We start from the raw sequence: 54,952 nt of genomic DNA on the forward strand, positions 1-54,952 counted from the left end.
GGCGGCCTGGTGTCGTCGCGCTGCACCAACGAGGAAGGCTATCTGGTGCAGAAGCTGGTGCGTGCTGCCTTCGGCAACAACAACGTCGACACCTGCGCACGCGTGTGCCACTCGCCAACGGGGTATGGACTGAAGGTCACGCTCGGCGAATCCGCGGGCACCCAGACCTTCAAGTCGGTGGAAAAGGCCGACGTCATCATGATCATGGGCGCCAATCCGACCGATGCCCACCCGGTGGTCGGCTCGCAGATCAAGCGCCGCATCCGCCATGGCGCCAGACTGATCGTCGTCGATCCGCGCTCGATCCAGCTCGTCAGCACCGCGCACGTGAAGGCCGAGCATCACCTGAAGCTCAGGCCCGGCAGCAACGTGGCGATCATCAATGCGATGGCGCACGTGATCGTGACGGAGAACCTGCACAAGCCGGATTTCATCAAGGAACGCTGCGACGTCGATTCCTTCAACGAGTGGCTGGATTTCATCTCGGCGCACGAGAATTCGCCCGAGGCGCTCGAAATGTTCACCGGCGTGCCGGCCGCGGACGTGCGCGCTGCGGCAAAGCTCTATGCTACCGGCGGCAATGCGACGATCTACTACGGCCTCGGTGTGACCGAGCACGCACAGGGTTCGACCACCGTGATCGGCATCGCCAACCTCGCAATGCTGACCGGCAACGTGGGCCGCGAGGGCGTGGGCCTGAACCCGCTGCGCGGCCAGAACAACGTGCAGGGTTCGTGCGACATGGGCGCCTTCCCGCACGAGCTGCCGGGCTACCGTCACGTGTCCGACTCGATCACGCGCGCGCAGTTCGAGGCGGTCTGGAACTGCACGCTCGATCCGGAACCGGGCCTGCGCATTCCCAACATGTTCGACGAAGCCATCCAGGGCGACTTCAAGGGGCTCTATTGCCAGGGCGAGGACGTGGTGCAGTCCGATCCGAACACGCAGCACACGACGGCCGCGCTGGAAGCGATGGAATGCGTGATCGTGCAGGACATCTTCCTGAACGAAACCGCCAAGTATGCGCACGTGTTCCTGCCGGGCTCTTCCTTCCTCGAGAAGGACGGCACCTTCACCAACGCCGAACGCCGCGTCTCGCGCGTGCGCAAGGTCATGCCGCCGCGCGCCGGCTATTCGGACTGGGAAGTCACGCAACTGCTGGCGAATGCGCTCGGCTATCCGATGCGGTACAAGCATCCGCGCGAGATCATGGACGAAATTGCCGCGCTGACGCCGACCTTCGCCGGCATCAGCTTCAAGCGCATCGACGAGCTTGGCGGCGGCATCCAGTGGCCGTGCAACGAGGAAGCGCCGGAAGGCACGCCGATGATGCACGTCGACGCATTCGTGCGCGGCAAGGGCCGCTTCATCCCGACCAAGTACTACGGCAGCGGCGAAAAGGTGACACGCAAGTACCCGCTGATCCTGACCACCGGCCGCATCCTGTCGCAGTACAACGTCGGCGCGCAAACCCGCCGCACCTTCAACAACATGTGGCACAGCGAGGATCGCCTGGAAATTCATCCGGACGATGCGGCCGAGCGCGGCATCAGGCAGGACGACTGGGTCGGCATCCAGTCGCGCGCCGGCGAATCGGTGCTGCGCGCCGAGGTCACCGAGCGCGTGCAGCCGGGCGTGGTCTACACCACCTTCCACTTCCCGGAATCGGGCGCCAACGTGATCACGACCAGTTCGTCCGACTGGGCCACCAACTGCCCAGAGTACAAGGTGACCGCGGTGCAGGTGATGCCGGTCAGCCAGCCATCCGACTGGCAGCGCTCCTACCTGCGCTTCAATACGCAGCAGGAACGTCTTGCGACGACCGACCGGCTGCCGCAGGAAACCGCCGCAACGAAGTAGCCCGCAGGCGATGACGCGCTCCGTGCGGGCGCGTCATCGCCGACTGCCCTTTCCCCCGCACCGATTGGGATCCTGCCATGGCGACCTTCCTGTTCCACCGCGAAACCCGTATCGTCACGCTCGGCAAGGGCGAGTACGTGCTCGACCACTGCCTGACGGACGACATCGCCCTGATCCGCGATCCGCTCGGCTGGTGGGTCTGCATCATCGGCGACGACCACAACGCGCTGCGCTGCGATACCTGCTCGCCCACGCACGAGGCCGCCCTGAAGATCGCGCGTTCGCTGGCGGATTACTGCATGGCGTGACGGCCTCCACCCTTCACCGCACCATCCGATGAGACGAACAGGCCGGCGCTGGTGCAGCCACCGGCCGCGGCCCTGCACCCGCTGCCGGTCTTGCCGCCCTGCCAACTGATCCGACTGTTCTGATACGTTTTTACCGTCGTTCCTGATTCTGTATTGTCCAGTGCTTCCGGCCCATCATGGATGCACCTCCAAAGACCTCCAGCATCGGGGAAACACCATGTTCGGCCTCACCGCACTCGAACTCGCGCGCATCCAGTTCGGCTTCACCATCTCCTTTCACATCATCTTCCCCGCCATCACGATCGGCCTTGCCAGCTATCTGGCGGTGCTCGAAGGCTGCTGGCTGCGCACCGGCAATCCCGTGTATCGCCAGCTGTATCACTTCTGGTCGAAGATCTTCGCGGTCAACTTCGGCATGGGCGTGGTATCGGGACTGGTCATGGCCTACCAGTTCGGCACCCACTGGAGCTTCTTCTCCGACTTTGCCGGCAGCGTGACCGGCCCGCTGCTGGCCTACGAGGTGCTGACCGCCTTCTTTCTCGAAGCCGGCTTTCTGGGCGTCATGCTGTTCGGCTGGAACCGCGTCGGTCCCGGCCTGCACTTCTTCTCCACCGTCATGGTCGCGCTCGGCACGCTGATTTCGGCGACCTGGATTCTGGCATCCAACAGCTGGATGCAAACGCCGCAGGGCATAGAGATCATCGACGGGCGCGTGGTGCCGGTGGACTGGTTTGCGGTGATCTTCAATCCGTCGTTCCCGTACCGCCTGCTGCACATGAGCGTGGCCGCCTTTCTCGCCACCGCGCTGATGGTCGCGGCATCCGCCGCCTGGCATCTGCGCCGGCACAACGATTCGCCGGCGATCCGCAAGATGCTGTCGATGAGCCTGTGGATGATCGTGGTGGTCGCGCCGTTGCAGGCCGTGATCGGCGATTTCCACGGCCTCAATACGCTCGCGCATCAGCCGGCCAAGCTGGCCGCCATCGAAGGCCACTGGGAGAACAGGCCCGGCGAATCGGTGCCGCTGGTAGCCTTCGCGCTGCCGCACATGCAGCGCGAGGAAAACCGCTATGCGATCGAGATTCCGCACCTGGCCAGCCTGATACTGACGCACAGCCTCGACGGCCAGATTCCGGCGCTCAAGGAATTCGCGCCACGCGACCGCCCCAACGTGCCGGTCGTGTTCTGGTCGTTCCGCGTAATGGCCGGCCTCGGCACGCTGATGATCGCGCTCGGCGCATGGAGCCTGTGGCTGCGCTGGCGCGGTCGCCTGCTGCAGTCGCCCGCCTTCCTGCGCTTTGCGATGTGGATGGGACCGTCGGGACTGATCGCCATCCTCGCCGGCTGGTACACCACCGAAATCGGCCGCCAGCCGTGGACCGTCTACGGCCTGATGCGTACCGAGGATGCCGTGTCATCGCACGGCGCCAGCGAGCTTGGCGTCATGCTGCTCGTGTTCGTCGCGGTCTACGTGCTGGTGTTCGGCACCGGCATCCGCTATCTGCTGCGGCTGATCCGCAAGGGTCCCGAGGCGGCGCATGGCGTCGAAGGCGGTCCCGGCCACGACAGGCAGCCCATGCGTCCACTGTCGGCCGCTACAGAACGATTCGATTGACTTTCATCCTCAGGAAATATCATGGGCATCGACCTTCCGCTGATCTGGGCCGTCATCATCCTGTTCGGCATCATGATGTACGTCTTCATGGACGGCTTCGACCTCGGGATCGGGCTGCTCTATCCGCTGTTCCCGGACAAGATAGAGCGCGACGTCATGATGAACACGGTGGCGCCGGTCTGGGACGGCAACGAAACCTGGCTGGTGCTCGGCGGCGCCGGGCTGCTGGCGGCGTTCCCGCTGGCCTATGCGGTGATTCTTTCCGCGCTGTACATCCCGCTGACGCTGATGCTGATCGGCCTGATCTTCCGCGGCGTGGCCTTCGAATTCCGCTTCAAGGCGCGCGATCACGAGCGCCACTGGTGGGACAAGGCATTCTTCCTCGGCTCGCTGACGGCGACCTTCTTCCAGGGCGTTGCGCTCGGTGCCTATGTGCAGGGCATCCCGGTCGTCGCCCGCAGTTATGCGGGCGGCACCTTCGACTGGATCAGTCCGTTCTCGCTGTTCACCGGCCTCGGACTGGTGGCAGGCTACGCCCTGCTCGGCAGCAGCTGGCTGATCATGAAGACCGAAGGCCGGCTGCAACTGCATGCCTCGTTGCTGACCAGCCGCCTGCTGTGGGTGTTGCTGCTGTTCATCGCCGGCATCAGCCTGTGGACGCCGCTGATCGACGTGCAGATCGGCGACCGCTGGCTGTCGCTGCCGGGCCTCCTGCTGTTTGCGCCGGTGCCGCTGCTGGTCGTATTGACGGCGTGGATCATGCTGCGCGCATTGCGGCAGGGCCGCCAGCACGCCCCCTTCGTCTGTACGCTGGCACTGTTCTTCCTGGCCTACAGCGGACTCGGCATCAGCCTGTGGCCCAACATCGTGCCGCTGTCGATCACCATTGCCGAAGCCTCGGCGCCGCCGCAGAGCCAGGGCTTCGCGCTGGTCGGCGCGCTGCTGATCATTCCGGTGATCCTGATGTACACGGTGTGGTCGTATTACGTGTTCCGCGGCAAGGTGTCGCAGCATGAGGCTTATCACTGATGGACGAGCAACGCGAACACGCGCATAGCTGGTGGATCAGGCTGGCCTGGCTGGTCTGGATCTGGGCTGCCAGCGTCGGCGCACTGGCAGTGGCGGCCTTTGCGATGAAGGCGTTGATGCGCGCCGCCGGCATGAGCAACTGACGGCAACATCACCTATGCGCACTGCGCGCGCACGATGCGTCCCAAGGATTGCAGCGCGCCTTCCATGCGTTCGTCCCACGGGTGTCCGTAATTGAGACGCAGGCAGTTGGCGAACTCGCGCTTGGCCGAGAACATCGGTCCGGGCGCCACGCTGATGCCCAGCGACAGCGCCTGCCGATGCAGCGCCAGCGTATCGACTTCATGCGGCAGCTCCATCCACAGGAAATAGCCGCCGGTCGGCCGCGTGACACGCGTGCCGGTCGGAAAATGCTTGAGCACGCTCTGCATCATCATGCCCTGCTGCAGCGACAATGCATGACGCAGTTGCCGCAGATGGCTGTCGAAACCGCCCTTGGCGAGAAACTCGGCAATCGCCGCCTGCGCCGGTGCCGATGCCGACAGCGAGATCGCGAGCTTCTGGCGAATCACCTGCTCGGTGAAGCGTCCCGGCGCCACCCAGCCGACGCGGTAGCCAGGCGCCAGGCATTTGGAAAACGACGAGCAGTGCATGACCAGGCCCTTGGTGTCGAAAGCCTTGGCCGGCAGCGGCCGCGTACCGTTGAAGTAAAGCTCCGCATAGACGTCGTCCTCGATTAGCGGCACCTCGTGCGCCGCCAACAGTGCCACCAGTTCGCGCTTCTTGTATTCGGGCATCAGGCATCCGAGCGGATTCTGGAAGTTCGTCATCAGCCAGCACGCCTTGGGACGATGGCGTTCCAGCGCCTCGGCCAGCGCGCCCAGGTCGATGCCCTCGCGCGGATGCGTGGGCACCTCGATCGCCTGCAGACCCATTCTTTCCAGCGCCTGCAGCGCGCCGTAGAAAGCGGGCGATTCGACCAGCACCGTATCGCCGGGCCGCGTGACGGCCATCAGGCACAGGTTCAGTGCTTCCAGCGCGCCGTTGGTGACGACGATGTCGTCGGTATGCACATGGAAGCCATCCATCAGGTAGCGCATCGCGATCTGGCGCCGCAGGTTGGCGTTGCCCGGCGTGATGTCGTCGACCGCGTTCCACGGATTCATCTGCTGCATCGCCTTGTTCATCGCGCGGCCGAGCCGGCTCCACGGGAACAGCACCGGGCTCGGAAAGGCGGAACCCAGCGGTACCACGTCATGCTGCTTGCTGGACTTGAGTATCTCGACGATGAGGTCGCTGACGTCGACCACGGTCGTGTCGCCAAGCGGCCGTTTCACCGCTTCCGGCTCGGGCGGAAAGGCCTTGAGGCCGGCGATCACGTAATAACCGGAGCGCTCGCGCGCCTGGATCAGGCCGCGTGCCTCGAGCAGGTAATAGGCCTGGAACACGGTGGAAGGACTGACGCCGCGATGGGCGCTGGTTTCGCGGATGGAGGCGAGGCGGTCGCCGAGCTTCAGCACACCGGACTGGATGGATTGCGCGATTTCCTCTGCCAGCGCTTCGTAGCGTTTCATGGACGGTTCGGCCTCGTGGGGATGGAAGCATTGTCGGGCGAAACCGCCGCGCACGCTTGATGCATTCCAGTCTGCAAGAACCGTACAGTACAGAAAAGAAGCAGATGCGCAAGAAAAAACAGAGCAGACGCGGCAGATCATCGCCACCGATCGGTGCTGCTCTCCATCTGTCTTTACACCGGCAGCAGGTCCTCGCGCGCCGCCAGCACGGCCTGCCAGACCTGCGCGTGATGGCGCGGATCGAGTTCGCACAACGGCAGGCGGTAGGCTTCCTGCAGACGTCCCATGCGCGCCAGCACCCACTTGACCGGGATCGGATTGGATTCGACGAACAGGGCGCGGTTGAGCCAGGCCAGCGAATCGTCCAGCCGGCGCACGGCGGCGGCATCGCCCGCGCGCGCAGCATCGCACAGCGCCTTCATGCGCGCCGGCAGGACGTTGGCCGTGACCGAGATGTTGCCGGCAGCGCCCGCCAGCATCAATGCCGCCGCCGTCGCATCGTCACCGCTGTAGAGTGGGAACGACGCCGGCAGCGCGCGCAGCAGGAAGGTGCCGCGCGCGATGTTGCCGGTGGCGTCCTTGATGCCGGCGATCCCCGGCACTTGCGCCAGCTTCAGCACGCTGTCGTGTTCCAGATCGGCCACGGTGCGGCCCGGCACGTTGTACAGGATCAGCGGCAGATCGACCGTCTCGGCGATCTTGCGGTAATGGCGGATCATGCCTTCCTGCGTCGGCTTGTTGTAGTACGGAACCACCGACAGGCTGGCGTCGGCGCCAACGTGGCGCGCGTATTCGCTCAGTTCGATCGCCTCGGCGGTCGAATTGCCGCCGGTACCTGCGATCACCGGCACGCGGCCAGCGGCCTGCTCGACCGCGATGCGGATCAGGTGGCAGTGCTCTTCCATGTCCAGCGTGGCCGACTCGCCGGTGGTACCGACCACCGAAATGGCATCCGTGCCCTGTTCCACGTGCCAGTCGATCAGGGCGCGATAGGCGTCGAGGTCGATGCCGCCGTCCGGCGTCATCGGCGTGACCAGCGCCACGATGCTGCCCGCAATCGCGCCGCCGCTTCTGCTCATGCCCGCTTGCCGGGGCAGATCGTATGCATGCATGTCCGTTTGTTCCATTCGTTCGGGGAAAACAGACAGTACGCCGGGCCGCGCGCGAAAGGCAGCATCAGACAGAGAGGGATTTCGATATCACATGGCCGCAGGTTTCCTGCAGCCTGGAGCGTGTATCAGCGCACGATGCCCTTCACCAGCGGCCACTGGCGGCGCGAAATCGGCAGCCGGTCGTCGATGCCGCGCAGGATCACCTGCCACGATTCCTGCGCGCGTTCGCCATCGCTGTCGGCATCCACCGCCTGCATGCCGCGCTCTACGCCAAGGATCGCCTCCCGCGCCACCAGTGCGTTGCGATGCACGCGAATGAACTGCATGGGGAATTCCTGCTCCAGCGATGACAGCGATCCTTCGAGCAGATACTCGCGTTCGCGCGTGCGCAGCGTGACGTATTTGGCTTCCGCCTTGAGGTAAAGCACGTCGGTCACCGGCACCAGCAGCAGCCGGCCGCGCTCCTGGATCGAAAAGTGACGGCGCGCGCCATGCAGGTTCGCCATGGCCTGATCGATCTCCTGCTTTCTGCCGTGCCCGCTGGCACGCAGCAGCACGGCTCTCGCAATCGCCTCGGCCAGCCGCGCGGCACGTACCGGCTTGAGCAGGTAGTCAATGGCCTGCACCTCGAACGCCTTCAACGCATATTCGTCAAAAGCGGTCACGAAGATGACGACCGGTGCATCCTCTCTGCGCATCAGATGCGAAGCCATTTCCACGCCCGTCATGCCGGGCATCTGCACGTCGAGCAGCACGATATCGGGCCGCAACTCGGCAATGCGCTGCATGGCCTGATCGGCGTGCTCTGCCTCGCCGACCAGCAGATGCGGGCATCCGGCCGCGATGTCCGACAGCAAGGTAACCAGACGTGCCCGTGCCGGCGCTTCGTCATCGACGATGAAAATACGCGGAATCATGGCTCTCCTTTCCGGTATGGCAACATCAGGCGCAGCGTGAATTCGCCCGCCTCCGTGCTCGTCGCCAACTCGGCTTCGACATCGTAGAACAGTGCCAGGCGCTCGCGAATATTGGCCAATGCCATCTGATTGCCGGCCGATACGGTATTGGCGTGATAGGGATTGGCGATGACGATCTCGATGCGATCGCGCACGCGCACCACACGAATACCGATCACTGCCCGCCGCGGCGATGGTTCGACGCCGTAGTGCACGGCGTTTTCCAGCAACGGCTGCAGCAGCAGGGCCGGCACCATCGCCTTCTGCAGCGTGTCGCCGGGAATGCCGTCGAGATTCCATTCGACCTGCAGCCGGTCGCCGAGCCTGACCTTTTCGATGGAAAGATACTGCATGCCGATGCGCACTTCGTTGCCGAGCGTGGTCACATCACGCGCGTCGCGCATCAGGATGCGGAACAGATCGGCCAGGTCTTCCAGCGTGCTTTCCGCGCGGCGCGGCTCGGTGCGGATCAGAGACAGCACCGCATTGAGGCTGTTGAACAGGAAGTGCGGCCGTATGCGCGCCTGCAAGGCCTGCAGACGCGCCTCGGCCAGCGCCGGCGAAAAGGCGCGCGTGCGCAGTTCGAAATAATGCTGCAGTACGAAGCCGAACAACGCGCCGCATGCCATGCCCTCGGAAGCCGACACGCGCGTCAGGCTGAACGTTGCGTCACTCAGCACATAGTGAATGATCAGGCCGGTGACGGCTGCCGGCACCAGCGCGCAGATGATGCGCTGCGCCCACGGCGGCATGGTGCGCACCAGCCGGCGTACTCCGCACAACGCAAACAGCGACGACAGGCAGGCTGACTCGACCAGCATGGATGCCTCGACGAAAGCCATCAGCGCGTTCTGCCATCCTTCCACCGTGAACAGCGTGACCACCAGAACCACGCCGTTGACGAACAGCAGCGACCTGACCATGATGCCGATATTGCAACAGTCCGGAATCACGTTCTCTATCAAAGGGACAGGAGCGGAATCGGACGGGCGCAGCATGTGGGCAATCGCAGGTTCAAAGAGAGCGTCGGTCGCGGCAAGGCATGGATTGGTGTACGGCCTTGCCGTCCTGCCTTGTTCTATAATCGCGTATTCATCAGGAAACGATCATGACAGCACAACTCTCCAAAAAAAGCGAGGCCTGGTCGGCCCGTTTCAACGAACCGGTCTCTGACCTGGTCAAGCGCTACACGGCGTCGGTGTTCTTCGACAAGCGCCTGGCCGAGGTCGATATCCAGGGTTCGCTCGCGCATGCGGAGATGCTGGCGCATCAGAATATCATCAGTGCGGAAGACCATACCGAAATCCGGCGCGGCATGATGCAGATTCAGGACGAGATCGCCGCCGGCACCTTCGAATGGCTGCTCGACCTGGAAGACGTCCACCTGAACATCGAGAAGCGCCTGACGGAGCTGGTCGGCGATGCCGGCAAGCGCCTGCACACCGGCCGCTCGCGCAACGACCAGGTCGCGACCGACATCCGCCTCTACCTGCGCGGCGAGATCGACAACATCGTCGGCCTGCTGCGCGAGCTGCGCCTGGCGCTGCTGGACCTGGCCGAGCAGCATGCCGATACCATCCTTCCCGGTTTCACCCACCTGCAGGTGGCGCAGCCGATCACCTTCGGTCACCACATGCTGGCCTATGTCGAAATGTTCGGCCGCGATGCCGAGCGCATGCTCGATGCACGCAAGCGCGTCAATCGCCTGCCGCTGGGCGCCGCCGCACTGGCCGGCACCACCTTCGCCATCGACCGCGAACGCGTGGCGAAGACGCTCGGCTTCGAGGACGTCTGCCACAACTCGCTGGACGCCGTCTCCGACCGCGACTTCGCGATCGAATTCTGCGCCGCCGCCGCATTGGTCATGACGCACGTCTCGCGCATGTCGGAAGAACTCGTGCTGTGGATGAGCCCGCGCGTCGGCTTCATCGACATCGCCGACCGCTTCTGCACCGGCTCGTCGATCATGCCGCAGAAGAAGAACCCGGACGTGCCCGAACTCGCGCGCGGCAAGACCGGCCGCGTCAACGGCCACCTGATTGCGTTGCTGACGCTGATGAAGGGCCAGCCGCTGGCCTACAACAAGGACAACCAGGAAGACAAGGAACCGCTGTTCGACACCGTCGATACGGTAACCGACACGCTGCGCATCTTCGCCGACATGGCACGCGGCATCACGGTCAAGCCGGAAGCCATGCGCGCCGCCGCGCTGCAGGGCTATGCGACGGCCACCGATCTGGCCGACTACCTGGTCAAGAAGGGCCTGCCGTTCCGCGACGCGCACGAAGCCGTCGCCCATGCAGTGCGCGTCTGTGTCGATCGCAACTGCGACCTGTCGGACTTGACGCTCGAGGAAATGCGCGCGTTCTCGACACTGATCGAGCAAGACATCTTCGACGTGCTGACGCTCGAAGGCTCGGTCGCCGCACGCGATCACGTCGGCGGCACCGCGCCACAACAGGTGCGCAAGCAGATCGCACGCGTGCGCGCACTGCTCGGCTGATACCCGCCGCAGAAACAAAAAGGCGATGCCTGTGCATCGCCCTTTTTGTTTGCCCGACCGAAAAATCAGCTACCGGCCACCGTCATGTTCTCGATCAGGATGGAGCCGGTCTGCTTGGTGCCGCGGATCAGCGTGTCGGCACCGATGCCCACGATCTGGTGGAACATTTCCTTCATGTTGCCGGCGATCGTGATTTCCTCGACCGGATACTGGATCACGCCCTTCTCGACCCAGAAGCCGGATGCGCCGCGCGAATAGTCGCCGGTCACGTAGTTCACGCCCTGGCCCATCAGTTCGGTCACCAGCAGGCCGGTATCGAGCTTGCGCAGCATCGCCTCGAAGTCGTCCGATGCCCTGGTCAGCGATGAGGTCAGCGACAGGTTGTGCGAACCGCCCGCGTTGCCGGTCGTCTTCATGCCGAGCTTGCGCGCCGAATAGGTCGAGAGGAAATAGCCCTGCACCACGCCGTCGCGCACCACGTCGCGGCGGCTGGTCTTGACACCTTCGTCATCAAAGGGCGACGAACCGACGCCGCCGATCACGTGCGGGTCCTCGACGATCTGGATGTGCGGCGCAAAGGCCTGCTTGCCGAGCGAATCGAGCAGGAAGGTCGATTTGCGATACAGCGCGCCGCCCGACACCGCCTGCACGAAGGCACCCAGCAGGCCGGCCGCCAGCGGCGCCTCGAACAGCACCGGGCACTTGCGCGTGTCGAGCTTGCGTGCGTTCAGTCTAGCCAGCGCACGATGCGCCGCGTATTCGCCGATAGCTTCCGGCCGAGCCAGTTTCTTCGGATCGCGCATCGACGAATACCAGTCGTCGCGCTGCATGTTGCCGCCCTTGCCGGCGATCGGCGCAACCGAGATCGTGTGGCGCGAATACGGATAGCCGCCGATGAAGCCGCGCGAATTGGCGGCGACGAAATGCGACTGCTGCGCATAGACGCCGGCCCCTTCGCTGTTGGTGATGCGCTTGTCGACGGCGAAGGCGGCCGCCTCGCCGCGCCGCGCGAGCTCGACCGCTTCCTCGGCCGAGATCAGCCATGGATAGCAGAGCTGCAGGTCGCGCGGATGGCGCTCCAGCGTGTCTTCGTCGGGCAGGCCGGCACAATCGTCCTCGGCCGTGAAGCGCGCGATATTGTAGGCGGCTTCGACCGTATCCTTGAGCGCCTGCTGCGAAAAGTCCGAGGTGCTGGCGTTGCCGCGGCGTATCCGGCGTCCTTCGCCCAGATAGACGGTCACGCCCATGCCCTTGTCCTTGTTTTGCTCGATCGTCTCGACGCTGCCCTTGCGCACCGAAACCGACAGGCCGCTGCCTTCGCTGATCTCGACGGCGGCATCCGACGCGCCCTTTTCCTTCGCGTAGCGCAGCACATCCTGCGCATACTGTTTCAACTGGTCCTGGGTATGGGTGAAAATCGAATCTGCAGCGTCGCTCATGGGGTGTTTTCTTCGGGAATGCCTGTAAAACAGTTATCATAGCAGTCGTTTACAGAACGGCTTTGCCGCCGCGCCAAATCATCATGCCAAACGCCAACAGAGGCTCCGTCGGTTTCAGTTCCGCCGAATTCGAACAGGAATACGAACGCCCCTCCAAATCCGAACTCAAGCGCCAGATGAGCGCCCTGCAAAAGCTCGGCGAGGAACTCGTCGAACAGCCGCGCGACCGCGTCAAGCGCGTGCCGATGCCGGAAGACGTGCGCGAGGCCATCCTCGAATGCCAGCAGATCAAGGATCACGAAGGCCGCCGCCGCCAGCTGCAGTACGTCGGCAAGAAGATGCGCACGCTGGAAGAAGACGAGATCGCCGCCATCCGCAAGGTGCTCGACAGCTGGAAAGGCGCGTCGAAGGCGGAAACCGCCACCCTACACGCGATCGAACGGCGCCGCGACAAGCTGCTGGCCGACGACAAGGCGCTCACGCAGCTACTGTCCGAACATCCGCAACTCGACGCGCAGCAACTGCGCACGCTGATCCGCAACGCACGCAAGGAACAGGCCGACAACAAGCCGCCCAAGGCCTACCGCGAGATTTTCCAGATCCTCAAGCAATTGCAGGCGCCTGCCGCTTCCGCCGCCGACGAGGACAATGACGAGATCGACGATGACGACCAACAATCCTGACGAAACGCTGAAGATCGGCCTCGTCTCGATCTCGGACCGCGCCTCGGCCGGCATCTATCAGGACGAAGGTTTGCCATCGCTGCAGGCATGGTTCACTGCCGCGCTCCACAGTCCGTGGCAAATCGAAACGCGCCTGATTCCCGACGAACGCGCGGCAATCGAACAGGCCCTGATCGAACTGGTCGATGTGGCGCGTTGCCATCTGGTCATCACCACCGGCGGCACCGGCCCGTCGCGGCGCGATGTCACGCCGGAAGCGACGCTGGCGGTCGCCACCAAGGAAATGCCGGGCTTCGGTGAACAGATGCGCCAGATCAGCCTGCAGTTCGTGCCAACCGCCATCCTGTCGCGCCAGGTCGCCGTGATCCGCGAAACCGCCGACCACGCCGCGCTGATCATGAACCTGCCGGGCCAGCCCAAGTCGATCAAGGAAACGCTGGAAGGCCTGAAGGATGCCGACGGCAAGCAGCTCGTCGGCGGCATCTTCGCTGCGGTGCCCTACTGCATCGATCTCATCGGCGGCCCCTACATCGAAACCAACGATGCCGTCTGCAAGGGCTGGCGTCCCAAGCACGCGATCCGTCCCGCAAGATAATTTTCACTTTTACGATCCGATCATGACCCTGAAAGCCGTCGAACTCCAAACCTCTCCCAACCCCACCGTTTCCATCATCTGGATGCACGGCCTCGGCGCCGACGGCAACGACTTCGTGCCCATCGTCAAGGAACTCGACCTGGCCGGCGTGCCCGGCATCCGCTTCGTGTTCCCTCACGCACCGATGCTGCCGGTGACGATCAACGGCGGCCGCATGATGCCGGCATGGTTCGACATCTGGTCCAGCGAGTTCGGCCGCGACGACGATGAAAAAACGCTGCGCGATTCGCAGGCCGACATCAACGCCCTGATCGAACGTGAAAAGGAACGCGGCATCCCGGCCGAAAGAATCCTGCTTGCCGGCTTCTCGCAAGGCTGCGCGATGACGCTGCAGACCGGCCTGCGCCATCCGGAAAAACTCGGCGGCCTGATCTGCCTGTCCGGCTATCTGCCGCTGGAGAACTCGTTCGAAGCCGAGCGCACCGAAGCGAACAAGACCACGCCGATCTATTACGGCCACGGCCGCGGCGACCAGGTGATCCCGATCACGCGTGCGCAGCAGTCGGTGGCGCTGCTGCAGAAGCTCGGCTACGACGTTGACTGGCACGAGTACAACATGCCGCACTCGGTCTGCATGGAAGAGATCGTGGATATCTCGAACTTCCTGAAGAAAGTTCTCAAGTAAGTGCGGAACGCCAGAAGTTCTTGCCGCGCCCGATGCTCGCATCGGGCGTTTTTCATTCGAGACCGGCCGAGGTGTTGTGCGTTGACGACGCGTCCGCCGCGGAATTTTCGCTCCTGACGATCTCCATCACCAGCCCCGGCGCGGCGTTGCTGGCCGACAGCTGCCAGCCATGCGCCCATGCGATTTCGCGGCAGATCGCCAATCCCAGACCGGCGCCGTGATCGCGTCTATGCGCTCCACGCCAGAAGCGCGAGAATAACAGCGGCAACTGCTCCGGCTTGACGCCCGCGCCCCAATCGCGCACGCGAATACAGTCCATGCCGATCTCGGTCCGTACTTCTGTGCCGCGTGGCGCATGCTGAATGGCGTTCTCGATCAGGTTTTTCAGCAACGTGAAGAAAGCGCCGCGATCGGCCTGCCACCGAATGCCTTTGTGCGCAGCGACGATCGTCAGCGTTACGTCCGCATCGTCGGCCAGCCGCTGCAGGAACGAAACCGCGTCGCGCACCGCTTCATGCACATCGACCTCTATGAACTGGTAACTCGCCGCTTCGCTCGCTTCGGCCAGCAGCAACAACTGCTGTACCTGGCGCGACAGGTGTTCGACGTAAGCCAGCAGCGATGGGCACATGCCCGTGTCGTCGTCCATCAGTTCCAGTTCGGTGCGCAACAACGTCAGCGGCGTCTTCAGTTCATGCGCGGCCTTGGCCAGGAATTCCTGCTGGATGCGAAAGCCCTTCTCGATCCGTTCCAGCGCATGGTTGAAACTGTCGATCAACGGGATGATCTCGGACGGCATGCCGTCCATCCGCAAGCGCTCGTCGAGCGAGCGCGGAGAAATCGCGGCAGCCGCCGCGGAAGCTTCGCGTAGCGGCCGCAGAGAATATTTCAGGCTCACGTAGGCACAGAGTCCGAACACGAACAGCAGCAAGAAACTGAAGACGATGATGCCGAGCTGGATGAAGGGCAACGCAAATTCCCGGTGCAGGAATTCGACGATGCGCGAACTCGCTGTCAACTGGATGAACCATGTTGTTCCATCCTTCACGAACGGCACGGTCGCGCCGTGATACGACTCTCCATCCAGGGTAAATTCGAAGCCGTGGCGTGCCAGACGTGCCATATCCTCGCTGTCCGGCCACGCCCGCGCACCGGATGACATGAGGACGACCTTGCCGTTTCCATCGAGCACGCGGTAAGCCGTTTCCCGGCCCAGACTGTCGTAGATCCAGAACGAATTCGCATCGCCGGCCGCCACTCCGACCGGCTGGCCGTTACTGTCGAAGAGCAGCGCTTTCGCAAGAACCAGTGCGCGATCACCCAGGTCCATTCCCGGCAGACGATCCCGGACGATGGCATTGCCCAGCACCAGCAGCGCGATACTCAACAACGCGCCGGCAACATAGGCCAGCAATATCTTGAAAGCCAGGCTATTGAACCACGTCGCTTTCCTGAAGCGCATAGCCTTGTCCTCTCAGGTTGACGATCTGCAGGCGCGAACCGATGGCGGCCAGCTTGCGACGCAGACGATGCAGGGCGACGTCCAGCGCATTGGGCGTCACCGCCTCGCTCAGGCCCCAGCCAGCGGCTTCCATCGCGCTGCGGCGCACCACCTCGCCCTGCCTGCGCACCAGCGCCAGCATGATCTGCAGTTCCGCGGGCGCCAGCGTGATGCTTTCGTCGCCGCACTGCATGGTCCCTGCATCGGGCGACAGGATCAGGTCGACATGCGCGGGGCGCAGCGGCTGGCTCGCCGACGGACGGCGCAGCAATGCGCGCACGCGCGCGACGAGTTCGCTCATCGCAAATGGCTTGGGCAGATAATCATCCGCGCCCGCATCCAATCCTTCCACCCGGTCGTGCAGCGCATCGCGCGCGGTCAGGATCAGGCAGGGAATGACGAGATTGGCCTGACGCAGCCGTTGCAGCAACAGCAGTCCGTCGCCGTCGGGCAGACCGCGATCGAGCACCAGGGCCTGATAGGGAACCTGCGCGATCGCATTCCATGCCGCTTCGCCGCGCTCCACCACGTCGGCCGCAATGCCGGCGGCGGCCAGCCCCTTGCAAATGAGGCTGGCGAGATGCGCATGATCTTCGATCAACAGTATCCGACCCATCAGAAATGGTACATATAGCCAAGGAAAACGCGGTTCTCGGTCGAGCCATCCACCAACGGGCTGTTCTTGACCTTGGAAGAAAGACGCGTGGCCTGGAGATCGAATACCACGGAGTGGTGCTTGTCGAAGCGGTAGGCGCCGTACAGGCCCACTTCGGAACTGACTCCGGATTCGCCCAGGTAGGCCGACCGTCCGGTCCGCACCTCGTCCGCCCGCACGCCGTAATAGTAATCGACGTACTTGCTGTCGTGCCAGGTCGCGACGATGCGCGGCGTGAGTGTCACGCGTTCGGTCGGCCGCCAGGTTCTGGTCGCCGCCAAGTTGAAACGCTGCCCCTTGCTGTTGCCCGACACATCATGCGTCCAGTCGGCGTGCAGATCCACCAGACCAGTCTGCCATTCGGCCCGCGCACCGGCCCAGACACCGCCCTTGCGCTTGCTCATGCCATCGAGCACCCATGCATCCTTGGCTTCATAGCCCGAACCGTCATAGCGGCCAATGAGGCCGAACTTGATCTTCTGCGTATCGCTCAGGCGCAGGCTAGGCAATTTGACTTCGCCGACGGTGCCGAAGAAACGAACATGCTCGTTCTCGAAGTGCAGCAGCGGAATCGCCATATTATCGCGGTCCGCATCGCGGTAGACCTTTTGCGTGCTGGCGACGCCAAGGCCGACTCCCCAGATCGCGACCGGCTTGAAACCAATATCCTGCGCGAAAGTCGACGATGGTACGAGAAACGCGCAGCCCAGCATGGCCGAGATGGAAAAACGCCTGACGATGGCTCGGCGCGCCGTAGGCGCACATTGTCGGGAACTCATGATTGCACTCCTGATGAGATGAAAGCTCGATCATCAGGAAGGTTCTCTTACTCATCACTTACTGAATGAAGTGCAGAAAGAAGAAAAGCGGCTGAATGCCGGCAGAAAACGGAAAGAAGGCAGGAATACCGATGCACGAGCATCGGACAGCGCATGCCGCGCATTACAGCTTGAACGGCGCATGCGGAAAAGGCGCCGCTCCGAAAGAAACGGCCCCGTACTCACATCACATGCCGCCGGCAACAGCGCGACAGACGCCACCACCGCCGGCTGTATCGGCAGAACAGCCCCGGTCGCGACAGACCGGGACGAAATCAGACGCTCTTGGCGACCGCCACCTTCGGCGGCGACGACGCGCTGCCGGTACCGACCTGTACGTCGCCCGAAAGCTGGCCGCCCTCTTCGATCACCAGGTTGCCGTAGCGGATCTTGCCCGAGACCTTGCCGGTCGCGTAGATGACCAGCTTCTGGCGCACGGTCAGGTCGCCGTCGAACTCGCCGTGGATTTCGGCGATATCGATGCCGGCGGAACCCTTGAACGAGCCTTCCTTGGCGATCTGGATCACGCGCGAATCCATGGTCGCCTCGACGAAGCCTTCGACCACCAGGGTGTCGCAATCGGTGATCTCGACGCCCTTGAGCTTGATGTTGGGACCGACGATCAGCTTGCTGCCAACTTCATTGCTGCCGGCGACCTGCTGCTGGCTGCCGTTGAACGTGCTGCTGGTGGTGTTCTTGTTGAATGCGTTGTTCGCACCCGAGGTGTTGGACAGGACCGACGAGGAGTTGGTGGTGCTCAGCGGAGGGTTGGGGGTGTTGTTTTCGCGTTTGCCAAAAAGCGTGTCGGAACGAAGCATGAAATCTCCTGGGAATAAATTTGTTCGCAATGAAGTCCGGAACCGGAATCCGGATCGCGCAAGAGGCACTGGCGTGTCGTGCGCAGCGTCATCACGGGCCTACTGTTTTTCACTCAGGCAATACAAATTCGATGCTCAAATACAATGTTGAAATATTGCATTTTTTGCACTTTGCAGAGCCATGCGGCTTTGTGCGCTACCGCACATAAAAGTTCGTCTTTGTTACATTTTTTATATAAAAATAGATAAACATTTTTCAGAACATTCTCACTGGACGCATTGACGTTTCCGGTGGGAATCGAAATGGCGGCAGCCATTTCCCCGGCCCATGTTATTGCTTGACAGACAATGCCCGGCAAGCGATGCTGCCTCACCAATAAAAACAGATCTCTCAGGGAACCATCATGGCGGATGACCTTCAGCTTTCTTCCGACTCTTCCACTCCATCCGGCGATGCGCCGCAGCGCTTTTCCTTCCACGGAACGGGTAGCGAGTACTTCCGCATCTGGATCGTCAACCTGCTGCTGTCGATCGTCACCCTCGGCATTTATTCGGCATGGGCCAAGGTCAGGCGCACCCGATACTTTTACGGCAGCACCAGCGTGGCCGGCGCCAGCTTCGAATACCACGGCAATCCGATCGCCATCCTCAAGGGCCGCATCGTCGCCTTCGTGCTGATCGTGATCTACAACCTCGCGTTCGAGATGTCCGACCTGCTCGCGCTGCTGATGATCGCGGCAGTGATGGCAGTGGCGCCATGGCTGATCTGGAAGAGCCTGCAGTTCAAGCTCTACAACTCGAGCTATCGCGGCATCCGCTTCGGTTTTCGCGGCAGGCTGGCCGACGTCTATCGTGTCTATCTGCTGTGGCCGCTGCTGTCGATGTTCACCTTCATGCTGACCGCGCCGATCGCGCACCAGCGCATGAAACAGTTCCAGCACGACGAAAGCCGCTTCGGCAGCACGCACTTTTCCTTCCATGCGACGGTCGGGCGCTTCTACATGGCCTATCTGACGGTATTCGCGATCTGGCTGGCCGGCATCGTCGCGATCTCGATTTTCTTCGGCGGCGGCATGTTCGCGCTGTTTGCCGATGCGCGCAGCGGCGGCGCGCCCAACCCGGCCGCGATGTCGGCGTTCTTCACCTTCCTGCTGGTGCTCTACGCGTGGATGTTCGTCCTGTTCCCGATCTTTGCCACCCTGCTGCAGAACCTGATCTGGAACAACACGCGCCTCGGTGAGCACCGCTTCACCTGCGACATGAAATGGCCGCGCATGGTGTTCATCACCGTGACCAACATCATCGCCATCATCTGCACGCTCGGCCTGTTCACGCCATTTGCCAGAATCCGCACGCTGAAATACCGGCTCGAATCGATGACGCTGCTGCCGTCGGGCAGCCTCGACGAATTCGTCGCGGATGCACAGGCGCAAGCTTCGGCCACCGGCGAGGGCATGGCCGATCTGCTGGACTTCGATCTTTCACTTTGACGCATGAGCATTCCGGCGCTTTACTACGATGGCAAAACCTCGCGCGCGCATCGCGTCACGCTCGATGTAAGCGACGGCACGGCGTTCATTCGCGGCGAAGCCGAACGCAGCTGCGCACTGAGTGAGCTGCGCGTGTCGGAACGCACGCGGCACGCGGGGCGCAAGGTGACGTTCCCGGACGACGCCTATCTCGAAATCCAGGATGTGCCGGCCTTCGAGGCCATGCTGGAGGAGACCGGTTTTGCCGATTCCAGCGTGGTGCGCGCGCAGCAAAGCTGGCGCGGCGCGCTGATGGCGCTGGCACTGACGGCCTTTCTGCTGGTTGCAGGTTACCTGTACGGCTTGCCGCTGGCGGCGGAAATCATTGCCAAGATCATGCCGGACCGGATCGAACGTTCGGTCAGCACCGGCCTGCTGGATTTTCTCGACAAGCGCATCCTGGCGCCAAGCGAACTGCCGCCGGCAAGGCAAGCCGCCCTGAGCGAACGTTTCGCCAGCATGACACCGCCCATGAGCGGCACGCCCGCCTACACCATCGTCTATCGCAAGAGCAGAATCGGGCCCAATGCATTTGCCCTGCCCTCCGGCGAGATCGTGATGACGGATGAACTCGTTCAGCTCATGGATAATGACGAGCAGGTGATTGCCGTGCTCGCGCACGAACTCGGCCATCTGCACGAGCGCCATCTGATGCGGCGCATCATCCAAAGTTCGGCGGTCGGCGCGGTCGTCACGCTGATCTTCGGCGATGCCTCGGCGGTGGTCGCCAACATCCCAACCGTGATGCTGGACATGCATTATTCGCGCGATGCCGAACGCGAAGCCGACGACTATGCGATGGCGATGCTGAAGGCCAACGGCATTCCGCTTGCAGAAATGGCGCACGGCTTCGACAAGCTGCAGAAGGCCGTCGGTGACGATCCCTCCGGTTCCTGGTTCTCCAGCCATCCCTCGACGCAGGAACGCATAGAGCGCATCGAAAAGGCGCGCTAGGACCAGTCGTCTTACCGCCGAGAGCATTCAGAAAAAAAAACGCTGCCATCTGGCAGCGTTTCTTGTTTCGGCAACCGGATCAGTTGCGAACAATTTTCTTGTATTCGTTGGTGCGGGTATCGATCTCGATAACGTCGCCCTGGTCGACGAACAGCGGGACCTGCACGATGTGCTGGTTGGCTTCGATCGCGTTCTCGATCTTGGCTTCCTTCAGCACGTTGCCCGAGGTGTTGCCCTTGACGGCCGGTTCCGAATAGACGACCTGGCGCGCGATGGTGGTCGGCAGTTCGACCGAGATGGCCTTGCCGTCATAAAACACGGCTTCGCATTCCATGCCGTCCTTCAGGTAGTGGATCGCGTCGCCGAGGTTTTCCTCTTCGATCTCGTACTGGTTGTATTCCTCGTCCATGAAGACGAACAGCGGATCGGCGAAGTACGAATAGGTGACCGGCTTCTTGTCGAGCACGACCACGTCGAACTTGTCGTCGCCGCGGAACACGTTTTCGAGCGGCGCGTTGGTCAGAAGATTCTTCATCTTCCACTTGTAGGTGAAACCGGTGCGGCTCGAACCGTTGACGTCGGAACGCAACACGATGAAAGGCTTGGCATCGACCATGATGATGTTGCCGACGCGGATTTCTTTTGCGAATTTCATAGGGAGGTATCGTTAAAAGGAGGGTTGCATGAACATCGTCTGCCGGCCCCTCGGTCAACACGACTGATCGAAAAGCGGTTACGAGCGGTTACGGACTAACCGCGCATTATACCGGTTTTTTGCCGTTCTCCGACCGGATACTGCGGGCAAAGCGCAACAGATTGCTCGCCAGATCGCCGTTTTCTGCCATCTGCGCCTGCCATTCCTTTGCCCGTTCGGCAATCGTCGGCAGCATCGATTGCAGCGCCGGCCATCCTTGCCGCGCACTGCCCGCACCATCACCAGCAGCGTTCCAGAACAGCGAGAACGCCGCCAGCGCGTCGATGCCATTCGCATAACGCTGCAGGAAGGCGCGCAGCTTCTTGTGGTGCAGGTTCTCGTCCTGCGGATAGATGTGCCAAACAAAGGGGCGCCTGGCCCATTGCGCGCGCACGAAGGAATCCTCGCCGCGCACGAAGTTGAAATCGCAGGCCCACAGCAAACGGTCGTAATCGGGCTGCGCGACGAAGGGCAGCACGCGCAGGGTCAAGGCACCGCGCGTGGCAACCGCGCCGGCTGCCGCCGGCCCCTGCACAAAATCCTGCACGGCCTGCGCCGCCACGCCCTCCGGCACTAGGCAGGTGATCGCCTGCGTCCCCTGCTGCCAGGCCGCAAACAGTTCCTCCACCGGCGCATGCGCATAGCAGAACAGCGATACCTTGAACGACGCGATCTGCTCCGGCGTCAAGCCGAACCGCGACAGGAAATCCGCCTGCGCCGCATCGTCCGCCTGAAACGCGTCGCGCTGCGCCTCCAGCGCCGCTTCGCGCAGCAGGCCACCGGTCTTCGCGGTAAAGCCGGGAAAGAAGAAATGCTTGGTCAAGGGCAGGCGCGGATGCATGGACGGCAGCGTATGGCAGCCTTCGACCCACTCCTCCGCCGTCAGGCCCTCGAAGTTGAGCCAGACCGGGCGCGGTTCGCATTGCGCCATCGCCTCGATGTAGCCGGGCGGAATGTCGCAGCCGAAGAACTCGATGACGATGTCGGCCACTTCGTCCGGTGCGAACGCGCCTTCCTGATCGTGCCAGTGCCGCACGGTCACGCCGGCGACGCGCTGCACGTCGGCATCGATGGCAACCTCGGGGCAGATCCGATGGAAGATGCGCAGGTCATCGACCCACAGCGTGACGGCCACGCCGTGCTCGTGATGCAGCTGCCGCGCCAGGCGCCAGCAGATGCCGATGTCGCCGTAGTTATCGACGACCTTGCAGAACAGCGCGAGGGACAGGGAATGTTGGTTGACGGACATTGGTTGGTCGAACGAAATGCGGGGCCGCGGTCAGCAACCGCAAACCCCGCATGATAGACCACCGCACCGTGGCGCGGTCAATCGCATCAGTGCGCGCCGCCCGCATCCGCCGGCGTGCCCGACTTGCTGCGCTTGGTCATCCAGATGAAGGCGATCAGGATCAGGAAAAGGATGGACGACATCCAGAACATGTCGGTCGCGCCCAGCGTACCGGCCTGCACCGACATGCCGCGATCGATGACGGCCCACGCCGCCTGTTCCGACATGCCCTGCGCCATCAGCTTCTCGACCGCCTGCGCGAAGGCAGGATTGTGCAGCCCGGTGTGCTCGGCCAGCTGCGCGTGATGCAGGATGGATCGGTTGTCCCACATGGTGGACATGACTGAGGTACCGATGCCGCCGCACATGATGCGCACGAAGTTCGACAGGCCGGCGGCCGCAGGAATCCTGTCAGGCGACAGACCCGACAGGATGATCGACGTCAGCGGAATGAAGAACATCGCCATCGCCGCGCCCTGGATCACGGTCGGCACCATCAGCGTGTAGAAATCGACGTTCTCGTTGAACTGAGCGCGCATGTGGAACACCAGCGCAAAGATCAGGAAGGCGGCCGTCGCAACCCAGCGCGCATCGACCTTGGGCAGGATCTTGCCGACCAGCGGCGACATCAGGATCGCCAGGATGCCGACCGGCGCCATCACCTTGCCGGCCTCGGTCGCGGTATAGGACAGCTCGGTCTGCAGCCACAGCGGCAGGATCACGAGGCTGCCGAAGAACAGGCCGTAGGCGACCGAGATCGCGACCACGCCGGCGCTGAAGTTGCGCCCCTTGAACAGCGACAGATCGACGATCGGATGCTTCTCGCCACTCTCCCAGATCAGGAAATAGACAAAGGCGACCACCGCCACCGCGCTCAATGCAATGATCTCGCCCGAGTGGAACCAGTCGAGTTCCTTGCCCTTGTCCAGCATCAGCTGCAGGGCGCCGACCCACACGATCAACAGCGCGAGACCGATCTTGTCGATCGGCAGCTTGCGGGTCGCCGACTCGCGCGTGCGGTAGATCGACAGCGTGGCCCAGGCCGCGAACAAGCCGATCGGGATGTTGATGTAGAAGATCCACGGCCACGTGTAGTTGTCGGAAATCCAGCCGCCAAGCAGCGGTCCCATGATGGGCGCCACCAGCGTGGTCATGCCCCAGAATGCGAGCGCCATGCCGCTTTTCTCCGGCGGATAGCTCGACAGGATCAGCGACTGCGAGAGCGGAATCATCGGCCCCGCGACCGCGCCCTGGATGATGCGTGCGGCGATCAGGATCTCGATGCTCGGTGCCAGCCCGCACAGCGCGGACGCGATCACGAACAGAATGATGGATGTAATGAACAGGCGCACCTGGCCGAAGCGCTGCGTGAGCCAGCCCGTCAGCGGCACCGAGATCGCGTTCGACACCGCGAACGAGGTGATGACCCAGGTACCCTGCTGCGGCGACACGCCGAGATCGCCAGAGATCGCCGGGATCGAGACGTTGGCGATCGACGAATCCAGCACGTTCATGAACACTGCCAGCGACAGCGCCAGCGTGCCGATCACGAGCGGCGTGCCGGACAGCGGCGGCAGCGCGGTTTGCGAGGGAGCGCTCATGATCAGCGGCGGCGGTTGGCGCCCTGCAGATTGCTTGCGATGATCTCGGCCACGCGTGCCTCGGCTTCATGACCGGCCTTGTCGAATACGGCGGTCTGGTAGGCCGGCGCGCTTCTCGCCGGCGCGCCGGCGGTCAGCGAGGTGCCGGCGTCATTGGCGATATCGACCTCGACCTGCATCGAGAGGCCGACGCGCAGCGGATGGTCTTCCAGCTCCTTGGCGTCGAGCTCGATGCGCACCGGAATGCGCTGCACCACCTTGATCCAGTTGCCGCTCGCGTTCTGCGTCGGCAGCAGCGCGAACGCCGCGCCGGTGCCGGCCGACAGGCCGACCACCTTGCCGTGGTACTTCACGCCGCTGCCGTACAGATCGGAATGCAGTTCGACCGGCTGGCCGACGCGCATGCGCGCAACCTGTACTTCCTTGAAGTTGGCGTCCACCCACACCGCGTGCAGCGGCACCACCGACAGCAGCGGCGCGCCGGGCGCCACGCGCTGGCCGATCTGCACCGCGCGCCGCGCCACGTAGCCGGTCACCGGCGCCGGCAGCGTGGTGCGCGCCAGCGCCAGGTAGGCAGCCTGCACCTGCGCCGCCGCGCGCTGCACGTTCGGATGCTTCTCGATCGAGGTGTTCTCGGTCAATGCCTGGTTGGATGCCAGCTGCTCGCGCGTGGCCTGCAGCGCGGACTCGGCCGACTGCAGGGCGATGCGCGCATGCTCGAGTTCTTCCTTGGACACCGCGCCGGTGCCGTTGAGCTCCTGGCGGCGCGCGAAGTCGGCACGGGCGCGTGCCAGTTCGGCCATGCGTGCCGTCACGTTCGCGTTGAGGGCGCTGTTGTTGACGAACAGCGTGCGCACCTCGCGCACGGTCTGCGCCAGTTGCGCCTCGGCCTGCTCCAGCGCGACCTGCGCATCGGCGCGGTCGAGTTCGATCAGCGGCTGACCGGCCTGCACCAGTTCGGTGTCGTCGGCATGGATCGCCACCACCGTGCCGCCGACCTGCGGCGTGACCTGCACCACGTTGCCGGCGACGTAGGCGTCGTCGGTGTCCTCGAAATGACGGGCATAGATCGCCCACCAGATGCCGTAGCCGATCAGCAGCAGAAGGATGACGACGGTGACCGCGATCAGGCGGCGCTTGCGCTGGCCGTTGTTGGCAGCGGTGTCGGGAACGTCGGCCGATTCCGGCGCGTTGTTGCTTGTTGTCGTGTTCATGATGCGTTTTTCACCAAAGTGGAATCTGTGGAAGCCGGCGCAATGTCGCGGTTCAGGCCCAGTGCCTGCGCCTCGAAGCCGCCGCCGAGCGCCTTGATCAGCGCGATGCGCAGATCGCTGCGGCGCGCCAGCGAATCGAGTTCATTGCGCTGCTGCGCGAGCAGGCCCAGTTGCGACAGCAGCACCGGCAGCATGTTGGTGGTGCCGACGCGTTCACGTTCCTGTGCCAGCTTCAGGCTGGCCGCGGCGGCCTGCGTGCCTGCGTGCTGCTGCATGCTCTGCTGCTGGGCCGCGCGCAGCGACTGCACCTGATCGGCGACGTCGCGCAAGGCCTCGGTCAGTGCCTGGTTGTAGGTTGCGACCAGCGCGTCGTAGTTGGCGACCTGCTGCTTGAGGCTGCCGCGCAGCGTGCCGCTGGAAAGTATCGGCAGCGTGATCGCCGGACCGATGCCGGCGATACGGCTGCCGCTCTCCAGCAGATTGCTCAAACCCAGGCTGGAAAAACCGGCGAAGGCCGTCAGGTTGATGTTCGGATAGAAGGCAGCCTTGCCGGCGTCGATGCCGCCCTGTGCCGCTTCGACGCGCCAGCGTGCCGCCACCAGATCGGGCCGGCGGCCGAGCAAGACGAGCGGCAGTTCGTCGGGCAGCGCCACCGCCGATTCTCCCGGCAATTGCGGGCGCGCGATGTCGCGGCCGCGGTCCGGCCCCTTGCCCAGCAGCGCCGCCAGCTGGTTGCGCGTCAGAGCTATCCCTTCGTCCAGCGACGACTGCTGCGCGCGCAGGAATGCCAGCGCCTGCTCGACCTGCTGCAGGTTCGATTCGTCATCGAGTCCCGCGCGCAGACGCAACTGCATCAGATGCTGCAGCTTGACGGCCACGTCCAGCTGCTGCTGGTTCAGGTCGCGCAACGCATGTTCGCGCGCCAGCTGCACCCAGGCGCGCGCCACTGCGGTCGAGATCATCAGGCGCGCGTTGTATTGCTCGGCCTGTGCCGCCTTGTCCTGCGACAGCGCGCTGCGGTACTCGGCTGCGTGCCGTCCCCAGAAATCGAGGTCGTATGAGAAATTCAGCGTCAGGCTGTTGTCGGACTCGTAGGTGCCGGCCAGCGGCGCCGGCACCAGGCCGTTTTCGGTATAACGCTGGTAGGTGCCCTGGAATGCGGCACTGCCCTTGATCTCGCGATTGGCACCGGCGACTTCGGCCACGGCCCGGGCTGCCGCTACGCGTGCGGCGGCGACCTGCAGGTTCGGATTGCCGGCCAGCGCCTCGTCAACCAGCACCTGCAGCGGCGCGCCACCGATACTCGCGGCCCATGAAGCATCGGGCCACTGGCCGTGTTCGGCCGGCAGCGAGCGGCCGGTTTCGTATTGCTCGACCGGCTGCAATGCGGCCGTCGGTTCTATGCCCTGGTAGCTTGCGCACGAAGACAGCAGGACGGCGGCACAGCTTGCCGTCAGCACGGTGCGCATCGATGCGAGGCCTCTCATGATGCATCCTTGCCGGCGGCCGGCACTTCGGTATCGAGCAGCTTGCGCAGCAAACCCTTCAGGGTATCGACCTCTTCCTTGCTGAAGTCAGCGAAGTGGCGATTCAGGATTTCGCCATACAGCGGCTGCAACTGTTCGGCCAGCGCGGCGCCTGCCTCGCTCAGCGACAGGTTGATGACGCGGCGGTCCGACGCGCTCGGCGTGCGCACGATCAGGCCGCGCTTTTCGAGGCGGTCAATCATGCGCGTCATGGAGGCCGAATCGATGTACAGGTCGCGCACCAGATCGGCCGCCGTCGCATAGCGCCCGGTTGACAGCATCATCACCAGGCTGCCCTGCGCATGCGTGATGCCGAGCTGCGCCAGTTCGATATCGACCGCCTTGGCCAGCTTGGTACGTGCGCGCGCCAGCAGGTAGCCGACGCTTTCTTCCACGCACCAGCTGCCGGATGGAAAAAGTTTCTTGAGATCGCTCATTGGCTGCCTCATCAATATTTCAATTATTAATAACTGCTTAGGCAGCAATATAGCAGGCTTTTCGGATTTTTAAAGGGACGATTTGTAATCGCAGATTGCGACGGAGGCGAGCTTGCCGAACGGCAATCAATCGATGGTGAACGATGTTGCCTGTTCGTTATTCCAATCCTATCGACGCTGCCGTGAAGACAACGTGAGGAGACCGTGATGACAGTTCGGATCGGAATATCGGGATGGCGTTATGCCGGCTGGCGAGGAAATTTCTATCCGCCGGGACTACCGCAGGCACGCGAACTTGCCTTCGCCTCGCGCGCACTCTCGACCATCGAGATCAACGGTTCGCACTACGCGCTCCAGACGCCGCAGAGCTACCGCGCCTGGCACGATGCGACGCCCGACGGCTTTCTCTTCAGCGTCAAGGCGCCGCGCTACATCACGCACATCCTGCGCCTGCGCGGCGATGCCTGCGAAACGGCAATCGCCAACTTTCTCGCCTCCGGTCTGTTCAACCTGCAGGCCAAGCTCGGGCCCATCCTGTGGCAATTCCCGCCCAGCCTGCGGTTCGACGAGGAAACCTTCGAGCGCTTCCTGCACAGCCTGCCGCACGATACCGGCGCTGCGGCCGCATTCGCGCGCAGGCACGACCACCACGTGCGCCAACCCTGTCTGCAGATCGACCGCGAACGGCCGCTGCGTCACGCCATCGAAATCCGTCATCCCAGCTTCTGCACACCGGCCTTTGCCGACATGCTGCGCCACTACGATGCGGCTCTGGTCGCCTCCGACTCTCCGGGCGCGTGGCCGTATGTGGAAGACGTGACCTCGGACTTCGTCTATCTGCGCCTGCACGGCGCGGAAACGCTGTACGACGGCGAATACGCCGACATCCTGCTCGACCGCTGGGCCGATCGCATCCGTACCTGGGAAAAGGGAAAGGAGCCGCGCGATGCACAGCGCATCGGCGCACCGCTGAAGAAGCACCGCCCGCGCGACGTGTTCTGCTACATGGACAACGACATGAAGGTCAACGCACCGTTCGACGCCGCGCGCATGCTGAGTCGCGTGCGCGGCAAGGCGGTGGAGAACGACCGCAAGGCGCTGCAGGCCTCGCTGTGGCATGCGGAAGACATGCAGGCGCTGATGCCAAAGAAAAAACGCGCGCCGCAATGATTGCGCTGCCACACAAATCAACGACGTCGCTCCCGCCCAGGCAGAAGCGACGAGAATTCCTACTTGATATCCCCGCAATGAAAAACGGCATGCCTAGGCATGCCGTTCTCTTGTGAATTTCCATCTCAACTACGCGGTTTGCCGCCCTTGCGCTCGCGCCCGATCTCGGCGATCGCATCCTGGAATTCGGCGACATCCTCGAAGCTCTTGTAAACCGAGGCAAAACGGATGTAGGCGATCTTGTCGAGCTTCTGCAGCTCGTTCATCACCAGCTCGCCGATCTGCTCCGATACCACCTCGCGCTTGCCGCTCGACAGCAACTGCTGCTCGATGCGATGGATGGCGGCGTCCACTGCTTCGGCCGACACCGGCCGCTTGCGCAAGGCGAGCTGCAGGCTGCCCTGCAGCTTCTTCGGATCGAACTCGGTACGGCTGCCGTTCTTCTTCACCACCACCGGCATCGCCAGTTCGACGCGCTCGTAGGTGGTAAATCGCTTGTCGCACGCCACGCAGCGGCGGCGGCGGCGCACGCTGTCGCCTTCCTCCGATACGCGCGTATCGAGGACCTGGGTATCTTCATGCTGGCAAAAAGGACATCTCATCTGCGCTGCATCCGAACATCGTCACGTCTGAACCAGCCTTGCCGCATAGCCGCAAGGCACACTTTGCTTGTTACCGAAATGGCCCTGTCCGAAAGCACGGACAAGGCCATTCGGCATCTCTGCTACCGCAAGCGCGAAGCGGCATCGCACGCCGCCCGCACCGCCTGCCTCACTCAACCATAGACCGGGAATGCCTGGGTCAGCTTCCTGACCTCGGCCTTGACGCGCTCGATGGTGGCGGCGTCGTGCGGATTGTCGAGTACGTCGGCGATCAGGTTGCCGACCTTGGTCGCCTCTTCTTCCTTGAAGCCGCGCGTGGTCATCGCCGGGCTGCCGAGGCGGATGCCGGAGGTGACGAACGGTTTTTCCGGATCGTTCGGAATCGCATTCTTGTTGCAGGTGATGTGCGCCGAACCGAGGATGGCTTCGGCATCCTTGCCGGTGATGTTCTTGGCGCGCAGATCGACCAGCATCAGGTGCGACTGCGTGCGGTTCGAGACGATGCGCAGGCCGCGCGCGATCAGCGCCTTCGCCAGCGCGTCGGCATTCTTCACGACCTGCTGCTGATAGGTCTTGAACTCCGGCTGCAGCGCCTCGTTGAATGCGGTCGCCTTGCCGGCGATCACATGCATCAGCGGGCCGCCCTGCAGGCCGGGGAAAATTGCCGAGTTGATGATCTTCTCGTGCTCGGCCTTCATCAGGATGAAGCCGCCGCGCGGACCGCGCAGCGACTTGTGCGTGGTCGAGGTGACGAAGTCGGCATGCGGCACCGGGTTCGGATATTCGCCGGCAGCGATCAGGCCCGCGTAGTGCGCCATATCGACCATGAAATAGGCGCCGATTTCCTTGGCGACCTTGGCGAAACGTTCGAAGTCGATGCGCAAGGCATAGGCCGAGGCACCGGCAATGATCAGCTTGGGCTTGTGTTCGCGCGCCAGGCGTTCCATCGCCTCGTAGTCGAGTTCTTCCTTCTCGTTCAGACCGTAGGACACGACGTTGAACCATTTGCCGGACATGTTGAGCGCCATGCCGTGCGTCAGGTGGCCGCCTTCTGCCAGCGACATGCCCATGATGGTGTCGCCCGGCTTGAGCACCGCGAGGAACACGCCCTGGTTGGCCTGCGAACCCGAGTTCGGCTGCACGTTGGCCGCTTCCGCACCATAGAGTTTCTTCACGCGATCGATCGCGAGCTGCTCGACGATATCGACATATTCGCCGCCGCCGTAGTAGCGCTTGCCCGGATAGCCTTCGGCATATTTGTTGGTCAGCTGCGAACCCTGCGCTTCCATGACTGCCGGCGAGGTGTAATTCTCCGAAGCGATCAGTTCGATGTGTTCCTGCTGGCGCACATTTTCCTTCTGGATCGCCGCCCACAGATCGGGATCGGTCTTGGCAAGGGTCTGGTCTTTCGAAAACATGAATCACTCCAATCGTTCAAAAAATGATGACGGACGCCTATGCATCGCCCGTCCATCGGCGCCATGTGCTGGCTGCCGATACCGCAACTGCAAAAACCGGAAGGAAAAGACGCCAGTGACGAAACAAGCGGGCAGCCTCAACCTTGCTTTCCATTCGGGCTACCCAGGCGCACGGCAATGAAATCTCGCGCTTCACGGTGGATATGCCCACCTTGGGGAACGATCAGCACAAGATGCACGAAGATCGCCCCGATTCGCCAATCACGCGAGACGAAAATGGTGCAAAGATTCTACGGCATGCCTCTGCTTTGGGCAAGGCGCTCCTCGCCGCCTCGAGCCGGCTTTTCTGCCCCGCCGATACGCTGCAACAATCCATAATAATAATGATATTGATTATCATTTGTTTTTTAGGCACTCTCCTTGCAGTCTCCCAATTTCTTCTTTTCCGCTGCATTTCGGTGCACACCGGCTTTCATCCCGGAACTTCCGCTAAAGAGTTTTTCATGCTCATCCCTTTTCTGATCATGCTGCGCGAGGGCATCGAAGCCGCCTTCATCGTCGGCATCACCAGCAGACTGGCTGCGGCGCCCTGATGCCAGCCGTCTGGGTCGGTGTGCTACTGGCCGCCGCGCTGTCGCTGTTCTTCGGCACCGGGCTGCAGTTGCTCTGGCCACCGAATTCCCGCAGAAGCAGCAGGAACTGTTCGAAGGCGTGGTCGGCCTGATCGCGGTCGTGACGCACGGCAGAAGATCTTCTCAGACTACGTGGCATGCTTGGACTGAGTCGGAGCACTGCTCACATCAAGCTCGCACATGTTGCGTTGCTGTTTCATGATGGCCGTGTCAAATCGAGATGTAGCATATCCAAAGGGCCCCGCACACCTATGCGCCAGAGGCTACAATGACGGCCTCCATGATCAAACAACCGACTGGAAAATGAAACTCGCCACCTGGAACGTCAACTCCCTCAAGGTTCGCCTGCCCCATGTCCTCAAATGGCTGGAAGAGAATCCGGTCGATGTGCTGTGCCTGCAGGAACTGAAGACCATCGACGAAAAGTTTCCGCTTGCCGACATCCAGGCCGCCGGCTATCACGTCGTCTTTTCCGGGCAGAAGACCTATAACGGCGTCGCCATCCTGTCACGCCATCCGATCACGGACGTGGTCAAGAACAACCCGCTGTTCCCGGACGATCACCAGCGCATCATCGCCGCCACCACGGCCGGCGTGCGCGTGGTCTGCGTCTATATTCCGAACGGACAGTCGCTGGATTCCGACAAGTTCACCTACAAGATGCAATGGCTGAAGGCGCTGCACGACTGGCTGAAGGACGAGTGCGCGACGCATCCGCAGCTGGCTCTGATGGGCGACTACAACATTGCGCCGGAAGACCGCGACGTCTGCGATCCGGCCGCATGGGAAGGCCAGACGCACGTCTCCGAACCCGAGCGCAACGCCTTCCGCGATCTGCTCGCGCTGAACATGAAGGATGCCTTTCGCATGTTCGAGCAGCCGGAGAAGCTCTACAGCTGGTGGGATTACCGCCAGATGGCGTTCCGCCGCAACATGGGCCTGCGCATCGACCACATCCTGCTGACGCAGCCGCTGGCCGAGCGCTGCGTCGAATGCGTGATCGACAAGGTGCCGCGCAAGTGGGAGCAGCCGTCCGATCATGCGCCGGTGGTGGCGACGCTGAAGTAACAAACCGCTCTTCCATGCAAAAAGCCCCGCCTGTTCAGGCGGGGCTTTTGTTTTCTGCTGGCGCCGAACGTCGGACGACGTTCGGATGCACGTCATCAATCGACGGTCGCGCCGCTTTCCTTGACGACCTTCGACCATTTCACCGACTCATCCTTCACGAACTTGGCGAAGTTCTCCGGAGTGTCGCCGACGAAGTCCGAACCGGTATCAGCCAGGATCTTCTGGAATTCCGGCTGCTTCATGATCTTGAGGGTTTCGGCGTTGATCTTGTCGATGATCGGCTTGGGCGTGCCGGTCGGGGCGAAGAAGCCGTACCAGGCGTAGGACACGACTGCCGGCAGACCGGCCTCGGCGAAGGTCGGCACGTCAGGCAGCAGTTCCGAGCGCTTCTCGCTGGAGACGGCGATGACCTTCACCTTGCCGCTCTTGATGTGCGGCATGATGGCGATCATGCTGTCGAACATGACCGGCACGTGGCCGCCGAGCAGATCGGAGATCGCCGGAGCCGAGCCTTTATACGGCACGTGCGTCATCTCCAGGCCCGTCACGCTGCGGAACAGTTCGCCCGTCATGTGCTGCGGCGTGCCCGAACCGGCCGATGCGTACGAGAACTGGCCCTTCTGTTCCTTGATGTAGGCGATCAATTCGTTCAGATTGTTGGCTGGCACCGACGGATGCGCGACCAGCACCAGCGGCACGCGCAGCAGGTTGGTGATCGGGATCAGGTCCTTGCTCGGGTCAAACGGCATCTTCTTGTAGAGGCTCGGGTTGATCACGATCGGTGCGCTCGAGGTGATCAGCAGCGTGTTGCCGTCCGGCTTGGAACGCGCCACGGCAGCGCTGCCGATGTTGCCGCCGCCACCGCCGCGGTTGTCGATCACGAACGGCTGTTTGAGGTCTTCCGTCAGGCGCTTGGCGATCGGGCGCGCGGCGATGTCGGACGGGCCGCCCGGCGGCCATGGCACGACGACGGTGACGGTGGAATTGGGCCACGATTGCGCAAAGGCGCTGGCCGACAGGGTGGCTGCGGCGAACATGCCGAGCAGGAATTTGCTGCCGCGTGACAAGTGTCTCATTTCGACTCCTTCTTATGAATGATCTGCAACCCGACCGGTTTGCCGCCGCCGGCCATGTTCGTCATCGCCGCGGGCAGTCGGGCTGTCCCGGCAGCAAGGATACCCGATCTTGGGCCTATTCATCTTGCGCTATCGCACATGCCGATTGCCGGCTTCAGCCGGTAGCTCCCTTCCATATAGCTGGGCAGCCTCGCCGGCTATTTCTTGCGCACCAACTGTTTTTCGAAGGCGATGTCGGACTTGGTACGGCGCTGCACGGTCTGCGGCCCCAGCGTCTTGACGAAGGCGACGAATTCGTCGAGCGGCAGGCGTTCGCCGACCGGCACCGGCTCGGCGCCCGAGCGGTCGAGCAGTTGGAAGGTTTCGTCCGCGTTGCGCACGAGTACGTAATCGTCGTTGCCGGAGCGCTCCTTGAGACGCTCGACGGCGCTGGCAGCCTTGGTCGATCTCATCGTTTTCTCCTTCGCCGCCTAACGCAGGCGGCCAGTCAGCATCCAGTAGTGATCGTAGCGATGGATGCGCATGTCACGCAACAGCGGCCCGAGCCGCTTGCGCAGCGCGCTGTCGGTCGGGTAGTTCTTGACGATCTCGTAGCGCTGCCCGTCGGGTGCCGCATGGATCTGCCAGGTGTTGCCGTCGGCATCGGTGCGCGCGATGGCGGTGCGGCCCTCGAGCCAGGAATTGTCAACCAGCACCAGCAGACCGTCCTTGCCGATCACCTTGCGCAGCCGCGCGATGACGTCCGCCTGATCCTGGCGCCGCACGTGCGACCACCAGAAACCGGCGAAGCACGCATTGAAACTGCCTTCGACCTGCGGATCCATGGCGTCGGCCACCACGAATTCCACGACCTCCGGCGGCAGTTCGCGCGAACGTGCAATCTCGAGCAGGCCGGGATTGATGTCCGTCGCCAACACGTAGTCGGCAAAGCCGGCCAGCTCGTCGGTCCAGTAGCCGTCGCCGCAGGCCAGCTCCAGCACGCGCTGCCCGGCGAGACTCTCCTCCAGCTTTTCCATGATCTCGTCGAGCGCTGCCATCCCTTCGGGATTCTCGATGTCTTCCTCGTCGAAGTTGTCGCGCTGCGCGTAGTACGCAGCCATGTCGGTCGATACGGCGTTCGTCATGCGCCTGTCTTCTTATAGTTCATACATGTCCTTTTCGCCGCTCAGCAGCTGTTCGACCAGCTTGCGGTTCAGCGTCGGCGCCAGCAGTTCGATGAAGGTGAAGACGTAGCCGCGCAGGTAGGCGCCCTGCTTCAGTGCCAGCCGCGAGACATTGGTGCCGAACAGGTGCCCGGCGGGAATCGCGCGCAGGTTGCGGTCGCGCTCGGGATCGAAGGCCATGCCGGCAATGATGCCGACGCCCATGCCAAGCTCGACGTAGGTCTTGATGACATCGGCATCGATGGCTTCGAGCAGAATGTCCGGCTTGATGTTGCGCAGGCTGAAGGCGTGGTCGATCTTGTTGCGGCCGGTGAAGGCGCTGTCGTAGGTGATCAGCGGGTATTCGGCCAGTTCCTCGAGGGTAATCGAACGCGATTTCAGCAGCGGATGCTCGGGCGGCACCACCACCTGGTGCTCCCACTGGTAGCACGGCATGGAGATAAGGCCGTCGATGTTGGCGATCGATTCGGTCGCGATCGCTAGATCGGCCTGGTCCATCAGCACCATGTCGGCGACCTGCTTGGGATTGCCCTGCAGCAGCGACAGCCGCACCTTTGGAAATTTCTGGGTAAAGGCCTGCACCACGGCCGGCAGCGAATAGCGCGCCTGGGTATGAGTGGTTGCAATCGTGAAACTGCCGCTGTCGTGGGCGGCGAACTCGTTGCCGATGCGCTTCAGGCCGTCGATCTCCTGCATGATGATCTCGACCGACTTCAGCACCGCGCGGCCGGGTTCGGTCAGGCCGCGGATGCGCTTGCCGTGGCGCGAGAAGATGTCGATGCCTAGTTCTTCCTCGAGCTCGATGATGGCCTTGGACACGCCGGGCTGAGAAGTAAACAGGGCCTTGGCGGCTTCGGTCAGGTTGAAATTCTGACGCACCGCCTCGCGCACGAAGCGCAGTTGATGAAGATTCATTTATTTCCCTTGAGAAATATCGGGCCGAGCGTAAAAGCGTGTTCAGTCATTTTTCGCTTTTGCTTATATCAAAAAAGAATATAAGCAAATAATCAGGAAGTAGTTTGGCATAAGGCTCAAGTTTATTACTATTCACCCTACTTTGCGCGGGGTCTTATGTCGGTTACTTATATGGTTTCAGGTTTTGCCGTCGGTTTACTGGTCGGTTTGACCGGTGTCGGTGGTGGATCCCTGATGACACCCCTGCTCACCCTGCTGTTCGGCGTCTCACCCACTGTGGCGGTCGGCACCGACCTCGCCTTTGCCTCGGTGACAAAGGTCGCCGGCACGTTCGCCCATCGCTACAAAGGCAATGTGCACTGGCATATCGTCCGCAACCTGTGCATCGGCGCGCTGCCGGCCGCGGTGCTGACGACGCTTGCACTCAAGCATTTCGGCGGACTCGGGGCGGAAATCGGCCAGCTGATCCGCTATTCGATCGCCGGTTCGGTGATGCTGACCGTGATCGCGCTGATCTTCCGCAGGCGCATGCAGAACTGGATGAACGCGCATCCGTCGCGGCAGTTGCATGGCGCCAAACAGACGGCGGCCACGATTATTTCCGGGTCGATACTAGGGACATTGGTTACAATCTCGTCCATTGGTGCCGGCGCGATCGGCGCCACCATTCTGGTGTTGCTGTATCCACGCCTGTCGCCGGCGGAAATCGCCGGTACCGACATCGCCTATGCCGTGCCCCTGACCGCGATTGCCGCGCTCGGACACTGGTGGCTGGGTTCGATCGACTGGGAATTGCTGGCCATGCTGCTGCTGGGCTCCGTGCCCGGCATCACGATCGGCTCGCTGGTATCCCGCTCCATACCGGAAAAAGTGCTGCGCGTGCTGTTGGCCAGTGTGCTGACGACCGTCGCCGTCAAGTTAGTCTATTAAGGAATCGAAGATGTATCGCTACGATCAATACGACCATCAGATCGTCAAGGAACGCATCGCCCAGTACCGCGACCAGGTGCGTCGCCGCCTGTCGGGCGAGCTGCTCGAGGACGAATTCCGTATCCTGCGCCTGCAGAACGGCCTGTACCTGCAGCGCCATGCCTACATGCTGCGCATCGCGGTGCCCTACGGCCTGCTGTCGTCGGCGCAGATGCGCATGTTCGCGCACATCGCGCGTACCTACGACCGCGGCTACGGCCACTTCACGACGCGCCAGAACATCCAGTTCAACTGGATCAAGCTCGAGGATTCGCCGGAAATCCTGGAAAAGCTCTCGACCGTCGAGATGCACGCGATCCAGACCTCGGGCAACTGCGTGCGCAACACGACCTCGGACCAGTTCGCCGGCGTCGCCGCCGACGAGATCATCGATCCGCGTCCATATGCCGAGATCATCCGCGAGTGGAGCACCTTCCACCCGGAATTCGCCTATCTGCCGCGCAAGTTCAAGATCGCCATCAACGGCGCCGAGCAGGACCGCGCCGCCACCGCCGTGCATGACATCGGCCTGCATGCGGTCCGCAACGACAAGGGCGAGGTCGGCTTCCGCGTGCTGGTCGGCGGCGGCATGGGCCGCACGCCGATTCTCGGCAGCGTGATCTGCGAATTCCTGCCGTGGCAGCACCTGATGACCTACATCGAGGCCATCCTGCGCGTCTATAACCAGTACGGCCGCCGCGACAACATCTACAAGGCGCGCATCAAGATCCTCGTCAAGGCGATCGGCATCGACGAATACCGCCGCCAGGTCGAGGAAGAATGGGTCCACCTGAAGGATGGTCCGGGCACCCTCACCCAGGAAGAGCTCGACCGCGTGGCCGCCTACTTCACGCTGCCGGCCTACGAGAAGCTGCCGGTGTCCGACGCTACCTTCGAACTCAAGAAAGCCGAGGACAAGGCCTTCGCCAACTGGCTCAAGCGCAACGTGCAGCCGCACAAGGTGCCGGGCTACGCGGCGGTGGTGCTGTCGCTCAAGAAGCCGGGCGTGCCGCCGGGCGACGCGACCGACGTGCAGCTCGACTTCATGGCCGACCTCGCCGACAAGTACAGCTTCGGCGAACTGCGCGTGACGCACGAGCAGAACGTGGTGCTGTCCGACGTGCGCATCGCCGATCTGTACGAAGTCTGGGAACAGGCCAAGGCGCAGGGACTCGCCACGCCGAACATCGGTCTGCTGACCGACATGATCTGCTGCCCGGGCGGCGACTTCTGCTCGCTGGCCAATGCCAAGTCGATCCCGATCGCGCAGGCGATTGCCGAACGCTTCGAGAACCTCGATTTCCAGCACGACATCGGCGACATCGAACTCAATATTTCCGGCTGCATCAATGCCTGCGGCCACCACCACGTGGGCAACATCGGCATCCTCGGCGTCGACAAGGACGGCAGCGAGTGGTACCAGGTGTCGCTCGGCGGCGCGCAGGGCAACGAATCGTCGGTCGGCCGCATCATCGGCCCCTCGTTCTCGGCGGCGCAGATGCCGACCGTGATCGAACGCGTGCTGGAAGTCTATGTGCGCGAGCGCATCGAAGACGAACGATTCATCGACACCGTGCGCCGCCTGGGCGTGGCTCCGTTCAAGGAGCACGTCTATGCGACCCCGATCAAGACCGAGGAAACCACGGGAGAAGACGCTTATGCATAACCTCATCAAGGACCGCGCCGTCATCGGCGAAGACGACTGGACCCTGCTGCGCCTGCAGCCCGCCGTGGCGGCGGCCGAAGGCGTGGAAGCGCAGGAAGGCGACAAGCCGGAATCCATTACTGTCCCGGCCGGCAAGGTCATCGTGCCGCTGGCGGTATGGCAGGCACAACATGCGACGCTGTCGCAGCGCAAGGACGTCGGCGTCTGGCTCGCCAGCGACGAACGCCCGGAAGCGCTGAAGGACGATATCGAGCGCCTGGAAATGATCGCCGTCGAATTCCCCAAATTCGCCGACGGCCGCGGCTATTCGATCGCCTTCAACCTGCGTGCGCGCCACGGCTACGAAGGCGAACTGCGCGCCTTCGGCGACGTGCTGCGCGACCAGCTGTTCTACATGCAGCGCGTCGGCTTCAACTCGTTTGCCGTGCGTCCCGACCGCGACGTCAACGATGCCATCAAGGGCTTGAGCGACTTCTCCGAGAGCTACCAGCAATCGTGGGACAAGAAGGCACCGCTGTTCCGCCGCGTCCATCGCCAGGCAACCGTCAACAAATGAACGAGACCGAATTCGCCGTGCTGGTCGAGAAGACGCGCGAAACGCTGCAGCGCGTGGCCGAGCAGTTCGCCCCGGCCGTGTTCGCCTCCAGCCTCGCGGCCGAGGACATGGTGCTGACCGACATGATCCTGCGCGACAAGCTGGACATCGGCATCTTCACGCTCGAGACCGGCCGCCTGCATGCGGAAACGCTGGGCGTGCTCGACCGCATCAAGGACACCTACGGCTACGAGGTTGCGCTGTACCGCCCGCAGCCTGAAGCGGTCGACGGCTACGTCAGGCAGAACGGCCTGAACGCCTTCTACGACAGCGTCGAACTGCGCAAGGAGTGCTGCCGCATCCGCAAGGTCGAGCCGCTCAACCGCGCCCTGCAGGGGCAGCGTGCCTGGGTCACCGGCCAGCGCCGCGCGCAGTCGGCCACGCGCGCCGAACTGCACGTGCAGGAGCACGACGAGGCGCACGGCATGGAGAAATTCAATCCGCTGGCGGACTGGTCGGAAGAAGATGTCTGGCACTACATCCGCAGCAAGGGCGTGCCCTACAACCCGCTGCACGACCGCGGCTACCCGTCGATCGGCTGCGAACCGTGCACGCGCGCGATCCAGCCCGGCGAGGACGTGCGCGCCGGCCGCTGGTGGTGGGAGCAGCCGGAATCCAAGGAATGCGGCCTGCATGTCGTTGACGGCAAGCTGGTGCGCATCAAATCCGCTGCCACGGTCTGACCGTCGCACGTCCCGTACCACCCTGTTCCCATCACCCTTGCATCACCTTCGTATCACCAACGTTCGAGAACGCCATGAATACAGCAGTTGACAAACTTTTCCTCGATGCCGCTCACAACCGCCATCTGGACTGGCTGGAATCGGAAGCCATCCACATCATGCGCGAGGTCGCGGCCGAATGCACGAATCCCGCCCTGCTGTTCTCGGGCGGCAAGGATTCGGTGGTGCTGCTGCGCATCGCCGAGAAGGCCTTCCGTCCCGGCAAGTTCCCGTTCCCGCTGGTGCACATCGACACCGGCCACAACTTCGACGAAGTGATCCAGTTCCGCGACAAGCGCGTGGCCGAACTCGGCGAGCGCCTGATCGTCGGCCACGTCGAGGATTCGATCAAGCGAGGCACCGTGCGCCTGCGCAATCCGCAGACCGATTCGCGCAATGCCGCGCAAGCCGTAACACTGCTGGAAACCATCGCCGAACACCAGTTCGACGCCTGCATCGGCGGCGCGCGCCGCGATGAGGAAAAGGCCCGCGCCAAGGAACGCATCTTCTCGTTCCGCGACGAATTCGGCCAGTGGAACCCGAAGGCGCAGCGCCCGGAACTCTGGGACCTCTACAACACCCGCGTGCATCCGGGCGAGAACATACGCGTGTTCCCGATCTCGAACTGGACCGAGCTCGACGTCTGGCAGTACATCGCCCGCGAGAAACTCGAACTGCCGTCGATCTACTTTGCGCACCAGCGCGAGGTGATTCCGCGCAACGGCCTGCTGGTGCCGCTGACGCCGCTGACGCCGGCCAGGGAAGGCGAAGCGGTGGAAACGCAGACGGTCCGCTTCCGTACCGTCGGCGACATCTCGTGCACCTGCCCGGTGTCGTCGGACGCCGCCAGCGTCGAGGCCATCATCGCCGAGACCGCCGTCACCCAGATCACCGAGCGCGGCGCCACGCGCATGGACGACCAGACTTCCGAAGCATCGATGGAAAAACGTAAAAAAGAAGGATATTTCTGATGAGTGCCCAATTGAACGTTGCCGTGGCTGACAGCCAATCGACCGAGCGTGGCCTGCTGCGCTTCATCACCGCCGGCTCCGTCGATGACGGCAAGAGCACGCTGATCGGCCGCCTGCTGTTCGACAGCAAGGGCATCTTCGCCGACCAGCTGGCCGCCGTCTCGCGCTCCAGGCACAAGCGCACGGTCGGCGACACCATCGACCTGTCGCTGCTGACCGACGGCCTCGAGGCCGAACGCGAACAGGGCATCACGATCGACGTCGCCTACCGCTACTTCGCCACGCCCAAGCGCAAGTTCATCATCGCCGACACGCCGGGCCACGAGCAATACACGCGCAACATGGTGACCGGCGCCTCGACCGCCGACGCCGTCATCATCCTGATCGACGTCTCGAAGGTGAAGCTCAACGACGACGGCAGCGTCGATCTGCTGATCCAGACCAAGCGCCACTCGACGATCGCGCACCTGCTGCAGATCGAGCACGTGATCGTCGCCGTCAACAAGATGGATCTGGTTGACTACGACCAGACCGTCTATGACCGCATCGTCGCCGCCTATTCCGAATTTGCCGCCACGCTGGGGCTGAAGGACATCCATCCGATCCCGCTGTCGGCGTTGGCCGGCGACAACGTGGTGGTCGGCAGCGAGAAAATGAACTGGTACACCGGTCCGACGCTGATCGAACTGCTGGAATCGCTGTCCGTGCACGACGAATCGCACGACGTGCCGTTCCGCTTCCCGGTACAGCTGGTGGCGCGCCACAACGGTCACGAAGCCAACGATTTCCGCGGCTACATGGGCCGCATCGAAGCCGGCAAGATCGCCAGGGGCGACCGGATCGTGGTGCAGCCAGGCGGCCAGGAAGCGACCGTCAAGGACATCCAGACCTTCGACGGCTCGCTGGCGGAAGCCGTGGCCGGTCAGTCGGTCACGCTGCTGCTCGACGAATATGTCGATATCTCGCGCGGCGATACATTGTCGGAAGCCGCGCGTCCCGCCACGCTGCTCAAGACGGTCCTGGCCGACATCTGCTGGCTGTCGGAAGAACCGCTGGATCTGCGCCGCAAGTACTGGCTCAAGCACACCACGCGCCAGGTCGCAGCGCGCGTCACCAGGATCGAGTCGCTGCTCGACATCAACACGCAGCAACGGCATGCGGCCGACGAGGTCAAGCTCAACGGCATCGCCACCGTCTCGATCAACGTGCAGCAGCCGCTGGCGGCCGACGCCTACGATGCCAGCCGCTCGACCGGCTCCTTCATCCTGATCGACGAAGTCACGCATCAGACCGTTGCGGCCGGCATGATCCGTCTGTAAGCAGCACGCGGGGCAAGTCCATGTCGCAGTCGACGCCGCGCTACGGCAAGGTCTATCTGGTCGGCGCCGGCCCCGGCGCCGCCGATCTGATCACCGTACGCGGCGCGCGCATCCTGGCACAGGCCGATGTCGTTTTGCACGACGCGCTGGTCACCGAAGACCTGCTGGCGCTGGCGCCGCAGGCCGAGAAGATTTCGGTCGGCAAGCGCAGCGGCCAGCGCTCCACCGCCCAGCTCGCGATCAACCAGTTGCTGGTTGACTGCGCGGCACACCACCGCACGGTGGTGCGATTGAAAGGCGGCGACCCCATGCTGTTCGGCCGTGCCGACGAAGAGTTGCAGACGCTCGAAGCGCACGGCATCGCCGTCGAGATCGTGCCCGGCATCACCACCGCCTTCGCGGCTGCTGCCGCCACGCAGCAGCCGCTAACCAAGCGCGGTGTCGCGCGCAGCGTGGCCTTCTTCACTTCCGCCACCGCGCCGCAGCACGCCGACGAACTCGCGATGCCCGACAGCGACACGCTGATCCAGTACATGGGCGGACGCGAAGCGATTGCCACCGCAAAGAAACTCATCGCCCAGGGCCGTTCGCTCGAGCTGCCGGTCGTCATCGTGGAAAACTGCAGCCTGCCCGATCAGACGGTCACGCGCATGCGCCTGCGCGACCTCGAACACGGATTGGGAGAACGTCAGGGACCGGTGCTGGTGATGATCGGCGACGCCATGGCAGCGCGCGACACAACGGACAAGAAAGAAGATTGAGTCAGGACAGCGTGCGCAGGCAGTAGGCAGCCATCGCATCGAGCACGCTGGCATCCTCACCGACCGCGCCGGCAATGCGAAAACCCATCTGCGGATAGACCTGCCGGAGCTCCTCGACGATCCCCGGCAGATCGCGCATCACATGCCCGCCCTGCCCCAGGAACACCGGCACCACGGTGATGTCGCTGACGCCCTGCTGTGCCAGCTGCTCCGCCAGTTCCGGCAGGCGCGGCGACATCAGTTCCAGGAACCCCAGCACTACCGTCACGTCCGGCGACTGCCGCTGTATCAGGTCCTGCAATCGCTGGAAAGGCTCGGCCCAGCGCGGATCGCGCGCGCCATGCGCAAACAGCACGAGCGCGCGCGTCGCCATCAGTGCCGCTCCACCCACAACAGCGCCGCGACCGCCGCCAGCATGAACAGTGCGCTCGGCAGGATCGCGGTGGCAAATGCCGGCCAGGTATTGAGCAGGCCCAGATGCGCGAACAGGCTGTTGATGAGCTGGAAACTCACGCCGATCATGATGCCGGTGAAGATCTTGAGGCTCACGCCGCCCGAACGGAAATGCAGATAGGCGAACGGCAGCGCCAGCGCCATCATCACGAACACCGCGAACGGATAGACGATCTTCTTCCACAACGCGATCTCGTAGCGTGCCGTCTCGCGATTGTTCTCCGCCAGATATTGCGTATAGCTCATCAGATCGAGTGCCGACATCTGCTCGGGTTCGGCAAAGCCGACCGACAGGATTTCCGGCGTCACCTCGGAAATCAAGGGGCGCGACTTGAACGCCACGGTAGAAATCGCATTGGTCAGGTCGCTGGCGCTGGTGGCGCCGCGCAGATCGGTTTCGCCAAAGCGCGCTTCCGAACCGTCATGCAGCGTCCACTGGTTGCCGCCCTGGTAGTCGGCGCGCCTGGCCGTGATCAGCGAGGTCAGGTGAAAGTTGCTGTTGAATTCATAGATTTTCAGCCCTTCGAGATCGCCATTCGGCCGCACCGTGCGCACGTTGAGAAAGCGCGTGCCGACCGCCGTGCCGGTCACGCCTTCGGAACGAATCGTATCCTTGGTCCACAGGCCCGAACGGAATTCCGACGACAGCGTCTGTCCCTGGCTCAACATCTTGGTACGATCGGCCATGACCGAGGTATGCGGCACCACGAATTCGCCGAACAGAAAGGTGACCAGCGCGAACACCAGCCCGATCCGGACCAGCATGCCGCCCGCCATCGCGGTGGACATGCTGGAGGCGCGCATGATGGTGAATTCCGAGCGCGCCGCGAATTGCGACAGCGCCCAGATGCTGCCGATCAGCGCCGCGATCGGCATCAGCTCATACACATAGCCGGGCAGCCCGAGGGCGACATAGATCAGGGCCTTCTGCAGCGTGTAGCCGCCGTGGCCAATCGACTTCAGCTCGGCCACCAGATCGAAGAAGGCGAACAGCGCGAGGAAGGCAATCAGCACGAACAGCACCGAACGGCCGATTTCGCGCGCAAAGTATTTCTGCAGGACCTTCATGCCGCCGCCTTCCTGCCGATCAGGCAGCGCTTGAATCGTGCCCACAGCACCAGCGGATGCCAGGCGCTGTTGACCTTGAGGCGCCACATGAAGAATGCGGCGATGACGAGGATGGCGACCAGGTGCACCGGCCACCAAGCCATCATGAAACTGCTGCGCTGCTGCACCACGGTCGCCTGCATGAAGCTCAGCATGTTGCTGTAGAAGACGAACAGGAACAGCGCGATCAGCAGGTTGGCCGAGCGGCCGCCGCGCGGATTGACGAAGCCGAGCGGAATCGCCAGCAGCATCAGCAGGATGCCCATCAGCGGCAGAGAAACACGCCACACCAGTTCGCCATCATTGAAGTTGTTGCGGTTCTGCAGCAGTTCGTGAGTAGGCAACGCACGCGCCGAGGAATCGCCGGTCACCGCCGCCGACTCGCGACCGACCAGTACGCCGTAGCGGTCAAACTCCATTAGCTGAAAATCCGACTGCGTCGGCACGCCGTCGTAGCGGCGCCCCTGGTGCATGACGAGGAACTTGTCGCCGTTCTTGTCGATCTCGACCGTGCCTTCCTTGGCGACCACCACGCTGTTGGTGCCGTTGCGCATGCTGCTGACGAAGACGTTCTTGACGCGCGTCGAATCGCCGGTCACGCCTTCGACGAAGAACACGCGGTCGGCCGACGACGATTCCTGGAACTTGCCGGGCGAAACGCGCGCGATGTCCTCGCGGTTGGCGTAGCGCTCCTTGTAGATCGCGCTCTGCTGGTTGGACCATGGCGTCAGGAACAGGCTCAGCAAGGCGGTCATGGTCACGATCGGCAGACCGAACATCAGTACCGGCCTGATCCAGCGCGACAGGCTCAGCCCGGAGGCGAACCACACCACCATTTCCGAATCCTGGTAGCTGCGCGTGACGACCAGCAGCACCGCGACGAAGCCGGTGAGGTTGAGGATGATGGGAAGATAGTTGAGTGCCGAAAACCCGATCAGGGCCAGCACGTCGGAAGACGCGACCTTGCCTCCCGCCGCCTGCCCCAGGATACGAATCAGCATGACCGTGATCGTAATGGTGAAAAGGGTAGTGAAGACGGCGCCAGCGGTACCAAGCAAATCGCGTCGAAGCGCGCGCTGAAAAATCATCGGAGGGCTATAATCGTGGATCGACAAGGAGAGCAAACGCATGGACTTTAGCATAAAACCACTGGACGCAAAAAACGGGTTCGCCACTCTCAAAACGGGCTGCATCGCAGTCGGCGTCTTCGATGACAAGACCCTGTCCGCGCCGGCGCGCGCGCTGGATGCCAAGGGCGAAATCCTGGCTGCACTGAAGTCCGGCGACATCACCGGCAAGCCCGGTTCCACTCTCCTGCTGCGCGGCGTGGCCGGCGTTGCCGCCGAGCGCGTGCTGCTGGTCGGCCTCGGCAAGTCCGGCACCGTTTCCGAGAAGGATTTCCTGTCGGCGCTGCAGGCCGGCGCGCGCGCCTTCACCTCGCTCGGCGCGGCCGATGCCGTGGTCGCGCTGCCGCTGGACGTCGTCGCCGGCCGTGACGCCACCTGGGCGATCGGCAGCTTCATCCTCGCCGCACGCGACGGCGCCTACCGTTCCGACACGCTCAAGAGCAAGAAGGAACCGGCCGCTGCCGGCGTGCGCAAGATCGCCTTCGCGCTGGATGCCAAGCTTGCCGCCGCGGGCCGCGAGGCGATCGCGCAGGCCGTCGCCATCGCCAACGGCATCGACCTGACCAAGGAACTCGGCAACCTGCCGGCCAACGTCTGCACCCCGACCTATCTCGCCAATACGGCCAGAAAGATGGCGCGCGAATTCAAGCTGACGGCCGAGATCCTCGACCGCAAGCAGTTGCAGGCACTCAAGATGGGCAGCTTCCTGTCGGTCACCAACGGCAGCGTCGAACCACCCAAGTTCATCGTGCTCAAGCACGGCGGCGGCAAGGCCAAGGACGCGCCGGTCGTGCTGGTCGGCAAGGGCATCACCTTCGACTCCGGCGGCATCTCGATCAAGCCGGGTGCGGCGATGGACGAGATGAAGTACGACATGGGCGGCGCCGCTGCGGTGCTCGGCACCATGCGCGCGATTGCCGAAATGAAGCTGCCGCTGAACGTCATCGTCGTCATCCCGAGCTGCGAGAACATGCCGTCGGGCAGCGCCACCAAGCCGGGCGACATCGTGACGTCCATGTCCGGTCAGACCATCGAGGTGCTCAACACCGACGCCGAAGGCCGTCTGGTCCTGTGCGACGCGCTGACCTACGTCGAGCGCTTCAAGCCGGCCGTGGTGGTTGACGCCGCCACCCTGACCGGCGCCTGCATCACCGCGCTCGGCCATCACAATTCCGGCCTGTTCACGCGCGACGACGACGCCCACAATGCGCTGGCCGACGAACTGCTGGCCGCCGGCAAGGCCGCCGGCGATACCGCCTGGCGCATGCCGATCGACGACCGTTACCAGGAACAGCTGAAGTCCAACTTCGCCGACATCGCCAACATCGGCGGCCCGGCGGGCGGCAGCGTGACGGCAGCCTGCTTCCTCGAACGCTTCACGCGCAAATACACCTGGGCTCACCTCGACATCGCCGGCACCGCATGGAAGAGCGGTGCCGCCAAGGGCTCGACCGGCCGCCCGGTGCCGCTGCTGACGACTTTCCTGATCGGCCGCGCACGCGCAGGCAAGGCGAAGTAAACAGAGGATAGGGCCGCGGCATACGCGGTCCGCAGGCTGCCGTTCGCGTGCATGCGCGCGAACGGCAGCCCGTCCATTTCGTCATTCACAAGCAGGGGTTCTCATGATCGTCTTCGTCACCGGCGCCACATCAGGGTTCGGCGCGGCCATCGCGCGCAAGTTCGCTCTCAACGGCCACAAGGTCATTGCGACCGGCCGCCGCAAGGAACGGCTGGATGCACTGGCGCACGAGATCGGCGGGCAGCTGCTACCGATCGAGATGGACGTCACCAGCAAGGAATCGATCCAGTCCGCGCTCGACTCCCTGCCGGCCGACTGGAAGGAAATCGACGTGCTCGTCAACAACGCCGGCCTGGCGCTCGGCGTGGCGCCCGCCCATGAAGCCTCGCTCGAACAGTGGGAAACCATGATCGCGACCAACTGCCAGGGCCTGGTGACGGTCACCCGCCTGATCCTGCCCGACATGGTCAAACGCGACCGCGGCACCGTCATCAACATCAGTTCGAGCGCCGGTGCCTATGCGTATCCGGGCGCCAACGTCTATGGCGCCAGCAAGGCCTTCGTCGATCAATTCTCGAAGAACCTGCGCGCCGACCTTGCCGGCACCAATGTGCGCGCCTCGAATATCGCTCCCGGGCTGGCCGGCGGCACCGAGTTTTCCAATGTGCGCCTCCAGGACGACGCGGCAGCGGCAAAGGTCTATGAAGGCACGACCCCGCTCTCCGCCGAGGACATCGCCGAGACCGCCTGGTGGATCGCCACGCTGCCGGCGCACGTCAACATCAACCATGTGGAAATCATGCCGACCTGCCAGGGCTTCGGGCCGCTCGCGATCAAGCGCAAGCCGGTCTGAGTCAACCGTTGCCAGGCCGGCATCGTTTATGATGCCGGTCTGTCCTTCTGTCGAATCCTGAATCGTTCATGCCACATTTCACCTGGACCATCCGCGTCTATTACGAGGACACCGACGCCGGCGGCGTCGTGTTCTATGCCAACTATCTGAAATTCTTCGAGCGCGCGCGCACCGAATGGCTGCGCGCGGCCGGCGTCAACCAGTCGCTGATGACCGATACCCATGGCCTGGTGTTCGTGGTCAAGAGCACGGCGCTCGACTATCACGCGCCGGCACGGCTCGACAATGAACTGAAACTGACTGTCGTAGTCGAAAAGCTGGGCCGCGCCTCGGTACAGTTCGTGCAGGAGGCGTGGCGCGTGGTGCAGGACGCCAATGGCGACCAGCAAGAGGAACTGCTGGCGACCGGCCGCATCAAGGTCGGCTGCGTCGATATGCAGCGTTTTCGTCCGGCCGAGATTCCGCAGGAAGTACTGGCCTGCATCAGGGAGCGCAAGGCAGAATGAAACCACGATGAATCAAGGGTTTCCGCCGAAAAATCGTCGGAAAAGCCCTGTCTGCAACGCGTTGCGCATACAATTATTCGAATCGACATAAATCCGAGCTTCCATGACCGTCACTCAAGATCTCTCCTTCCTCCATCTCATCAGCAACGCATCGCTCCTGGTTCAGCTCGTCATGCTGCTGCTGGCCGGCGTCTCGGTCATGAGCTGGACCTACATCTTCCGCAAGCGCTTCACCATCAAGAGCGCGCAGGCACAGACCGAGGAATTCGAACGCGCCTTCTGGTCGGGCGGCGACCTCAATACGCTCTATGCCGACGCCACCTCGAACCGCCGTAAGAACTCGACCGGCGCGCTGGAACGCATCTTCGAAGCCGGCATGAGCGAATTCAACAAGCTGCGTTCGTCGGGCGACATCAACAGCCGCATCGACGGCTCGCGCCGCGCCATGCGCGCCGCCTACCAGCGCGAGATGGATGCGCTCGAATCGCACCTCGCCTTCCTCGCCTCGGTCGGTTCGGTCTCGCCCTACGTCGGCCTGTTCGGCACGGTCTGGGGCATCATGAACGCCTTCCGCGGACTGGCCAACGTGCAGCAGGCGACGCTGGCGGCGGTCGCGCCCGGCATTGCCGAGGCGCTGATCGCGACCGCCATCGGCCTGTTCGCCGCGATCCCGGCGGTGGTGGCCTACAACCGCTACTCGCACGATATCGACCGTCTTTCGATCCGCTTCGAATCCTTCGTCGAGGAATTCTCGAACATCCTGCAACGCCAGGCGCGATAAGGAAGCACCGCAATGTCATTTTCAGGAAGCATGCGCGGCGGGCGCAACCGCAAGTTCAAGTCGGAAATCAACGTCGTTCCCTACATCGACGTCATGCTGGTGCTGCTGATCATCTTCATGGCAGCCGCACCGATGCAGCCACCGAGCGAGATCGAACTGCCGAACGCGGCGCGCTCGACGCAGCCGCCGAGCGAATACATCCGCGTCGATCTCAAGCCGGACGCCTCGGCCACGCTGACCATCAACGGCCGCAAGGACGGCTCGGTGCCGCGCGAGGATGCGGCCAACCGCAACGAGATGGCGCAGAAGCTCGGCGCCATGCACGACGCCCATCCGGGGTTGCCGGTCATGATCGCGGCCGACAAGGAAATCAAGTACGACGAGGTGATCCAGGCCATCTCGGAAGCGAAGAAGGCGGGGATCGATCGCGTCGGCCTCGCCACGAGGTAAATCAGGTTCCATGACAGATCACACGCCTTACACCGTTCCCAAGGAACCCGGCGGCATTCGCGCCGTGGTCCTTGCCGTCGCCGTCCACATCGCCCTGCTCGCCTTCTTCTGGATCGGGATCGACTGGCAGAGCGAAACCCCGGTCGCCGTCAAGGCCGAAATCTGGGACATGCAGGCGCGCGAAGCCGCGCCCGTGGCACCGCCGCCCGAGCCGCAACCGCAGCCCAAGCCGGAGCCCGAACCCAAGCCGGTCGTGAAGGAAGAACCGAAACCCGATCCGGAACCGCCGAAACCCAAGGTCGATATTGCGCTCGAGCAGGAGAAGAAGCGCAAGGAAGAGGAACGCAAGCAGAAACTCGCCCAGCAGGAAAAAGAGAAGAAGGAAAAACTCGAGAAGGAAAAGGCCGAGGAAAACCGCAAGAAGCTGGCCGAAGAAAAGAAAAAGCAGGAAGAAGCCGACAAGAAGAAGCTTGACCAGCAGAAGGCCGAGGCCGACAAGAAACGCAAGCAGCAGGAAGCCGCCGAGCAGAAGCGTCGTGACGAGGCACGCGCCGAGGAAATGCGCCGCCTGACCGGCGCCATCGGCAGCGGCGGCACCGGCCAGGCCGAGAAATCGACCGGCAGCGGCCGCGCCGACGCCAGCTACCTGCAAAAGATCGGCGCCCGCATCCGCTCCAACACGGTATTCAACGTGCCGGATGGACTGGCGGGGAATCCTGCGGCGGAATTCGATGTCGAACTGCTGCCCGACGGTTCGCTACGCGGGGTAAGGCTGCGTAAATCGTCCGGCCTGGCCGGCTTCGACGAGGCAGTCAAGCGCGCCATCGAACGTTCGCAGCCCTTCCCGGCCGATGACACGGGCAAGGTTCCAGGCCGTTTCACTGTCGTTCACAAACCCAAAGACCAGTAAATACAATGATCAAAACCAACATCTATCACGCGTTCCTGCGTACGTTCGCCATCATTGCACTGTTCGTTGCCGGCGTTGCGCATGCGCAACTGCGGGTCGAGATCGCCGGCGTCGGCGCCAACCAGATCCCGGTCGCGATCGCCGCCTTCGGCAACGAATCCATCGCCCCGCACCGCGTCAGCGAGATCATCAAGGCCGACCTGACGCGCAGCGGCTACTTCAAGATCATCGATACCGGCAGCGTACTGACCGAGAATTCGCAGGTCGATCTGGCCGAATGGAAGTCGCGCGGCGCCGATGCGCTGGTGGTCGGCAGCGTGGAGAAGCTGGCCGACGGCCGCTTCGACGTCAAATACCGCCTGTTCGACACGGTGAAGGCAGCGCAGCTGTCGTCGCTGGCGCTGGCCGCCAACCCGAACTTCATCCGCGTCTCGGCCCACAAGGTGGCCGACGACATCTTCGAGAAGCTGACCGGCATCCCGGGCGCCTTCGCCACCCGCATCGCCTACGTGACCAAGGCCGGCAAGGAATACCGACTCGAGATCGCCGATTCGGACGGCCAGGGCAACCAGATCGCGCTGCGCTCCAACGAACCGATCATTTCGCCATCCTGGTCGCCGGACGGCACCAAGGTCGCCTATGTTTCCTTCGAGAACCGCAAGCCCGTCATCTACGTGCAGGACCTGGTCACCCGCCAGCGCAGCGTGGCCGCCAACTACAAGGGCAGCAACTCGGCCCCGGCCTGGTCGCCTGACGGCCGACGCCTGGCGGTGGCGCTCTCGCGCGACGGCCTGACCCAGATCTACATCGTCAATACCGACGGCACCGGCCTGCGCCGCCTCAGCAATTCGGGCGGCATCGACACCGAGCCGCAGTTCTCGGCCGACGGCCAGTCGATCTATTTCACCAGCGACCGCAGCGGCGGCCCGCAAATTTACCGCATGAGTGTCAACGGCGGTGAAGCCCGCCGCGTTACCTTCGGCGGCAGCTACAACATCAGCCCGAGGGTCTCGTCCGACGGCAAATCCCTGGCTTTCATCTCGCGCCGCGAGGGAAAATTCCAGCTTTACATCCAGGATTTGACAAATGGTCAGGAACAACGGCTGTCAGACACCGTCAAAGACGAGTCGCCCAGCTTTTCGCCCAATGGCAAGTATCTGATGTATGCCACGGAATCCGGCCGGCGCGGTACCTTGGCAGTGGTTTCTGTCGATGGTCGCGTCAAGCAGAGCTTGAGCACGCAGGCAGGCGATATTCGCGAGCCTACGTGGGGACCGTTCATGAAATAATGGCTGCCGTTTCTTGACATCAACGCTTTAATAAACTTAAGGGGAATAAAAATATGCGCACACTCTCAACCGTTCTGATCCTGTCCAGCGCCATGCTTCTGGCAGCCTGCTCCTCGACCAAGCTCGACGACAAGGCTCCCGTGGAAGACCGCAGCAGCGCCGGCGCCGCCGACCCACGCTCGGTCGGTACCGTCGATGCCTCCCGCGATCCGCTCAACGATCCACAAGGCGTGCTGGCAAAACGCAGCGTGTATTTTGATTACGACAGCTATGTCGTCAAACCCGATTATCAGCAAGTTGTCGAGAATCACGCGCGCTACCTGAAGGCCAACCCGAACCGCAAGGTCATCATCCAGGGCAACACCGATGAACGCGGCGGCGCCGAATACAACCTGGCACTCGGCCAGAAACGCGCCGAAGCCGTTCGCCGTTCGCTGACCCTGCTGGGCGTGTCGGATTCGCAGCTCGAAGCCGTCTCGCTGGGCAAGGAAAAGCCGAAGGCACAAGGCAGCGATGAAGCCGCATGGGCAGAAAACCGCCGTGCCGACATCGTTTATTAATCAGTCCGCATGATTAAGAAAACGCTTGCTGCGGCCTTCATGGCCGCATTTTCTTTGGGGTCGCTGCCGGCACACGCCCAGTTGTTCGGCGGCGACAATGAAGCGCGCCGCGCCATTCTCGACCTGCGCACCAAGGTCGATAACCTGCAGCAATCCAAGGCCGAATCGTCCGCCCTGCTCAACCTGCAGAACCAGAACGAGGAACTGCGCCAGCAGGTCAATCGCCTGAACGGCCAGATCGAGGTCCTGCAGAACGAACTGTCCAATGCGCAGCAGCGGCAGAAGGATCTGTATGTCGATCTCGACAACCGCCTGCGCAAGCTCGAACCGCAGCAGGTCCAGGTTGACGGTCAGGATGCAATGGTGCAGCAGTCCGAACAGCGCAGCTACGACGAGGCGCTCGCGCAATTCCGCAATGGCGACTACAAGGGCGCGGCGGCATCGTTCAATGCCTTCGTCCAGCGTTATCCGGAATCGGCCTACGCGCCTTCGGCCCAGTACTGGATCGGCAACGCCCTGTATGCCCAACGCGACTACCGCAATGCGATCGCCGCCCAACAGGCACTGATCAAGAAGTATCCGGACAATCCGAAAGCGGCCGACGCGCTGCTGAACATCGCCAGTTCGTACAACGAACTGAAGGATCGTGCGGCAGCCAAGAAGACGCTGGAATCGCTGGTGGCGAAATACCCGAACACGCCTTCCGCGCAAACTGCGCGCGAGCGCCTGGCCAATTTCAAATAGCGAAAGCCGTTTGCCCGCCACACAAAAATCGCCTCATCACGAGGCGATTTTTTATTCCGGCAGCGACGTGAAATCGGCATGGCACAACGCATGCCGCCCTGCCGATAAAACAATCAGGAAAATTTAATAGAAAAAAGCACGAGCATGATTGACACCATGCAAAAGTCTTCTCTATAATAGCGTTCTTTCGGGTCGTTAGCTCAGTTGGTAGAGCAGCGGACTTTTAATCCGTTGGTCGCTGGTTCGAGCCCAGCACGGCCTACCACGAATAAGCAAGGGTTCAGATCATAAGTCTGAACCCTTTGTCTTTTCCGGCACGCATTTCTTGCCTCTACCACTCCTTCGTTGGCATTCGCCTGCGAATCATTGTCCGTCGCCATGGTCTGACAAGAACCTGCAGCCATCGGAGACCATCATGCCATCCACTGAAGAATCCGCACGCGGAGCATCCGCGCGCTTCGGCGCCGATCTCAAGCAACGTTTCGAGGAAATGGTGACGTGGGCGATCGACAACCAACCGCAAGCGCAGCGTCCGCTGTCGCGCGCCGATTTCGATGCCGCGCGCCAGCAGATCGGGCAGATCGCCGAAGGCCGCAGCGACATCGGCGAGCGCAACGCGGCAGTGCCCGAACCATCGGAGAACGGCCCGCAATACGTCAACGTGAATCCGGCGCCCTGGCCTTGAATGGCGATAGCACTGGCTACCACCGTACTTCGCACCGTAATCAGGTCAGATGCGCCATCACGCCGGCCAGACGCTGACCATGCGCGGCATCATCCGCCACCTCGAAGCGCACCCGGTAACCGGCCGGTCCCTGCCGGATGCACCAGACCACGCGTCCCTCGAACTCCAGCTGCGTGGTTCTGCAGTTGATCGTCGTATTGAAGATCAGTCTGGCCGATGCGCCGGCAGGAAGCGGCACATCGAGCATCAGATTCAGGTCGTGCTGCGAGATGTCGATGGTCCGCCCTTCTTCACTCACGCCTCCCGCATGCAGCAATACCCGACGCTGAAAGAATTTTCTTTCCGCGCCATGCGATGAGGTAAAGCTGGAAATAGGCATGCAGGATTCTCCGATTCAACACGCGCCATCACCTACCGTGCGCGATAGGCTCATCTTACGAAGCCAGGCGCAAAACCAAACGAATCTTTTCCGATATCCATATAACCGACGTGCCGGTACATCGCGCCTTCAGCGCTGCATGCCCCAGCGCCGGATCGTCACGCGTTCCAGCGTGCGGAACACGACGTTCTCGACCTGCAGGCCGATCAGGATCACCATCGCCAGCCCGGCAAAGACCTTGTCGGTATAGAGCTCGTTGCGGTTCTGGAACACGTACCAGCCCAGCCCGCCCTTGCCGGAGGAGGCGCCGAACACCAGCTCGGCTGCGATCAGCGTACGCCATGCAAATGCCCAACCGATCTTGAGGCCGGACAGGATCGCCGGCAGCGCCGCCGGCACCAGGATCTGCAACACGTAGCGCAAGCCGCGCAGGCCGTAGTTGCGGCCCGACATGCGCAGCGTCTCCGGCACACCCTGGAATCCTGCATAGGTATTCAGCGCGAGCGGCCACAGCACCGAATGCACGAGCACGAACACCAGGCTGCCGCTGCCGATGCCGAACCACAGCAGTGCAAGCGGCAGCAAGGCGATCGCCGGCAGCGGATTGAACATTGCGGTCAGCACGTCGAGCAGATCGCGGCCCAGCCGCGTCGAGACTGCCGCCGCCGTCAACAGGAAGGCGCACAGCACGCCACCGGCATAACCCTGCAGCAGTATTCGCAGCGAGATCACCACCTTCTCGATCAGCTCGCCGCTCGCCAGCCCTTCCACCAGCGCACGCGCGGTCGCGGTAAAGGTGGGAAACAACAGATCGTTGTCCTGCCAGCGCGCCGCGGCTTCCCACAGCACGGCGAGCAGCAGCAGAATCGCGCCCTTGCGCACCCAGTCCTGCGTCCACAGGCGCGCCAACAGCGGCAGTCGCCGTTCTATCGGCATTGCCGTGAACGGTTCGAGGCGCTGTTCGTATTCGGGCCGCAGCGGCGGTTGCAATGGCGCGTTCATGCCGCCTCCGCCTGCTGCGCTTCTTCCTCGAACAGCATGCGATGGATGCGCTGCACGTCGGCCTGGAAGGCCGCGCTGCCGATGCTGGCGGCATCTGCGCTGCTGTTGATCTCGGCACGCATGCGCCCCGGATGCGGCGACAGCAT

Annotated in this window: 58 protein-coding genes, 1 tRNA gene and 1 riboswitch (1 of these 60 cut by a window edge); of the genes, 32 read left to right on the top strand and 27 right to left on the bottom strand. The window is 62.9% G+C overall.

The features are described 5' to 3' along the window. The 5 genes from fdhF to IEV38_RS00025 all read left to right on the top strand — a co-directional run. On the top strand, positions 1-1,860 hold a 1,860-nt coding region (gene fdhF, locus IEV38_RS00005; protein ID WP_188394130.1), incomplete at its 5' end, for a formate dehydrogenase subunit alpha. 77 nt (positions 1,861-1,937) lie between these two features. Continuing rightward, a complete protein-coding gene (locus tag IEV38_RS00010) occupies positions 1,938-2,168 on the top strand; it encodes a hypothetical protein (RefSeq protein ID WP_188394131.1) in 231 nt (76 codons plus the stop codon). A 217-nt stretch (positions 2,169-2,385) separates the two neighbouring features. After that, positions 2,386-3,783 (top strand): cytochrome ubiquinol oxidase subunit I, encoded by a 1,398-nt coding sequence (locus IEV38_RS00015; protein WP_188394132.1) that lies wholly within the window; start codon positions 2,386-2,388, stop codon positions 3,781-3,783. Between the two features lie 21 nt (positions 3,784-3,804). Beyond that, positions 3,805-4,812, top strand: coding sequence for a cytochrome d ubiquinol oxidase subunit II (gene cydB / locus IEV38_RS00020; RefSeq protein ID WP_188394133.1), 1,008 nt, complete (start codon positions 3,805-3,807; stop codon positions 4,810-4,812). Further along, a complete protein-coding gene (locus IEV38_RS00025; RefSeq protein ID WP_188394134.1) occupies positions 4,812-4,955 on the top strand; it encodes a DUF2474 domain-containing protein in 144 nt (47 codons plus the stop codon). The genes cydB and IEV38_RS00025 overlap by 1 nt, the downstream gene beginning before the upstream one ends. A gap of 12 nt (positions 4,956-4,967) precedes the next feature. Here the strand turns inward: IEV38_RS00025 and IEV38_RS00030 are convergent, their stop codons facing one another. From IEV38_RS00030 to IEV38_RS00045, 4 genes are all read right to left on the bottom strand, one after another. Beyond that, positions 4,968-6,386, bottom strand: a complete 1,419-nt coding sequence (locus IEV38_RS00030; protein WP_188394135.1) for an aminotransferase-like domain-containing protein — start codon at positions 6,384-6,386, stop codon at positions 4,968-4,970. Positions 6,387-6,559: 173 nt separating this feature from the next. Then, positions 6,560-7,465, bottom strand: coding sequence for a 4-hydroxy-tetrahydrodipicolinate synthase (gene dapA, locus IEV38_RS00035; protein ID WP_188394136.1), 906 nt, complete (start codon positions 7,463-7,465; stop codon positions 6,560-6,562). Positions 7,466-7,623: 158 nt separating this feature from the next. After that, positions 7,624-8,415: a LytR/AlgR family response regulator transcription factor gene (locus IEV38_RS00040; protein ID WP_188394137.1), complete on the bottom strand. Its 792-nt coding sequence runs from the start codon at positions 8,413-8,415 to the stop codon at positions 7,624-7,626. Then, on the bottom strand, positions 8,412-9,452 hold the full coding sequence (locus IEV38_RS00045) for a sensor histidine kinase (protein WP_229728473.1): 1,041 nt from the start codon (positions 9,450-9,452) through the stop codon (positions 8,412-8,414). Before IEV38_RS00045 ends, IEV38_RS00040 begins: the two co-directional genes overlap by 4 nt. Positions 9,453-9,562: 110 nt before the next feature. On the opposite strand from IEV38_RS00045, the gene argH reads away from it, so the two are divergent. Beyond that, positions 9,563-10,957, top strand: a complete 1,395-nt coding sequence (argH, locus tag IEV38_RS00050; protein ID WP_188394138.1) for an argininosuccinate lyase — start codon at positions 9,563-9,565, stop codon at positions 10,955-10,957. A gap of 65 nt (positions 10,958-11,022) precedes the next feature. Here the strand turns inward: argH and pmbA are convergent, their stop codons facing one another. Then, complete coding sequence (gene pmbA / locus IEV38_RS00055; protein WP_188394139.1) at positions 11,023-12,396, bottom strand: metalloprotease PmbA; 1,374 nt, start codon at positions 12,394-12,396, stop codon at positions 11,023-11,025. A gap of 83 nt (positions 12,397-12,479) precedes the next feature. Here pmbA and yjgA point away from each other — a divergent pair, with 83 nt between their 5' ends. The 3 genes from yjgA to IEV38_RS00070 are packed head-to-tail and all read left to right on the top strand — an operon-like array spanning position 12,480 to position 14,359. Continuing rightward, positions 12,480-13,079 (top strand): ribosome biogenesis factor YjgA, encoded by a 600-nt coding sequence (gene yjgA, locus IEV38_RS00060; RefSeq protein ID WP_188394140.1) that lies wholly within the window; start codon positions 12,480-12,482, stop codon positions 13,077-13,079. Next, positions 13,060-13,674 (top strand): molybdopterin adenylyltransferase, encoded by a 615-nt coding sequence (gene mog, locus IEV38_RS00065; RefSeq protein WP_371869806.1) that lies wholly within the window; start codon positions 13,060-13,062, stop codon positions 13,672-13,674. Before yjgA ends, mog begins: the two co-directional genes overlap by 20 nt. Positions 13,675-13,696: 22 nt before the next feature. Beyond that, a complete protein-coding gene (locus tag IEV38_RS00070) occupies positions 13,697-14,359 on the top strand; it encodes an alpha/beta hydrolase (RefSeq protein WP_188394142.1) in 663 nt (220 codons plus the stop codon). A 52-nt stretch (positions 14,360-14,411) separates the two neighbouring features. On the opposite strand, the gene IEV38_RS00075 is transcribed toward IEV38_RS00070, so the two are convergent. The 4 genes from IEV38_RS00075 to IEV38_RS00090 form a co-directional block, all read right to left on the bottom strand. After that, complete coding sequence (locus tag IEV38_RS00075; protein WP_188394143.1) at positions 14,412-15,821, bottom strand: ATP-binding protein; 1,410 nt, start codon at positions 15,819-15,821, stop codon at positions 14,412-14,414. Continuing rightward, positions 15,790-16,476 (bottom strand): response regulator transcription factor, encoded by a 687-nt coding sequence (locus IEV38_RS00080; protein ID WP_188394144.1) that lies wholly within the window; start codon positions 16,474-16,476, stop codon positions 15,790-15,792. Before IEV38_RS00080 ends, IEV38_RS00075 begins: the two co-directional genes overlap by 32 nt. Beyond that, positions 16,476-17,294 carry a MipA/OmpV family protein gene (locus IEV38_RS00085; RefSeq protein ID WP_229728474.1) on the bottom strand — a complete coding sequence of 273 codons (819 nt, stop codon included), beginning with the start codon at positions 17,292-17,294 and terminating at the stop codon, positions 16,476-16,478. Before IEV38_RS00085 ends, IEV38_RS00080 begins: the two co-directional genes overlap by 1 nt. A gap of 314 nt (positions 17,295-17,608) precedes the next feature. Beyond that, entirely contained in the window at positions 17,609-18,151 is a 543-nt protein-coding gene (locus tag IEV38_RS00090) for a bactofilin family protein (RefSeq protein WP_188394145.1), read from the bottom strand. 404 nt (positions 18,152-18,555) lie between these two features. Here IEV38_RS00090 and IEV38_RS00095 point away from each other — a divergent pair, with 404 nt between their 5' ends. Next, the gene (locus IEV38_RS00095; protein ID WP_188394146.1) at positions 18,556-19,641 is read left to right on the top strand and encodes a YjgN family protein; all 1,086 of its coding nucleotides are present in this window, start codon (positions 18,556-18,558) and stop codon (positions 19,639-19,641) included. Positions 19,642-19,644: 3 nt separating this feature from the next. Continuing rightward, positions 19,645-20,634: a M48 family metallopeptidase gene (locus IEV38_RS00100; RefSeq protein ID WP_188394147.1), complete on the top strand. Its 990-nt coding sequence runs from the start codon at positions 19,645-19,647 to the stop codon at positions 20,632-20,634. Between the two features lie 79 nt (positions 20,635-20,713). Here the strand turns inward: IEV38_RS00100 and IEV38_RS00105 are convergent, their stop codons facing one another. The 6 genes from IEV38_RS00105 to IEV38_RS00130 all read right to left on the bottom strand — a co-directional run bounded on the left by IEV38_RS00105 (position 20,714) and on the right by IEV38_RS00130 (position 27,394). Continuing rightward, positions 20,714-21,289, bottom strand: coding sequence for an elongation factor P (locus IEV38_RS00105; RefSeq protein WP_188394148.1), 576 nt, complete (start codon positions 21,287-21,289; stop codon positions 20,714-20,716). 106 nt (positions 21,290-21,395) lie between these two features. Next, positions 21,396-22,577, bottom strand: coding sequence for an elongation factor P maturation arginine rhamnosyltransferase EarP (gene earP / locus IEV38_RS00110; protein WP_188394149.1), 1,182 nt, complete (start codon positions 22,575-22,577; stop codon positions 21,396-21,398). 86 nt (positions 22,578-22,663) lie between these two features. Further along, positions 22,664-24,217: a DHA2 family efflux MFS transporter permease subunit gene (locus IEV38_RS00115; RefSeq protein WP_188394150.1), complete on the bottom strand. Its 1,554-nt coding sequence runs from the start codon at positions 24,215-24,217 to the stop codon at positions 22,664-22,666. Between the two features lie 2 nt (positions 24,218-24,219). Continuing rightward, entirely contained in the window at positions 24,220-25,431 is a 1,212-nt protein-coding gene (locus tag IEV38_RS00120) for an HlyD family secretion protein (protein ID WP_188394151.1), read from the bottom strand. After that, the gene (locus IEV38_RS00125) at positions 25,428-26,918 is read right to left on the bottom strand and encodes an efflux transporter outer membrane subunit (protein ID WP_188394152.1); all 1,491 of its coding nucleotides are present in this window, start codon (positions 26,916-26,918) and stop codon (positions 25,428-25,430) included. Before IEV38_RS00125 ends, IEV38_RS00120 begins: the two co-directional genes overlap by 4 nt. Continuing rightward, positions 26,915-27,394, bottom strand: coding sequence for a MarR family winged helix-turn-helix transcriptional regulator (locus IEV38_RS00130; protein WP_188394153.1), 480 nt, complete (start codon positions 27,392-27,394; stop codon positions 26,915-26,917). Before IEV38_RS00130 ends, IEV38_RS00125 begins: the two co-directional genes overlap by 4 nt. 207 nt (positions 27,395-27,601) lie before the next feature. On the opposite strand from IEV38_RS00130, the gene IEV38_RS00135 reads away from it, so the two are divergent. After that, positions 27,602-28,564, top strand: coding sequence for a DUF72 domain-containing protein (locus IEV38_RS00135; protein WP_188394154.1), 963 nt, complete (start codon positions 27,602-27,604; stop codon positions 28,562-28,564). Between the two features lie 125 nt (positions 28,565-28,689). On the opposite strand, the gene nrdR is transcribed toward IEV38_RS00135, so the two are convergent. Next, positions 28,690-29,166, bottom strand: coding sequence for a transcriptional regulator NrdR (nrdR, locus tag IEV38_RS00140; protein WP_188394155.1), 477 nt, complete (start codon positions 29,164-29,166; stop codon positions 28,690-28,692). Positions 29,167-29,339: 173 nt separating this feature from the next. Further along, the gene (glyA, locus tag IEV38_RS00145; RefSeq protein ID WP_188394156.1) at positions 29,340-30,584 is read right to left on the bottom strand and encodes a serine hydroxymethyltransferase; all 1,245 of its coding nucleotides are present in this window, start codon (positions 30,582-30,584) and stop codon (positions 29,340-29,342) included. 154 nt (positions 30,585-30,738) lie between these two features. Then, a riboswitch (ZMP/ZTP riboswitch) is annotated at positions 30,739-30,859 on the bottom strand. A 317-nt stretch (positions 30,860-31,176) separates the two neighbouring features. Here glyA and IEV38_RS15325 point away from each other — a divergent pair. Together IEV38_RS15325 and xth are read left to right on the top strand one after the other, a co-directional pair. Next, complete coding sequence (locus IEV38_RS15325) at positions 31,177-31,308, top strand: hypothetical protein (protein ID WP_268234692.1); 132 nt, start codon at positions 31,177-31,179, stop codon at positions 31,306-31,308. 211 nt (positions 31,309-31,519) lie between these two features. Continuing rightward, complete coding sequence (gene xth, locus IEV38_RS00155; RefSeq protein WP_188394157.1) at positions 31,520-32,284, top strand: exodeoxyribonuclease III; 765 nt, start codon at positions 31,520-31,522, stop codon at positions 32,282-32,284. Positions 32,285-32,379: 95 nt separating this feature from the next. Here the strand turns inward: xth and IEV38_RS00160 are convergent, their stop codons facing one another. The 4 genes from IEV38_RS00160 to IEV38_RS00175 all read right to left on the bottom strand — a co-directional run bounded on the left by IEV38_RS00160 (position 32,380) and on the right by IEV38_RS00175 (position 35,438). Continuing rightward, a complete protein-coding gene (locus IEV38_RS00160; protein ID WP_188394158.1) occupies positions 32,380-33,360 on the bottom strand; it encodes a Bug family tripartite tricarboxylate transporter substrate binding protein in 981 nt (326 codons plus the stop codon). A gap of 197 nt (positions 33,361-33,557) precedes the next feature. After that, the gene (locus tag IEV38_RS00165; protein WP_188394159.1) at positions 33,558-33,812 is read right to left on the bottom strand and encodes a hypothetical protein; all 255 of its coding nucleotides are present in this window, start codon (positions 33,810-33,812) and stop codon (positions 33,558-33,560) included. An 18-nt stretch (positions 33,813-33,830) separates the two neighbouring features. Continuing rightward, a complete protein-coding gene (locus IEV38_RS00170) occupies positions 33,831-34,484 on the bottom strand; it encodes a class I SAM-dependent methyltransferase (RefSeq protein WP_188394160.1) in 654 nt (217 codons plus the stop codon). Between the two features lie 12 nt (positions 34,485-34,496). Further along, positions 34,497-35,438 carry a CysB family HTH-type transcriptional regulator gene (locus IEV38_RS00175; RefSeq protein ID WP_188394161.1) on the bottom strand — a complete coding sequence of 314 codons (942 nt, stop codon included), beginning with the start codon at positions 35,436-35,438 and terminating at the stop codon, positions 34,497-34,499. Positions 35,439-35,594: 156 nt separating this feature from the next. Between IEV38_RS00175 and IEV38_RS00180 the strand changes: the two genes are divergently transcribed. The 7 genes from IEV38_RS00180 (at position 35,595) to cobA (ending at position 42,441) form a co-directional block, all read left to right on the top strand. Then, complete coding sequence (locus IEV38_RS00180) at positions 35,595-36,368, top strand: sulfite exporter TauE/SafE family protein (RefSeq protein ID WP_188394162.1); 774 nt, start codon at positions 35,595-35,597, stop codon at positions 36,366-36,368. A 10-nt stretch (positions 36,369-36,378) separates the two neighbouring features. Beyond that, on the top strand, positions 36,379-38,073 hold the full coding sequence (locus tag IEV38_RS00185; RefSeq protein WP_188394163.1) for a nitrite/sulfite reductase: 1,695 nt from the start codon (positions 36,379-36,381) through the stop codon (positions 38,071-38,073). Continuing rightward, positions 38,066-38,629, top strand: a complete 564-nt coding sequence (locus tag IEV38_RS00190; RefSeq protein WP_188394164.1) for a DUF934 domain-containing protein — start codon at positions 38,066-38,068, stop codon at positions 38,627-38,629. The genes IEV38_RS00185 and IEV38_RS00190 overlap by 8 nt, the downstream gene beginning before the upstream one ends. After that, complete coding sequence (locus tag IEV38_RS00195) at positions 38,626-39,351, top strand: phosphoadenylyl-sulfate reductase (protein WP_188394165.1); 726 nt, start codon at positions 38,626-38,628, stop codon at positions 39,349-39,351. Before IEV38_RS00190 ends, IEV38_RS00195 begins: the two co-directional genes overlap by 4 nt. A gap of 74 nt (positions 39,352-39,425) precedes the next feature. After that, the gene (gene cysD, locus IEV38_RS00200) at positions 39,426-40,361 is read left to right on the top strand and encodes a sulfate adenylyltransferase subunit CysD (RefSeq protein WP_188394166.1); all 936 of its coding nucleotides are present in this window, start codon (positions 39,426-39,428) and stop codon (positions 40,359-40,361) included. After that, positions 40,361-41,680, top strand: a complete 1,320-nt coding sequence (locus tag IEV38_RS00205) for a sulfate adenylyltransferase subunit 1 (protein ID WP_188394167.1) — start codon at positions 40,361-40,363, stop codon at positions 41,678-41,680. The genes cysD and IEV38_RS00205 overlap by 1 nt, the downstream gene beginning before the upstream one ends. A 20-nt stretch (positions 41,681-41,700) precedes the next feature. Beyond that, positions 41,701-42,441 (top strand): uroporphyrinogen-III C-methyltransferase, encoded by a 741-nt coding sequence (gene cobA / locus IEV38_RS00210; protein ID WP_188394168.1) that lies wholly within the window; start codon positions 41,701-41,703, stop codon positions 42,439-42,441. Position 42,442: 1 nt separating this feature from the next. On the opposite strand, the gene IEV38_RS00215 is transcribed toward cobA, so the two are convergent. The 3 genes from IEV38_RS00215 to lptF are packed head-to-tail and all read right to left on the bottom strand — an operon-like array spanning position 42,443 to position 45,089. Next, positions 42,443-42,814, bottom strand: coding sequence for a sirohydrochlorin chelatase (locus tag IEV38_RS00215; protein WP_188394169.1), 372 nt, complete (start codon positions 42,812-42,814; stop codon positions 42,443-42,445). Then, positions 42,814-43,962 (bottom strand): LPS export ABC transporter permease LptG, encoded by a 1,149-nt coding sequence (gene lptG, locus IEV38_RS00220; protein WP_188394170.1) that lies wholly within the window; start codon positions 43,960-43,962, stop codon positions 42,814-42,816. The genes IEV38_RS00215 and lptG overlap by 1 nt, the downstream gene beginning before the upstream one ends. Beyond that, positions 43,959-45,089, bottom strand: coding sequence for an LPS export ABC transporter permease LptF (gene lptF, locus IEV38_RS00225; RefSeq protein WP_188394171.1), 1,131 nt, complete (start codon positions 45,087-45,089; stop codon positions 43,959-43,961). Before lptF ends, lptG begins: the two co-directional genes overlap by 4 nt. A 40-nt stretch (positions 45,090-45,129) precedes the next feature. Between lptF and IEV38_RS00230 the strand changes: the two genes are divergently transcribed. From IEV38_RS00230 to IEV38_RS00280, 11 genes are all read left to right on the top strand, one after another. Further along, the gene (locus IEV38_RS00230) at positions 45,130-46,647 is read left to right on the top strand and encodes a leucyl aminopeptidase (RefSeq protein ID WP_188394172.1); all 1,518 of its coding nucleotides are present in this window, start codon (positions 45,130-45,132) and stop codon (positions 46,645-46,647) included. 103 nt (positions 46,648-46,750) lie between these two features. Then, positions 46,751-47,500 (top strand): SDR family NAD(P)-dependent oxidoreductase, encoded by a 750-nt coding sequence (locus IEV38_RS00235; RefSeq protein WP_188394173.1) that lies wholly within the window; start codon positions 46,751-46,753, stop codon positions 47,498-47,500. A 68-nt stretch (positions 47,501-47,568) separates the two neighbouring features. Then, a complete protein-coding gene (gene ybgC, locus IEV38_RS00240) occupies positions 47,569-48,006 on the top strand; it encodes a tol-pal system-associated acyl-CoA thioesterase (RefSeq protein ID WP_188394174.1) in 438 nt (145 codons plus the stop codon). 103 nt (positions 48,007-48,109) lie between these two features. Beyond that, a complete protein-coding gene (gene tolQ, locus IEV38_RS00245; protein ID WP_188394175.1) occupies positions 48,110-48,787 on the top strand; it encodes a protein TolQ in 678 nt (225 codons plus the stop codon). 12 nt (positions 48,788-48,799) lie between these two features. Then, complete coding sequence (locus tag IEV38_RS00250) at positions 48,800-49,237, top strand: ExbD/TolR family protein (RefSeq protein ID WP_188394176.1); 438 nt, start codon at positions 48,800-48,802, stop codon at positions 49,235-49,237. A gap of 10 nt (positions 49,238-49,247) precedes the next feature. Continuing rightward, a complete protein-coding gene (locus IEV38_RS00255) occupies positions 49,248-50,147 on the top strand; it encodes an energy transducer TonB (protein ID WP_188394177.1) in 900 nt (299 codons plus the stop codon). Positions 50,148-50,152: 5 nt separating this feature from the next. Next, on the top strand, positions 50,153-51,436 hold the full coding sequence (gene tolB, locus IEV38_RS00260; protein WP_188394178.1) for a Tol-Pal system beta propeller repeat protein TolB: 1,284 nt from the start codon (positions 50,153-50,155) through the stop codon (positions 51,434-51,436). Between the two features lie 53 nt (positions 51,437-51,489). Next, complete coding sequence (gene pal / locus IEV38_RS00265; RefSeq protein ID WP_188394179.1) at positions 51,490-51,996, top strand: peptidoglycan-associated lipoprotein Pal; 507 nt, start codon at positions 51,490-51,492, stop codon at positions 51,994-51,996. 39 nt (positions 51,997-52,035) lie between these two features. Next, positions 52,036-52,740 (top strand): tol-pal system protein YbgF, encoded by a 705-nt coding sequence (ybgF, locus tag IEV38_RS00270; protein WP_229728476.1) that lies wholly within the window; start codon positions 52,036-52,038, stop codon positions 52,738-52,740. A gap of 189 nt (positions 52,741-52,929) precedes the next feature. Further along, positions 52,930-53,005: transfer RNA gene (locus tag IEV38_RS00275), tRNA-Lys, on the top strand. A 150-nt stretch (positions 53,006-53,155) separates the two neighbouring features. Next, positions 53,156-53,425, top strand: a complete 270-nt coding sequence (locus tag IEV38_RS00280; RefSeq protein ID WP_188394181.1) for a hypothetical protein — start codon at positions 53,156-53,158, stop codon at positions 53,423-53,425. A gap of 40 nt (positions 53,426-53,465) precedes the next feature. Here IEV38_RS00280 and IEV38_RS00285 read toward each other — a convergent pair whose 3' ends face one another. The 3 genes from IEV38_RS00285 to IEV38_RS00295 form a co-directional block, all read right to left on the bottom strand. Next, entirely contained in the window at positions 53,466-53,804 is a 339-nt protein-coding gene (locus IEV38_RS00285; RefSeq protein ID WP_188394182.1) for a PilZ domain-containing protein, read from the bottom strand. Positions 53,805-53,933: 129 nt separating this feature from the next. Continuing rightward, the gene (locus IEV38_RS00290; RefSeq protein WP_188394183.1) at positions 53,934-54,806 is read right to left on the bottom strand and encodes an ABC transporter permease; all 873 of its coding nucleotides are present in this window, start codon (positions 54,804-54,806) and stop codon (positions 53,934-53,936) included. Then, positions 54,803-54,952 carry the 3' end of an ABC transporter ATP-binding protein gene (locus IEV38_RS00295; protein WP_188394760.1) on the bottom strand. 717 nt of this gene lie beyond the right edge of the window, so the window shows 150 of its 867 coding nt (coding positions 718-867); its start codon lies off the right edge, out of view; the stop codon is at positions 54,803-54,805. Before IEV38_RS00295 ends, IEV38_RS00290 begins: the two co-directional genes overlap by 4 nt.

The sequence above is a fragment of the Oxalicibacterium flavum genome, assembly GCF_014635065.1.
GTDB lineage: Bacteria > Pseudomonadota > Gammaproteobacteria > Burkholderiales > Burkholderiaceae_D > Oxalicibacterium > Oxalicibacterium flavum.

What these genes read in the sequence shown, in the direction of transcription:
- IEV38_RS00010 (WP_188394131.1), top strand. Translation starts at nt 1,938, where the DNA reads ATGGCGACCTTCCTGTTCCACCGCGAAACCCGTATCGTCACGCTCGGC.
- IEV38_RS00025 (WP_188394134.1), top strand. Translation starts at nt 4,812, where the DNA reads ATGGACGAGCAACGCGAACACGCGCATAGCTGGTGGATCAGGCTGGCC.
- IEV38_RS00080 (WP_188394144.1), bottom strand. Translation starts at nt 16,476, where the DNA reads ATGGGTCGGATACTGTTGATCGAAGATCATGCGCATCTCGCCAGCCTC.
- IEV38_RS00085 (WP_229728474.1), bottom strand. Translation starts at nt 17,294, where the DNA reads ATGAGTTCCCGACAATGTGCGCCTACGGCGCGCCGAGCCATCGTCAGG.
- IEV38_RS00040 (WP_188394137.1), bottom strand. Translation starts at nt 8,415, where the DNA reads ATGATTCCGCGTATTTTCATCGTCGATGACGAAGCGCCGGCACGGGCA.
- IEV38_RS00280 (WP_188394181.1), top strand. Translation starts at nt 53,156, where the DNA reads ATGCCATCCACTGAAGAATCCGCACGCGGAGCATCCGCGCGCTTCGGC.
- IEV38_RS00290 (WP_188394183.1), bottom strand. Translation starts at nt 54,806, where the DNA reads ATGAACGCGCCATTGCAACCGCCGCTGCGGCCCGAATACGAACAGCGC.
- cobA (WP_188394168.1), top strand. Translation starts at nt 41,701, where the DNA reads ATGTCGCAGTCGACGCCGCGCTACGGCAAGGTCTATCTGGTCGGCGCC.
- ybgC (WP_188394174.1), top strand. Translation starts at nt 47,569, where the DNA reads ATGCCACATTTCACCTGGACCATCCGCGTCTATTACGAGGACACCGAC.
- pmbA (WP_188394139.1), bottom strand. Translation starts at nt 12,396, where the DNA reads ATGAGCGACGCTGCAGATTCGATTTTCACCCATACCCAGGACCAGTTG.
- IEV38_RS00195 (WP_188394165.1), top strand. Translation starts at nt 38,626, where the DNA reads ATGAACGAGACCGAATTCGCCGTGCTGGTCGAGAAGACGCGCGAAACG.
- mog (WP_371869806.1), top strand. Translation starts at nt 13,060, where the DNA reads ATGACGACCAACAATCCTGACGAAACGCTGAAGATCGGCCTCGTCTCG.
- tolQ (WP_188394175.1), top strand. Translation starts at nt 48,110, where the DNA reads ATGACCGTCACTCAAGATCTCTCCTTCCTCCATCTCATCAGCAACGCA.
- IEV38_RS00095 (WP_188394146.1), top strand. Translation starts at nt 18,556, where the DNA reads ATGGCGGATGACCTTCAGCTTTCTTCCGACTCTTCCACTCCATCCGGC.
- IEV38_RS00230 (WP_188394172.1), top strand. Translation starts at nt 45,130, where the DNA reads ATGGACTTTAGCATAAAACCACTGGACGCAAAAAACGGGTTCGCCACT.
- yjgA (WP_188394140.1), top strand. Translation starts at nt 12,480, where the DNA reads ATGCCAAACGCCAACAGAGGCTCCGTCGGTTTCAGTTCCGCCGAATTC.
- pal (WP_188394179.1), top strand. Translation starts at nt 51,490, where the DNA reads ATGCGCACACTCTCAACCGTTCTGATCCTGTCCAGCGCCATGCTTCTG.
- IEV38_RS00135 (WP_188394154.1), top strand. Translation starts at nt 27,602, where the DNA reads ATGACAGTTCGGATCGGAATATCGGGATGGCGTTATGCCGGCTGGCGA.
- IEV38_RS00105 (WP_188394148.1), bottom strand. Translation starts at nt 21,289, where the DNA reads ATGAAATTCGCAAAAGAAATCCGCGTCGGCAACATCATCATGGTCGAT.
- IEV38_RS00070 (WP_188394142.1), top strand. Translation starts at nt 13,697, where the DNA reads ATGACCCTGAAAGCCGTCGAACTCCAAACCTCTCCCAACCCCACCGTT.
- cysD (WP_188394166.1), top strand. Translation starts at nt 39,426, where the DNA reads ATGAATACAGCAGTTGACAAACTTTTCCTCGATGCCGCTCACAACCGC.
- cydB (WP_188394133.1), top strand. Translation starts at nt 3,805, where the DNA reads ATGGGCATCGACCTTCCGCTGATCTGGGCCGTCATCATCCTGTTCGGC.
- IEV38_RS15325 (WP_268234692.1), top strand. Translation starts at nt 31,177, where the DNA reads ATGCCAGCCGTCTGGGTCGGTGTGCTACTGGCCGCCGCGCTGTCGCTG.
- dapA (WP_188394136.1), bottom strand. Translation starts at nt 7,465, where the DNA reads ATGAGCAGAAGCGGCGGCGCGATTGCGGGCAGCATCGTGGCGCTGGTC.
- ybgF (WP_229728476.1), top strand. Translation starts at nt 52,036, where the DNA reads ATGGCCGCATTTTCTTTGGGGTCGCTGCCGGCACACGCCCAGTTGTTC.
- nrdR (WP_188394155.1), bottom strand. Translation starts at nt 29,166, where the DNA reads ATGAGATGTCCTTTTTGCCAGCATGAAGATACCCAGGTCCTCGATACG.
- IEV38_RS00115 (WP_188394150.1), bottom strand. Translation starts at nt 24,217, where the DNA reads ATGAGCGCTCCCTCGCAAACCGCGCTGCCGCCGCTGTCCGGCACGCCG.
- IEV38_RS00190 (WP_188394164.1), top strand. Translation starts at nt 38,066, where the DNA reads ATGCATAACCTCATCAAGGACCGCGCCGTCATCGGCGAAGACGACTGG.
- IEV38_RS00215 (WP_188394169.1), bottom strand. Translation starts at nt 42,814, where the DNA reads ATGGCGACGCGCGCGCTCGTGCTGTTTGCGCATGGCGCGCGCGATCCG.
- earP (WP_188394149.1), bottom strand. Translation starts at nt 22,577, where the DNA reads ATGTCCGTCAACCAACATTCCCTGTCCCTCGCGCTGTTCTGCAAGGTC.
- IEV38_RS00160 (WP_188394158.1), bottom strand. Translation starts at nt 33,360, where the DNA reads ATGAGACACTTGTCACGCGGCAGCAAATTCCTGCTCGGCATGTTCGCC.
- IEV38_RS00100 (WP_188394147.1), top strand. Translation starts at nt 19,645, where the DNA reads ATGAGCATTCCGGCGCTTTACTACGATGGCAAAACCTCGCGCGCGCAT.
- IEV38_RS00075 (WP_188394143.1), bottom strand. Translation starts at nt 15,821, where the DNA reads ATGCGCTTCAGGAAAGCGACGTGGTTCAATAGCCTGGCTTTCAAGATA.
- lptG (WP_188394170.1), bottom strand. Translation starts at nt 43,962, where the DNA reads ATGAAGGTCCTGCAGAAATACTTTGCGCGCGAAATCGGCCGTTCGGTG.
- IEV38_RS00125 (WP_188394152.1), bottom strand. Translation starts at nt 26,918, where the DNA reads ATGAGAGGCCTCGCATCGATGCGCACCGTGCTGACGGCAAGCTGTGCC.
- IEV38_RS00175 (WP_188394161.1), bottom strand. Translation starts at nt 35,438, where the DNA reads ATGAATCTTCATCAACTGCGCTTCGTGCGCGAGGCGGTGCGTCAGAAT.
- IEV38_RS00235 (WP_188394173.1), top strand. Translation starts at nt 46,751, where the DNA reads ATGATCGTCTTCGTCACCGGCGCCACATCAGGGTTCGGCGCGGCCATC.
- IEV38_RS00030 (WP_188394135.1), bottom strand. Translation starts at nt 6,386, where the DNA reads ATGAAACGCTACGAAGCGCTGGCAGAGGAAATCGCGCAATCCATCCAG.
- IEV38_RS00165 (WP_188394159.1), bottom strand. Translation starts at nt 33,812, where the DNA reads ATGAGATCGACCAAGGCTGCCAGCGCCGTCGAGCGTCTCAAGGAGCGC.
- tolB (WP_188394178.1), top strand. Translation starts at nt 50,153, where the DNA reads ATGATCAAAACCAACATCTATCACGCGTTCCTGCGTACGTTCGCCATC.
- IEV38_RS00250 (WP_188394176.1), top strand. Translation starts at nt 48,800, where the DNA reads ATGTCATTTTCAGGAAGCATGCGCGGCGGGCGCAACCGCAAGTTCAAG.
- IEV38_RS00120 (WP_188394151.1), bottom strand. Translation starts at nt 25,431, where the DNA reads ATGAACACGACAACAAGCAACAACGCGCCGGAATCGGCCGACGTTCCC.
- argH (WP_188394138.1), top strand. Translation starts at nt 9,563, where the DNA reads ATGACAGCACAACTCTCCAAAAAAAGCGAGGCCTGGTCGGCCCGTTTC.
- glyA (WP_188394156.1), bottom strand. Translation starts at nt 30,584, where the DNA reads ATGTTTTCGAAAGACCAGACCCTTGCCAAGACCGATCCCGATCTGTGG.
- IEV38_RS00015 (WP_188394132.1), top strand. Translation starts at nt 2,386, where the DNA reads ATGTTCGGCCTCACCGCACTCGAACTCGCGCGCATCCAGTTCGGCTTC.
- IEV38_RS00255 (WP_188394177.1), top strand. Translation starts at nt 49,248, where the DNA reads ATGACAGATCACACGCCTTACACCGTTCCCAAGGAACCCGGCGGCATT.
- xth (WP_188394157.1), top strand. Translation starts at nt 31,520, where the DNA reads ATGAAACTCGCCACCTGGAACGTCAACTCCCTCAAGGTTCGCCTGCCC.
- IEV38_RS00180 (WP_188394162.1), top strand. Translation starts at nt 35,595, where the DNA reads ATGTCGGTTACTTATATGGTTTCAGGTTTTGCCGTCGGTTTACTGGTC.
- IEV38_RS00090 (WP_188394145.1), bottom strand. Translation starts at nt 18,151, where the DNA reads ATGCTTCGTTCCGACACGCTTTTTGGCAAACGCGAAAACAACACCCCC.
- IEV38_RS00205 (WP_188394167.1), top strand. Translation starts at nt 40,361, where the DNA reads ATGAGTGCCCAATTGAACGTTGCCGTGGCTGACAGCCAATCGACCGAG.
- IEV38_RS00285 (WP_188394182.1), bottom strand. Translation starts at nt 53,804, where the DNA reads ATGCCTATTTCCAGCTTTACCTCATCGCATGGCGCGGAAAGAAAATTC.
- IEV38_RS00130 (WP_188394153.1), bottom strand. Translation starts at nt 27,394, where the DNA reads ATGAGCGATCTCAAGAAACTTTTTCCATCCGGCAGCTGGTGCGTGGAA.
- lptF (WP_188394171.1), bottom strand. Translation starts at nt 45,089, where the DNA reads ATGATTTTTCAGCGCGCGCTTCGACGCGATTTGCTTGGTACCGCTGGC.
- IEV38_RS00045 (WP_229728473.1), bottom strand. Translation starts at nt 9,452, where the DNA reads ATGCTGCGCCCGTCCGATTCCGCTCCTGTCCCTTTGATAGAGAACGTG.
- IEV38_RS00170 (WP_188394160.1), bottom strand. Translation starts at nt 34,484, where the DNA reads ATGACGAACGCCGTATCGACCGACATGGCTGCGTACTACGCGCAGCGC.
- IEV38_RS00185 (WP_188394163.1), top strand. Translation starts at nt 36,379, where the DNA reads ATGTATCGCTACGATCAATACGACCATCAGATCGTCAAGGAACGCATC.